Source organism: Zoogloea dura, from assembly GCF_012927165.1.
GTDB classification, from domain to species: Bacteria; Pseudomonadota; Gammaproteobacteria; order Burkholderiales; family Rhodocyclaceae; genus Zoogloea; species Zoogloea dura.
Map to the genome: position 1 here is coordinate 1 of NZ_JABBGA010000027.1, position 56,608 is coordinate 56,608.

Consider the following 56,608-nt stretch of genomic DNA (forward strand, 5'->3'; position numbering starts at 1 on the left):
GCCCGCTCGGCGTTGTGGGTGGTGGAGCCGCACTCGATGTCGACGGTGCCGTTCTGCACGAGGGGGATGCGGTTCTGGGAGGTGACGGGGGTGAGCTTGACGGCCAGGGCGGGCAGCTTGAGCTCGGCCTTGACGGCGTCGACGACCTTGAGCATGAGCTCCTGGGAGTAGCCGACGACCTGCTGCTTGTCGTCGTAGTAGGAGAAGGGGATGGAGGATTCGCGGTGGCCCAGGGCGATGGTGCCGCTGTCCTTGATCTTCTTGAGGGTGGGGGATTCCTGCGCCAGCGCCGGCTGGGCGGCCAGCAGGGCACAGACGGAGGCCAGCGCGGCGAGGCTGGCAAGGGGGGTTTTGGGCAGGGTGGTCATGGGCAATTCCTCCAGGGGTGTTGAAGGCCGAGTGCTGGCGGGGATTGGTGCGCAGGCCGCGGATCGCCGCGGCCCGATGGCAGGGGCATTGTAGCCCTGCCGCAGGTCCGCGCAGGCATTCCGCCTTGAGGCGGGCGACGGGAAAACCACCGCAGTGGTGCCGCCGACCGGCTTTTGTGGACCGCGAGGATTTATGTCACGGGCCGCGGAGGCGCTGTCCTTTATAACGAAAGTTATAAATTGCTTCCTGCCTTTGCCCACCATGTCATTCCGCTCCTGTTTGTTCCGCCTTCCGTCTTCCGGTTCATATGCAGCCGGGGTTCTGCTGTGGGCACTGCTGGGCGGCCCGGCGCAGGCTGCGTTGAGCCCCACCCAGGCGCAGGCGCAGCGCTACTTGCAGGATGCGCAGCAGCGCTTGGAGCGGAGCGATGCGGCGGGGGCCGTCATCCAGGCGCGCAATGCGCTGCAGCAGGACACCGGGATGCTGGCCGCCCGGATCTTGCTCGCACGTGCCTTGCTGCGGGACGGGCAGATCCCGGCCGCTCAGGCCGAGTTTGAACGCGCCCTGGAGGCCGGCGCGCGGCTCGAAGAGGTGGCTCAGCCCTACGGCAACTCCCTGCTGCTTTTCGGCAAGAGCGAACGGCTGCTGGAGCGTATCCGGCCGACCGGCCTCAAGCCTGCCGCGCAGGCCGAGATCTTTGCATTGCGGGCTGCCGCCCATGCAGATCTGGGCGACATGAAGGCGGCTTTCAAGGCGGTGGAGGACGGCCGGCAGCTTGATCCGGCGGCCCTGGCGCCGGTGCGTACCGAGATTGAGCTGGCACTTCGGGTGGGCGAAAGCGCAAGGGCACGGCGTGCCCTCGATGCGGCGCTCAGGCTGGCCCCGCGGGATCCTCACCTGATCCATCTCCAGGGGGCCTTCCGGCAGAGCGATGGTGATGCAAAAGGGGCTATGTCCCTGTATGCCCAGGCGCTGGCGCTGGACCCCAATCTCATCGATGCACGGATCGCCCGGGGCGCCCTCAGCATCGACATGGGGCGCCTCGAGGATGCGCTTCCCGATCTGGACAAGGCAGCCAGCCAGGATCCGCAGGAACCCCGCGTGGCTTACCTGCGCAGTCTGATCCATCTGGCCAGGGGAGATGCCAAGGCATCCCGGGCCGAACTTGAGAAGGTCGCCCGCCTGGTGGATGCCTTGCCCGAATCCTTCCTGTCCCGCCAGCCTTCCCTGTTGATGCTCGGCGCGCTGGCCAGCCAGTCCCTCGGGCGGATGGAGCGGGCGAGGGCACTGCTGGAGCAGTATGTGCTGCGCTTGCCCAATGATCCGGCCGGCCGAAAGCTCCTGGCGAGCATCTACATGATCAGCGGCGATACAAGCCGGGTTGCCGATCTGCTGGACCCCCTGCTCCGCTCGGGAGAGTCGGATGTGCAGGTGCTGACCACCCTGGCGGCCCTGCGCCTGCAGCAGCGACGCTACCGGGAGGCGACCGAAGCTCTGGAGCAGGCCGCCCGGAAGAGCGGCGATCCCGGCATCCGTGCCCAGATCGGCTTCCTGCATCTGGCGACGCAGCAGACTGATCTGGGGTTTGCCGCCCTCCGCGCAGCCTTCGATCGGCAGCCTGCCCAGCCGAACGTGGCCTCGGCGCTGGCCACCCTGTATCTGCGGCGGGGGGATGGCAAGAGCGCGTTGGCGGTGGTGGATACCCTGGTCCGGCGCATGCCCAACGAGCCCGTGGTGCACAACCTCCAGGGGGCGATCCGTGCCGCCCTGGGGCGCATGGATGAAGCCAGGCCTGCCTACCAGAGGGCCCTCGACCTGTTGCCCAGCTACACGCCGGCCCGCCTGAACATGGCACGCCTGGAGTTGAGCATGGGCCAGACGGATGAGGCCCGCAAGCGCTTGCGGGCCCTGATGCGGGATGAACCCCGGAATTTTCAGCCGGCCATGGAGCTGGCGCGCCTTGAGCGCAAGGCCGGGCGACCGCTGGAGGCTCTCCCGTTGGCCGAACAGGCCCGACGCATGGCACCCGACGATATACCGGCGGGGATGGAGCTTCTGGCGACCTACGAGGCGCTGGGGCAGTTGGGGGCGGCCATCGACGTGGCGCGCAAGCTTGAGCAGCAGCGGCCGGACGACCCGGTGGTGCTGGATGCGCTGGCCCGCTGCGCCCTCACGGTAAGGGATGGTCTGCTGGCCCGTGGCGCGCTGGCGAAGATGGCGCGCATGGCAGGTTCTGATCCGGAGCGCTTGCTCGCCATCGGGCGCATGCAGTTGCTTGCCGGGGCTGCAAACGATGCCGGGGCCAGCGCGGAGAAGGCCCTGGCCGTCAAGCCGGGCCTGCTCGAGGCCCGGGTCCTGCAGATCGATGCCGAGGTGCTCGCAGGCAATCTGCCCCGGGCGGAATCCTTGCTCAAGCAACTGCCTTCCAGGGCGGGGCAGGCGGAGGTGCTGCGGATCGGGGGGGACCTCGCGATGGCCCGCAATCGCCCTGTCGATGCGATCCGTGCCTATCAGTCTGCGCTGGCGCAGGCGCCTGCCACATCGCTGGCCTTGCGTGCCTACCAGGCTGCATTTCGTGCCGGGATGGGCGAGAAGGGGGTTGCCCAGCTGGAAGACTGGCTGGCCCGGCACGCTGACGATGTGGTCGTCCGGAGTGCGCTGGCCGAAGGCTATCTCCGTCTGGGGCAGCTGCCCAAGGCCAGGTCCGCCTACGAAGCCGTGCTGAAGCAGGAGCCCCGTAACGTGGCGGTGATGAACAACCTCGCCCAGGTTCTGATGCAGTTGAACGAACCGAAGGCGGTGGCGTTGGCAGAACAGGCTGCAGGCCTTGCGCCGGGAGATCCGAACGTACTGGATACGGTGGGTTGGTTGCAGGTCCGGCGCGGAGATCTGGACGTCGGGCTGGCGCGCCTGAAAGAGGCGCGCGAGCGTGCCCCGGGGGCCCGGGACATCCGCTACCACCTGGCCTGGGCGCTCGCCCGCAAGGGGCTCAAGGAGGAGGCCCGGGCAGAGCTGGCTTCTGCCTTCCGTGGCTCGGGAGAGTTTGAGAATGAGCCTGATGCCCGGCGCCTGCGACAGGAGCTCGGAGGTTAGAGTTTGTCGGGAGAATTTACATTTATGTTGAATCTTGTTGATTTGAATATTTTATTTGTTTCTTTTCATGAGCTTGTTGTTCTGGCCTGAATTTTGCAAATTATTGATATAAGTGCGAATCAGCACACAATTTTGAAAGCTCCATTCATGAAAAACACCTTTGCACGCGGTCTGCTTGTGCTGTTGGCCTCGGTTGGTGCCTGGGGGCAAGCCCAAGCCGCAACCACCTGGTCATTCCTGGGCACAGGTACGGAAACCGGTGCCGGTTCGGCCGGTAACACGCTGACTTACAGTGGTACTGGGGATGCCGGAAAGGTGACCCTGAGCGCGTGGTCGAACTCCAAGAACAACACCACCGCCGGAACCCAGTACGGGTACATCGAGAGCGCCTACCTGGGGAGCTACCCCGGCGGGCTCGGGGTGCGCAACCAGGACTATGCCAGCACCGGCGCAGGGGACTACAGCGAGAGGAACTCCCCCGGCCATTCCATGGACAACGCAAGCTACAACGCGACCTCCGGTGGCAACTACACCAGCGGTTCCAAGACCGCCAACGTCGGCCTGCGCTCCGATTCCATCCTGCTGGATTTTGGTGCAGGCAACATCGCCAAGCTCGATACCCTGACCATCGGCTGGTGGAAGGGCGATGCGGATATCTTTGTGCTGGCCTACACGGGAACGGGAACGCCCAACTTCACCACTCCGAGTTCCAGCGTGGGCTACGCTGATCTGCTCAACAGTGGCTGGAAGGTGGTCCGGTCTGACAATTCGGCGAACTACATGGACATGGGCAAGGGAGCCCAGGCTTCCACGAACTCCAGCACCTATGTGGCCGCGGCAGTGAACAATGCCAATATCTCGGCCCGCTACTGGTTGGTCGGAGCGCTGAGTTCGGCCTTCTATTCGGGCGCCGATGTCAATGCCGACAACGTCAAGCTGGCTGGCGTGAGTGCCCAGATCACCAAGATTCCGGAGCCCGGCAACCTGGCCTTGCTGGTGGGGGCGCTGGCGAGTGGAGTGTGGCTGCGCCGACGCAAGGGCTGACATTGCGGAGCGGCTGGAGAATCAACAAAAACGGCACCCATTGAGGTGCCGTTTTTGTTGATTCGCGGCCTGCCGGCCGCGGAGGGATTAACGGTTGTTGTTGTTCTGGCCGCCGCGGGGGCTGAACAGGGCCGCCGGCTTGATATCACCAGGCTTGCGGCCGGTGAGGGTCACCACCGGGCGGGTGGCTTCCGCCAGGGCTGCGGGAGATCCCTGGTTCGGGTTGCCGCGGCCGCCCTTGTTCTGCCCGCCCGACTTGTCGTTGCCGTAGCGGACGCGGTTGAAGGCGGCCTCAGGATCGCGGTATTCGCTGCGGGCCTTGGGCTGGTAGTCCACCCGGTTGCCGAAATCGTCGTCTGCCGGCTGGCCGTTGTTCTGGCGCCCCTGGCGTTGCCCCTGACCGCCGGTGCTGCCCTGAGGCTGGCCGCCACCGCTGCCCTGGGGCGGGCGGCGTCCCTGGCCCTGACCCTGACCCTGACCTTGACCTTGACCGCCGGAGCGACCCTGGCGCGGGCCTTGTTCGCCGGAGCGGCCTTGCCCCTGTGCCTGGGCGCTGCCCTGGGCCTTCTGCTTGCCCTGACCCTGCTTCTGGCCTTGCCCTTGACTCTGGCGCGGGGCTTGAGCCTGGCTGCCCTGGGGCTGTCCTTGTGCCTGTCCCTGGGGCTGGCTCTGACCTTGACCTTGTTTCTGGCCTTGGCCCTGCTTCTGGCCCTGGCGGTCGTTGCGCTTGCCGCGCTGGCCGTCGTGGGTGCCGCGGGGCTCGCGCGGAGGGCGCTCGTCGGATTCGGGCGGGGCTGCGGAGGGCACGAAGTCAGGGACTTCGACCTTGTCGATGAGGCGCTTCATGACGCGCTCGATGTCCTTCAGCAGCGGCAGCTCCTCGCGGTCCACCAGGGAGACAGCGGCGCCGCTGGAGCCGGCACGGCCGGTACGGCCGATGCGGTGGACGTAGTCTTCGGGGACGTTGGGCAGCTCGAAATTGACGACCTGTGGCAGCTGGTCGATGTCCAGGCCGCGGGCAGCGATGTCGGTGGCCACCAGCACCTGCAGCTTGGCTTCCTTGAAGTCGGAGAGGGCGCGGGTGCGCGCTGCCTGGCTCTTGTTGCCATGGATCGCGGCCGACGGGATGCTGTGCTTGCCCAGGTATTCGGCCAGCTTGTTGGCGCCGTGCTTGGTGCGGGTGAAGACCAGCACCTGGAACCACTGGTGCTTGTTGATCAGGAAGGCCAGGAGTTCGCGCTTCTGCTTCTGCGGGCACAGGTGCACCGACTGCTGGACCAGCTCTGAGGCGGTATTGCGCTTGGCAACCTCAACGTAGCCGGGGTTGTGCAGCAGGCCGTCGGCCAGGGTCTTGATCTCGTCGGAGAAGGTGGCCGAGAAGAGCAGGTTCTGGCGCTGCTTGGGCAGCAGGGCGAGGATCTTCTTGATGTCGCGGATGAAGCCCATGTCGAGCATGCGGTCCGCTTCGTCGAGCACCAGGATCTCGACGCCGGACAGGTCGATGGTCTTCTGGGTGCAGTGGTCGAGCAGTCGGCCAGGGGTGGCTACAAGAATGTCCACGCGCTTCTTGAGCTTGGCGATCTGCGGGTTGATGGCGACGCCGCCGAACATGACCATGGAGGTCAGGGGCAGGTGCTTGCCGTAGGTCTGTACCGATTCCTCGACCTGGGCCGCGAGTTCGCGGGTGGGGGTCAGGATCAGGCAGCGGGGGCGGCCGGCTTTCTGGTTGTGGGCGTGAGCCTCGGACAGCAGGTGCAGGATCGGCAGGGTGAAACCGGCGGTCTTGCCGGTGCCGGTCTGGGCTGCGGCCATCAGGTCGCCGCCGGCAAGCACCAGGGGAATGGCCTGCGCCTGGATTGGGGTGGGGGCCGTGTAGCCGGTATCGGCAATGGCCTGTTGGATCGGTGCGCTCAGCGCGAGATCGGCAAAGGTGATCGCAACCGCGGCGGGCGCGGCGGACGAAGCTTGGGTCATGGGTCTGTGTGCTCCTGCGACGGCCTGTCTGCCCAAAGGGGCAGCACCAATCGGGGCGGGCGCAACGAGAAGTTCGAGATCGCTGGGGATCTGTCGAAACTTGATATGGAAGAGGCCGGTACGCTGATTGGCAGGCGCACGGTTGGCGGATTGTACGGGGTTGGCGCCCTTCGTGCTGGCTTTTTTTGGCGCAGATGTAGACGGGAAGGTGAGATTTTCCCCCTTGTCCCGGGTGTTGCGGCAGGGCGGGGGCCCTGTCGGCCATTCAGCGTGGCATGGAGGGGCTCAGGGAGAAGAAGCCGCGCGCCTTGCTCTGCTCCCCGTGGCGAATGATGACCCGGTGGATCAGCCAGCGCCCGTCCCGCAGGTGCCAGGCTCTCACTGTTTCGGCGTAGGTCAGTTCCCTGCAGCTCCCCGGCCTGGCCGGGTCCGGCTCCTCCTCCAGGACATAACAGTAGGCGCAGTAGCAGGGCTGGTCGTCCTCGTCGCGTCCGAGGATGCGCGCGGCCTTCACCAGGTATTCCTTGTAATGGTCGAAGTAGAGAGGCGCGACAGCTTGCTCCCGCCATTCTGCGGGGAGTCCCTCGCTCCAGCGGATCGCCGCTTCGGGGCGGCGGGCGTGGCCGCCCTTGATGTCGAAATACTGATGTGTGTAGTGCGCGTGCTGCGGCATGGTGAGGTGCCTCCCTGGATGATGTTTGATATATATTCAGATATATAACGATATAAGCATGGGGCATGCCTGGCGCTTGGGTGGGGCGCATGGTCTTGGCTTTGCCTATATTCAGCCAGCCTGATGCTGAGGTTATGGTTGAAATGGCTGAACGAAATATGTCGTAAAGACGCCATTTTGTGGGTTTTGTCGTGACGATGTATTTTTGTGTATATAGCCAATGTGGGCGTGTGCGGCAATCTCTGGCTGGGCGGGGGTATTTCGCTTCAGGCATGGAGCTTGCTGAAAAATCTCCATCCTGGTGCATTTTCGATATGTACTTTCTTATATATGTGATTCTCGTTGCGAGGGGGATGGAATGGGCAGGGTGTTTGGGGGGTGGATGTTGGGAGGGGTGTCGGTGCTGCTGGCGGGGGGCGCTGGGGCGGCCGACGGGGTCTTTGAGCTCGGTACTGTGGAGGTGGTGGGCAGCCCTGTGCCGTCGCTGGATCCGGCCGAGTCGGTGCTCAAGGCCGAGGTCTTGCGGCGCTTCAGCCGGGACACGCTGGGAGATGCCGTGGCCCTGACGCCCGGCATCAATCTCTCACGCAACAGCCGCAACGAGGACATCGTCTATCTGCGCGGTTTCGATGTGCGCCAGGTGCCCCTGTTCATCGACGGCATTCCGGCCTACGTGCCCTACGATGGCTACGTGGACTTCGGCCGCTTCGGCACCTCCGATCTGGCCGAGGTCCGGGTTGCCAAGGGTGCGGCGTCGCTCCTGTATGGTCCGAACACCCTGGGCGGGGCCATCAACCTGGTCAGCCGCAAGCCGCGCACCGCGCTGGAGGGTGACCTGCGGGCCGGGGTGGGCAGTGGCGGCCTGCAGACATATGCGCTCAACGTGGGCAGCAACCAGGGGGTGTGGTACTTCCAGCTGGGGGCGTCCTACGCCGACCGCAAGTGGTATCCCCTGTCCAGCGACTTCAGCGCACGCAGTGTGCCGACCAGCGCGACGAACGGCGCCCGCAAGGTGCTGGAGAATGGCGGCCACCGGGAGAATTCCTATTCCTCGGACTCCCGCCTGTCCTTCAAGCTGGGGCTGACACCGAATGTCACCGACGAATACGCGATCGGCTACGTGCGCCAGGACGGCAGCAAGGGCAATCCGCCCTACGCGGGGAATGCGCCGGGGCAGTACCTCAACATCGGTGGTGGCGCCAACAGCCGTTTCTGGCGCTGGCCCTACTGGAACCTGGAGAGCGCCTACTTCATCGGCAACATCGCGCTGGGCCGCGACCACATGCTCAAGGTGCGGGCGTACCAGGACAACTACGACAACAAGATCCTGGCTTATACCGACGGCAGCTACACCAGCCTGATCGCCAACAAGACCAATTTTCCCAGCTGGTACAGCGACTCGACCACCGGGGCCTCCGTGGAGCTGGCGAGCTTTGCCTTCAGCGGCCACGAGCTGGCGCTGGCCGCCCATTACAAGGAAGACAAGCACGCCGACAACGGCTTGAGCGGCACCAAGAACTACCGCGACGTGACCACCTCCCTGGCGGCCGAGGACACGATCCAGCTCTTCGAGCTGTGGCGCCTGCGCCTGGGGCTCAGCCACGACAAGCGGGATGCCCGCGAGGTGTACTACTGGCCCACCGGCGCCACCTCCGGCACCAACTGGCTGGTGGAGGTGGCCCGCAGCCTGGACGGCGGCAACGAAGCCTATGCCAGCGCGGCGCGCAAGACCCGCTTCCCGACCATCAAGGACCGCTACTCGGCCCGTCTTGGCAGCGCCCTGCCCAATCCCGACCTGAAGCCCGAGGAGGCGCTCAACTTCGAGACCGGCCTCAAGGGGCGGCCGTGGGCCGGCGCGCGTGGCCACGCGGCCCTGTTCTACAGCCGCATCGACAACCTGATGCAGGCCATGAACATCCTGCCGGTGTCCCTCTGCAACCAGCCCGGCCTGTCTGCCGCGACCTCCTGCAGCCAGTTGCAGAACATTGCCAAGGCGCGCCACGCGGGCATCGAGTTGTCGATTGAGCAGGACCTCGGCCGCGGCTGGCAGGTGGGTGGCAACTACACCTACCTGGACCGGGAGAACAGGAGCTCCGACAAGCCCCTCACCGACACGCCGCGCAACCGCGTGTTTGCCTACGCCAGCTGGAAGCCGTCGGACCGTTGGGAGTACCTGGGCTCGGTGGAGGCCGAGAACGGGCGCATGGTGGCGTACGGCAGTGGCAATGCGGCCAGCTATGTGAAGCTGTCCGGTCATGCCCTGGCCAACCTCAAGGTGGTCTACAAGCCGCTGCCCGCCGTGGCACTGGAGGGTGGAGCCAGCAACATCCTGGATGCCAACTACGCGCTGGCCGACGGCTATCCCATGCCGGGCCGGATGTGGTTTGCCAATGCCCGTTACCGCTTCTGAGGAGCCCATCATGGCGCAGCGTCTTCAGCCGGCCCGTCGGGCCTTCATCCGCCAGGCCGGCGCATTGGCGGCCGCTGGTGCCAGCGCCCCCCTGTGGGCGGCCACACGCCGCGATGTGGTGGTGCTGACTGCCTATCCGGACGCGGTGGTGTCCCGTTTCGAGGCCGCCTTCGAGAAAGCCTGGCCCAGGTACCGCCTGCGGGTGGTCTGGCGCATGCCCCACGACGCGCTGCCCTATCTGCGTCAGCCAGGGCAGGGGGGCGTGGATGTCTACTGGAGCGCGTCGCCGCGGACCTACGTCCAGTTGAAGGCCGAGAAGGCGCTGCGAAAGCTGCCGGTCGGCCTGGCTGGCCTGCCGGGCAGGGTCGGGGGCAGCGTGATCGACGATCCGGATGGCTACTTTGCCGCCTCCGAGGTGGCCGGCTACGGCTTTGCCGTGAATCCGGCCTATCTCGCCCGCGAAGGTCTGCCGGTGCCGGCGGACTGGACCGACCTGGCCCGGCCTGCTTTTGCCGGCCACCTGCTGGTGCCCGATCCGGTGGAGGTCGGCTTTGCCCCCGTACTGGTGGACATTCCGCTGCAGGCCTACGGCTGGGACAAGGGCTGGGCCCTGTGGAGCGCCATCGTCGCCAATGCCCGTTTCGTCGGGCGGGGTGGCAACTTCGTGTCCGATGAGATCGACGGCGGGCGCAGCGGGGTGGGATTGTCCATCGACTTCTTCGTGGCGGCGGCGATCGCCAACGGGGCGCCGCTGGACTTCGTCTATCCCCGCCAGGGCGGCGTCAATCCGGCGCATGTCGCGGTGATGGCCGGCAGCCCGAACCCGGCCGGTGCAAAGGCCTTTGTCGAATTCATCCTGTCGGAGGGCGGGCAGCGCATCCTGGCGCACCCGGACATCCGCAAGCTGCCGGTGCGGCCCTCGGTGTACGCCGGTCTGCCCTCCGGCTACCACAACCCCTTTGCCGTGGCGGAGCAGGGTGGATACCGCTATGACAACGGCCGCGGCAGGGGGCGGGCGGCACCCGTGGCCGCGGCTTTCGGGCAGGTCTTCGTGCAGCCCCGGGAGCGCCTCGCCGGGCTGTGGCGGCGCTTGCGGGCTGCCGACACGGCCACCTGGAGCAAGGCCTGGCCGCTGCTGACGGCGCCGCCTTGCGCGGAGGCGGAGGTCGACGATGCGGCCGTGCAGCAGGCCTTCTTTGCGCGTCGTGACGACCCCGCCGCCGAGGCCCGTGCGCGGGCCCTGGAGCTGGATTGGGCGGCCCGGGCCCAGGCGCGTTACGCCCGGGCCGAAGCCCTGCTGGGGGGCGCGTGATGGGTGGCTTGCTGATGCGCCTGGTGCTCGCCGGGCTGGTCGGCTGCCTCAGCCCGGGGGTGGCCGGCGGCGAGGCCCGGGTTTTGTCGTGGCAGGTGGCGGATGCGGGGCGCGAGGCATTTTCACGGCCCCTGGCGGATCTCACCGAGGCGGAGCGGGAGCGCTTCTTCCGCGGCCGTTCACTGTTCAACCAGAGCTGGGTGGTGGCGCCGGCAAAGGATGATCGGCTCGATGGGCTGGGGCCCTTGTACAACCGGCTGGCCTGCGTCTCCTGCCATGCCCGCAATGGCCGCGGCCTGCCTCCCGAGGGGCAGGGCGAACGCATGCAGTCGATGCTGCTGCGGCTGTCGGTGGCGGGAGTGGGGTCGCACGGGGGGGCGCGCGCCCATCCGGTCTATGGCGAGCAGTTCAACGAAGAGGCGATTCCCGGCGTGACGCCGGAGGGGCGGGCCGAGCTGCGGTGGATCGAAGTACGACGACGCCTGCCCGACGGCTCCCTGGTCAGCCTGCGGCGGCCCCGGCTGAGCTTCCCGGAACTGGGTTACGGCGCCATGGGCCCGGTGCGCATCTCGCCGCGGGTGGGGCAGCAGGTGGTGGGGATGGGTCTGCTCGATGCGGTCTCCGATGCCACGCTGGAGGCCCTGGCGGCGGAAGCGAAACCCGACGGAGTGAAGGGGCGGGTCAACCGGATCGGCAGCGAGCCCCCGGAGCTCGGGCGTTTTGGCCACAAGGCCAACATGAGCAGCCTGCGGGCCCAGATCGCTGGCGCCTTCCTGGGGGATCTGGGGATTACCTCGACCCTGCATCCGCAGGAGAACTGCACACCGGCCCAGGCGGCGTGCCGGCGGGCGCCGAGGGGTGGTGAGCCGGAGCTGGATGACGCGCAGCTCGATGATGTGGAGTTCTACCTGGCCCACCTGGCGGTGCCGGCCCGCCGCGATATGAGGGCACCGCAGGTGCGGCAGGGGGAGTCGCTGTTTGCCGCGGCCGGCTGTGTCACCTGCCACCGGCCAGCCCTGCGCACTGGCGATTCGTCCCGCTTCCCGCGGCTGGCCGGGCTCGACATCGCGCCATACACCGACCTGCTGATCCACGACATGGGGCCGGGCTTGAGCGATGGCCGGCCGGATTTCCAGGCGTCCGGGCGGGAGTGGCGTACGCCGCCCCTGTGGGGCATCGGGCTGACCCGCAGGATCACCGAGCGGGAGCGCTATCTGCATGACGGCCGCGCCCGCAACCTGACCGAGGCCATCCTGTGGCATGGCGGCGAGGCCGCTGCTGCAAGGCGGCGCTTCGAAGCCCTGGCGCGTCCCCGGCGGGAGGCGCTGGTGGCCTTCCTGGAGAGCCTGTGAATGGGGCGATCAAGCCGGGTCATGCCTGAAGCTGGTGCATCTCGCTATATATCAGTGCATATAAAAGAAAGAGGGGCGGTGGCAGGCACCATTGCGGTGAATGGGTCAGCTGCTCACGCCGATGATCACCGAGGGCGCCTTGAACACGGCCGCCGCGGCCACGCCCACCTTCAGGCCGAGGGCGGCGGCGCCTTCGCGGGTGATGGTGGCGTAAACGTTAAGGCCGTTGGCCAGGGTGATCGCCACCTCGGTGCTGACCGGTCCTTCGATGAGGGCCGAGACGCTGCCCTCGAGACGGTTGCGGGCCGACAGCCGGACGCCTGCTCCGTCGGCCAGCACCAGCACCGACGAGGCCTTGACCAGGGCCTTGACGGCCTTTCCGGCGACCAGCCCGAGCTCGCTGACGCTGTCGTTGGTCACGGTGGCGACGATCCGCAGGCCGCCGGGCAGGAGTACGTCGACCTCGGAGTTGATGGCGCCGGGTTTGATGGCTTCGACGTTGCCGTCGAACACATTGCGGGCACTGATCTTCATGCTGGATGCTCCTGGAATGCGCGGAAATGCGCCGGGGTGAGCCCACTATACGGACGGGCGTGTGCCCCCGGCAACCATAGCGCAGTGCAGCATTTGTGGCCCGCTATTTGCTCAAGTACAGTACGTACCGTTGTGTATGAATATATATAGGCGAATTGATGACTACCCGACGTCCCGTGCAGCACAAGCTTGTCGGAAAGCTGACAGTCGACACCGAGTTCGGCACCTTTCTCGGTGACACCCGGATCCGTCTGCTCGAGGCGATCTCCCGCTACGGTTCCATCTCCCAGGCGGCCAAAGCCGTGCCCCTGTCCTACAAGGCGGCCTGGGATGCGGTGGATGCCATGAACAACCTGGCCGAGGAGCCGCTGGTGGAGCGGGCGGTGGGCGGCAAGCATGGGGGCGGCACCAATCTCACCGAGTACGGGCGGCGGGTGATCGCCATGTACCGGGCGGTGGAGCAGGAATACCAGCAGGCCATCGACCGGCTGGCGGCCCGCCTCGGCGACGGCGGCGAGACCAATGTGCGCCAGTTCCAGACCTTGCTGCGGCGCATGTCGATGCGCACCAGCGCGCGCAACCAGTTTGTCGGCACGGTGTCGGGCCTGCGTGAGGGTGAGGTCAGCTTCGAGGTGCGCATCCGCCTGGACGATGCCAACGAGGTGGTGGCCGTGATCACCCGGGCCAGTGCCGAAAACCTGGAACTGGGCATCGGCAGCGAGGTGCATGCCTTCGTCAAGGCCCCGTCCGTGCTGATCATCACCGATCCCCAGGCTCGCACCACGGCCCGCAATCACTTGTGGGGCCAGGTCACCGCCATCCACGAGGGGCCGGTCAGCTCGGAGGTGACGATCACCCTGCCCAGCGGCCGCAACATCACCTCGGTGGTGACCCACGACAGCATCGACAACCTGGAGCTCTCGGTGGGCAACCCTGCCTGCGCGGTGTTCCAGGCCACCTCGGTGATCCTCGCCGTCTTCGATTGAATTTCAACCCTTGCCGGAGTCCTGCCATGCAACCCGTTTTCCGTCGTCTTGCCCTGTTTGCCGTGCTCGCCGGTGCCGCCCTGACGGCCCGCGCCGAGGAAGTCTCGGTGGCGGTCGCCGCCAACTTCACCGCGCCGATGCAGAAGATCGCCGCCGAGTTCGAGAAGAGCACCGGCCACAAGGCCCAGCTGATCTTCGGCTCGACGGGCAAGTTCTACGCCCAGATCAAGTCCGGAGCGCCCTTCCAGCTGCTGCTGGCCGCCGACGACGAGACCCCGGCCAGGCTGGTGAAGGAGGGCGACGCCGTGGCCGGAAGCCAGTTCACCTACGCCATTGGCAAGCTGGTGTTGTGGTCGCCCAAGGCCGGCTATGTGGATGACAAGGGCGAGGTGCTCAAGTCCGGCAAGTTCGAGCACTTGGCCATCGCCAACCCCAAGCTGGCGCCTTACGGGCTGGCCGCCACCGAGACGCTCAAGGCCCTCGGCCTGGCGGACGGCCTCCAGTCGAAGATCGTGATGGGCGAGAGCATTACCCAGGCCCAGCAGTTCGTCACCTCCGGCAGCGCCGAGCTGGGCTTCATCGCCTTCTCGCAGATCCACAAGGACGGCAAGCTGATCGAGGGCTCCCACTGGCTGGTGCCGGCCCGCTACTACAGTCCCATCCGTCAGGATCTGGTCGTCCTGAGCAAGGGGAAAGGGAGTGCGGCGGCTGAAGCGCTGGCAGGTTTCCTCAGGTCGAGGGGCGCAGCCGAGATCATCAAGTCCTACGGCTACGATCTCTGACCATGGTGCTGACTCCCGACGACTGGATGGCAGTACGTCTGACGCTGGAGCTGGCCAGCCTGGTCACCGTGCTGTTGTTGCTCGTCGGTACGCCGATTGCTTGGTGGCTGGCGACGACGCGCTCCCGGTTCCGCAACGTCGTCGGCGCGATCGTGGCGCTGCCTATCGTGCTGCCGCCGACGGTGCTCGGCTTCTACCTGCTGATCCTGATGGGCCCGAACGGGCCGGTGGGGCAGATCACTCACTGGCTGGGGTTGGGGCGCTTACCCTTCACCTTTGCCGGACTGGTGATCGCCTCGGTGTTCTATTCCCTGCCGTTCGTGGTGCAGCCCATCCAGAACGCCTTCATGTCCATGGGCGCCCGCCCGCTGGAAGTCGCCGCCACCCTCAGGGCGTCGCCCTGGGACAGCTTCGTGCATGTCGCCCTTCCGCTGGCCCGGCCGGGCTTCATCACGGCTGCAGTGCTGGGTTTTGCCCATACCGTGGGGGAGTTTGGCGTAGTGCTGATGATAGGCGGCAATATTCCGGGCAAGACCCAGGTGCTTTCCGTGCAGATCTATAACCATGTGGAAGCCATCGAGTATGCCCAGGCCCATGGTCTGGCTGCCGGTCTGGTGGTGTTCTCCTTCCTCGTGCTGCTGGCCCTGTATTCGGTCGGCGGAGCGCGCAACACCCTGGGGGCGGGGCGATGAGCGGCGGCCTCGACTTGCGGTGCCGGCTGCCCCTGGCGGATTTTGCCCTGGAGGCGGATCTGTCCCTGCCCGGGCGCGGGGTGACCGCCCTGTTCGGCCCTTCCGGGTCGGGCAAGACCACCTTGTTGCGCTGCGTGGCGGGCCTGGCCCGGGCCGCGGGGCGGGTGGAGATCAACGGGGAGTGCTGGCAGGACGATGCCCGGCGGATCTTCCTGCCCACTCACCAGCGGGCCCTCGGCTATGTCTTCCAGGAGGCCAGCCTGTTCGCCCACCTGTCGGTGAAGGCCAACCTGGAGTTCGGCCTCAAGCGCATCGCTCCGGCGGAGCGCAAGGTCGGTTGGGATGCGGCGCTCGAGCTGCTCGGCATCGGCCACCTGCTGGAGCGGGGCACGGGGGCGCTCTCGGGGGGCGAGCGCCAGCGCGTGGCGATCGCCCGCGCCCTGCTCACCAGCCCCCGCCTGCTGTTGATGGACGAACCCCTGGCCGCCCTCGACGCGCGCCGCAAGCAGGAGATCCTGCCCTACCTGGAGCGCCTGCACGACGAGCTGGCCATCCCCATCCTGTACGTCAGCCATTCTCCCGATGAAGTGGCCCGGCTGGCCGATCACCTGGTGCTGCTGGAGCAGGGCCGGGTGCTGGCCAGCGGGCCGATCGCCGAACTCCAGGCCCGCCTCGACCTTCCCCTGGCCCTCGACGAGGATGCCGCCGTGGTGGTCGAGGCGCAGGTGCTGGAGCACGACGAGGCCTATGCCCTGACCCGCCTCGGGCTGGCCCGCGGCTCCATCCAGGTGACCCGCAAGCCGCTGGCGGTAGGGGCCCGCGCGCGTATCAAGATCCAGGCGCGGGATGTGAGCATTGCCTTGTCGGCCGACAACCCTTCGAGCATCGTCAACCGCCTGCCGGCACGCATCCGCGGTTTTGGCGAGGCCGTGCACCCGGCCCAGTGCCTGGTGAGCCTCGATGCCGGCGGCACACTGCTGCTGGCGCGCATCACGCGCCTGTCCCGGGATCAGCTCGATCTGCGGGAAGGCATGGAGGTGGTGGCGCAGATCAAGTCGGTGGCCTTGCTCGGCTAGCTGCGGGCAGATGGGCCCGCACTGTGGCTGCCGGCCCCGTTACGGTGGATGATCGCCGCACTTCTCCCTGGAACTCTTGGGGCTTCATGGCCAATGAGACAGCCTGGTTGTTTAAATTAGAATTTGCTTATATTCTGAAATGTATAAGCACCCAACAACCAAAGGAGACCGTATGGCCAGGATCATCGTTATTGGCGCCGGCATAGGGGGAGTGCCTGCCGCCTATGAGTTGCAGGCGAAGCTCGGGAAGTTGCATCGCATCACCGTGGTCAGTGCGAGCGAGTACTTCCAGTTCATCCCGTCGAACCCCTGGGTGGCCGTTGGCAAGCGGGAGAGGAATGAGATCACGGTGGGATTGCGGCCGCAGCTTGAAAGGAAGGGGATTGATTTCATCGTTCAGCCCGTCGAATCGATTCTTGCCAAGGACAGCCGCCTGAGGCTGGCCGATGGAACGGTGCTGGAATACGACTATCTCGTCATCACGACGGGGCCGCACCTTGCATTCGAGGAGGTGCCGGGCTCAGGGCCGGTAGATGGCTTCACCCACTCCATCTGCACCATCGATCATGCCGAGCGGGCATTTGCTGCCTACGAGGCCTTTCTGCAGAATCCCGGGCCTGTTGTCGTGGGGGCGATGCCGGGGGCCAGTTGCTTTGGTCCGGCTTACGAGTTCGCGTTCGTTCTGGACGCCGATCTGCGGAGGCGGAAACTGCGTCACAAGGTCCCGATCACCTATGTGACCAGCGAGCCATATGTCGGTCACCTGGGGTTGGGGGGTGTCGGGGATTCGAAATCGATGCTCGAAAGTGAGTTTCGGAACCATGACATCAAGTGGATAACGAACGCCAGAACAACCCGGGTCGAGGCTGGCCGGTTGTTTACAACGGAACTCGATGGTTTGGGCAAGGTGCTGCAGGAGCATGAGTTGCCCTTCCTGTTTGCGATGATGCTGCCGGCCTTCAAGGGCGTTGATGCGGTAGCCGCCGTTGATGGACTGTGTAATCCGCGCGGTTTTGTGCTGATCGATGAACATCAGCGCAGCCCGGGATTCAGGAACATCTTCTCGGCTGGCGTGTGTGTCGCCATTCCTCCCGTGGAGGTGACACCGGTGCCTACCGGCGCACCGAAGACGGGTTACATGATCGAGACGATGGTGACCGCCATCGTCGAGAATATTGCCGCCGACCTTGCAGGGAGGGAGGCAAGTGCCAAGGGAACATGGAACGCCATTTGCCTCGCAGACATGGGTGATACGGGGGCCGCATTTGTCGCCTTGCCGCAGCTGCCTCCACGTAACGTCAATTGGTTCAGGAAGGGCAAGTGGGTGCATCTGGCAAAGATTGCCTTCGAGAAATACTTTCTGCACAAAGTGCGCTCAGGGTCATCCGAACCCGTCTTTGAGAAGTATGTGCTCAAGGCGCTGGGTATTTTCCGTCTCGAGGAAAAGTGACATCAATGCGGGGGCGCAATTCAATGAGCTGGCGCCGGGGGCTGGCAACTGCCGGGCTTCCGGTAGGGCCGTCGTGATCCCCATGCGCTTGCAGCGCAAGTCCTTGGGAAACGCGAGTGATGGGGGGCGGGCCGTGCTGCAGGCCCAGCCGCTCAGGGCAAGGACTTGAGCCGCCGGTAAAGCGTCCGCTCGCTCATCCCGAGTCGTGCGGCCAGGGTTTTGCGGGAGCCTTGATGGGCACGCAGGGCGGCGGCCAGTTCTGCATCGTTCAAGCTGCCGGCCGGCACTGCCATGGCGGTGCTGCGGCAGGGCGGCTGCTCCGCTTGCCGTGGTGTGCCCGGATCATGCAGCTCCTCGGGCAGGTGGCGGCTTTGCAGAGTGTCTCCGTCGCACAGCAGGCTGGCCCGCTGCAGGATGTTGCGCAATTCACGCACATTGCCGGGGTAGTCGTAGTTTTCGAGGCAGGCCAGGGTGTCAGCCGCGATGCTCAGATGCCGTTCGGGCGCCACGCGCTCCAGCAGCGCGGCGGCCAGCAGTGCGATGTCTTCCCGGCGCTGGCGCAGCGGCGGCAGGCTGATCGGGAAGGTATTGACCCGATAGAAGAGGTCCTGGCGGAACTGCCCCTGTTCGACCAGAGACTTCAGCGGCCGGTGGGTGGCGGAGATCAGGCGGATGTCGGAGCGCAGCAGTTCGGTACTGCCCACGCGCCGATAGGTGCCGGTTTCCAGCAGGCGCAGGAGCTTGACCTGCATGGCCAGCGGGATGTCGCCCATCTCGTCGAGGAACAGGGTTCCGCCGCCGGCTGCTTCGACCAGCCCGATCCTGCGCGCGGTGGCGCCGGTGAAGGCCCCACGTTCATGGCCGAAGAGCTCACTCTCGAACAGGGTTTCGGTGAGGCCGGAACAATCCACTGCCACGAACGGCCCCCTGGCGCGGCGGCTGGCATCGTGGATGGCCTGGGCGACCAGCTCCTTGCCGGTGCCCGACTCTCCCTGCAACAGGACCGTGGCCTCTGAGGGGGCGACGCGGGCCACCAGCTCGAGCATGGCCCTGAAAGCGGGGGCCCGTCCGGTGAGTTGCGGTGCGTCGGCAAGCCCGCGTGCCACCGGCAGGGGCTCGAGCTTCTCGATGAAGTAGGCGATCTGGCCGTCACTGCCACGCACGGGTGACAGCTCGATGTTCTCGTAGCTCTCACCTGCCGGGGTGTGGTGGAGATGCACCACCCTTTCCCGCTGTCCGGATTTGAGGCTGCGTGCCAGCGGGCAGGATTCGCCGGCCTGGTCGCAGGGGACCGGGTAGCGATGGGAGACCTCGAAGCAGGTGCGCCCGATGAGGTCGGCAGGGCGGCCGGAGCCGGCCCGGTAAGCCGCGTTGGCGGCCAGGATCCGGTAGTTGCGGTCGCACAGGATATGCGGTTCGGGCAGGGTCTCGAGGAAGGACACGAGCTCGGGCAGAGGGGGCGGAGTGGCGGTCATCGAGAGCTCGTTCTCTGCCAGGCAGGCAGTCAGGTTGGCAGCAAAATGCTGTCATGGCAGTGTGCCAGCGTCAAGCCCGTGCGGCTGATCGTCACGTGCGACAAAGTGCAAGGCTTTGTCATGACAAGAGTTTTTGATTATTGGGGAGAATGGCACGGGTCTTGATTAGCAAGTTCTTATGTTCAAGAAAGGCTGCCAGACCGTGACTTCTTCCGACGCGCTCCTGCGGCGCCATCTGGGCTGGGTTGTGGCCCTCAAGTTGATTGCGCTCATCGCTCTGTGGTGGTTCTGCGTGCGTGATGCCGGGCTGCACGTCGATCCTTCCACGGTATTGAGGCAGTTCGCCCCCAACCCCATCGCGCAAGGAGTCCCCCGTGGTCAGTGAACAACTGGTCGATCTATCCCGGCTGCAGTTTGCAGCCACTGCCCTGTACCACTTCCTGTTCGTGCCCCTCACCATCGGCATGGTGTGGCTGCTGGTGATCATGGAGTCGGTCTACGTGATGACCGGCAAGCCGCTCTACAAGGACATGACCCGGTTCTGGGGCAAGCTCTTCGGCATCAACTTTGCGCTGGGGGTCACCACCGGCATCACCCTGGAGTTCCAGTTCGGCACCAACTGGGCCTACTACTCCCATTACGTGGGCGACATCTTCGGGGCGCCGCTGGCCATCGAGGGGCTGATGGCCTTCTTTCTCGAGTCGACCATGATCGGCCTGTTCTTCTTCGGCTGGGACCGCCTGTCGCGGCGCCAGCACCTCATGGTGACCCTGCTGATGGCGCTGGGCACCAACCTGTCGGCCCTGTGGATCCTGATCGCCAACGGCTGGATGCAGAACCCGGTGGGCGCCGAGTTCAGCTACGTGACCATGCGCATGGAGCTGACCGATTTCCAGGCGGTGCTCTTCAATCCGGACGCTCAGGCCAAGTTCGTGCACACCGTGTCGGCGGGTTACGTCACCGGGGCGATGTTCGTGCTGTCGATCTCGTCCTGGTACCTCCTGCGTCGTCGCGACGTGGAGTTTGCCAAGCGCAGCTTCGGCATCGCGGCGGCCTTCGGGTTTGCCTCGGTGTGCTCGGTGATCGTGCTGGGTGACGAGTCGGGCTACACGGTGGGCGAGGCCCAGCAGACCAAGCTGGCCGCCATGGAGGCGATGTGGGAGACCGAGCCGGCACCTGCTGCCTTCAATCTCGTCGCCATCCCCAACGAGGCTGGGATGAAGAACGACTTCGCCATCGAGATCCCCTGGCTGATGGGGCTCATCGGCACCCGCTCGCTGGACCGGCAGATCCCCGGCATCAAGGAGATCAAGGCGAAGAACAGGGTGCGCATTGTCTCGGGGATCGAGGCGGTGACCGCGCTCGACGCACTGCGCCGCAACCGGGACGATGCCGCCGCGCGCCGCAGCTTCGAGGCGCACAAGGCCGACCTGGGCTTCGGGCTGCTGCTCAAGAAGTACGTCAGCCGTTTTGATCAAGTGACGCCGGCGATCATCGACAAGGCGGTGAACGACACCGTGCCCCGCGTTGCCCCGATGTTCTGGAGCTTCCGCCTGATGGTGGCCCTGGGCCTGGCCATGCTGCTGCTCTTCGGCCTGGCCCTGTGGCATTCGGTGAAGGGGGACTTCACCGACAAGCCCCGGCTGCTGCGCGCGGCCCTGTATGCCTTGCCGATGCCGTGGATCGCCTGCGAGGTCGGCTGGTTCGTGGCCGAGTATGGCCGCCAGCCGTGGACCATCTATGGCGTATTGCCGACCCACCTGTCGGTGTCGACCCTCAGCGTCGACAGCCTGTATGGCTCCCTGGCCGGCTTCGTCGGCTTCTACACCGTACTGCTGGTCGTCGAGATGTACCTGATGATCAGGTTTGCCAGGCAGGGCCCGGGGAGCCTGGGTACCGGTCGTTATGCCAACGAGGCTCACGCCTGAACCGAGGACACCCCGAATGCTCGACTACGAATCCCTCAAACTGATCTGGTGGCTGCTGGTTGGCGTACTGCTGGTGGGCTTTGCCGTGATGGACGGCCACGACATGGGGGTCGGCACACTGCTGCCCTTCGTCGCCAGGGACGATATCGAAAGGCGGGTCGTCATCAATACCGTCGGCCCCCACTGGGATGGCAACCAGGTGTGGTTCATCACCGGTGGTGGTGCCCTCTTCGCCGCCTGGCCGCTGGTCTATGCCACCGCCTTCTCCGGCTTCTACTGGGCCATGCTGGCGGTGCTGTGGGCCTTGTTCTTCAGACCGGTGGGTTTTGACTACCGCAGCAAAATCAGCCACCCCACCTGGCGCAAGACCTGGGACTGGGGTCTCTTCATCGGCGGAGCCGTGCCACCACTGATCTTCGGTGTGGCCTTCGGCAACCTGTTCCAGGGCGTGCCCTTCAGCTTCGACGACCACCTGGTGTCCACCTACTCGGGCAGCTTCCGGGATTTGCTGAATCCCTTTGCGCTGCTCGCCGGCGTGGTGTCGACGGCGCTGATCACTTTCCACGGCGCCATCTATCTGGCCCATCGTACCCAGGGCGAGATCCAGTGGCGGGCCTTGCGGGCGGCAGGCTTCTTCGGTGGGCTGCTGGTGCTGAGCTTTGCCGCTGCCGGCGTCTGGCTGTGGATGGGCATTCCCGGTTATGTCATCCAGTCGACGGTGGAGGCTGCGGCCTTGCCCGACCCGCTGGCCAAGACGGTGGTGCGCGAGGCGGGCGCCTGGTTTGCCAACTACCGGCGCTATCCGCTGACGCTGGGGCTGCCGGTGCTCGGCTTCGCCGGGGTGGTCGCCGCCCAGGTGCTGGCCCGTTCGGGGCGCACGCTGGCCGCCTTCTGGGCGTCGGCGCTGGCCATTGCCGGCGTCATCGGCACGGCGGGGGCGGCGCTGTTCCCCTTTGTCATGCCGTCATCCGTCGACCCGCGGGCCAGCCTCACCGTGTGGGACAGCGTCTCCAGCCAGCTGACCCTCAACATCATGTTGTGGGCCACGCTGATCTTCATGCCGCTCATCGTGCTGTACACGAGCTGGGCCTACCGCGTGATGGGGGGCAAGGTCAGCGCCGCCTACATCCGTGAAAACAGTCATTCCGCCTACTGAGGAGTTAACGACATGTGGTACTTCACCTGGTTGCTGGGCATCGGCTTTGCCGTGCTGCTGGCCATTCTCAATGCACTGTGGGCCGAGCATGAGGCCGGCCGCCAATCAACACTCGGGAGTCACGAATGATGATGTCGACCAGCGCCCCTTCCCTGCCACCGGACGGCTGTACCGACGGGGCATCCTGCAATCCTTCCCGGCGCGCCTTGTTGATGGTCACGGCCGGTGCCGGCGGTGCCCTGCTTGCGGCGGCGGCCGTTCCGTTCGTCAGCAGCCTGACCCCTTCCGAGCGGGCCATGGCGGCGGGGGCACCGATCGAGGTGGATATCGACAAGCTCGCGCCGGGCGACATGATGGTGCTTGAGTGGCGCGGCAAGCCGGTCTGGATCCTGCGCCGCACACCTGAGATGCTGGCGGCGCTCGCCAAGGCCGAACCCGGACTGGCCGACCCCGGGTCGGGCGTCGAGGCGCAGCAGCCCGACTATGCGCGCAACAGCCATCGTTCCCTGCGTCCCGAGGTGTTTGTGGCGGTGGGCATCTGCACCCATCTCGGATGTTCGCCGTCCAGCGCCTTTCAGGCCGGCAATCCGGCGCTCGGGGCGGACTGGCCCGGCGGTTTCCTGTGCCCCTGCCACGGCTCGACCTTCGACTTTGCAGGCAGGGTCTTCAAGAACAAGCCGGCGCCGACCAATCTGGAAGTGCCGCCGCACACCTACCTGAGCGATACGCGCCTGCTCATTGGCGCCGACGACACCGCCTGAGCGGACACGAGGAGAACGCCACCATGCGCAAGCGTGACGCGGATGACGCGATCCCTGAGGCACCCGATTCGGGCTTCCGCATCCTGTCCTTGCTGACGGGCATCGTCCTGGTTGTCATCCTCAGCGTCTTTCCCCATGTCGCCATGGACCGCTGGGGCGTGGCGGATCATGTGGCGGCCCTGCTGCTGCTCTGGTCGATGAGTGCCGGGCTGGTGAGCGGCGTCGGCTTTGTGCCCGTGCGCGGCATGCCGCGCCTGTTGTTGTCGAGCCAGGCCTGTCTGCTGGCGCTGGTGCTGGCGCTGCTCCGCATCGTCGGGCACTGAAAGGGGCCTGAGCCGGGCGCTGCGTCACCCCTGCGCCAGGATGGCCTTTGCGCTTGCGATGACTGCCTGCATTTCCTGCAGCGTGTCGCGCAGCAGCGCGTCGAGTTCATCCCCCGCCTGCCGGGCGTGGGTCAGGTGCTGCAGGCGCCCGGCCATCCGGTGCAGGGGCATGGCGCCGATCTGGGCCGCCGTGCCCTTCAGGTTGTGGGCGATCTGTTCCGCCGTGTGCCAGTCGGCAGCCCGCAGGGCGGCGCCGATGCGTTCGGCGGCGTCGCGCTGGCCGGCCACGAACTGTTCGAGGATCTGGTGATACAGCGTCTCGATGCCGGCGACCTGGGCCAGGCCCTGCTGCGGGTCGATCGCCCCGGGTGTGCCGGCGGGGGCTGAAGCCGCCGCGGGTGTTGCCGGGGCCGGCGCTGCAACTGCGGGCGGAGCGGGGCGCTTGAGCCATGTGTGCAGCGTCGCGATCAACGTCTGGGGATCGATCGGCTTGCCGATATGGTCGTTCATGCCGGCTGCCAGGCAGCGCTGGCGGTCCCTGCTCATGACATTCGCCGTCATGGCGACGATGGGCAAGTCCGCCGGCGTGGCGTGGCGGCGAATCTCGCGGGTGGCGGTCAGCCCGTCCATGACGGGCATCTGCATGTCCATGAAGACCAGTCCATACGGGTGCTGCCGCACCATGTCCACGGCGACGGCACCGTTCTCGGCGATATCCGCCTCGACACCCAGGAGGTTCAGCAGGCCCTTGGCGACTTCCTGGCTGAGTTCGTTGTCTTCGGCGACGAGAACCTTGAGGCCCTTGAATTCCGGGTGCGGCGCGAGAGCCTCCGGGCGTGCCTGGGTCGACGGCGATACGTTGTGCGCCACCCCGCACGGCACCCGCAGGTCTGGCAGAGCCGGCTCGGCTGGCCGGGCCGTGTCGCCGATGGCGAGCCGGGCGGTAAAGGCAAAGGTGGAGCCGCTGCCCGGCTTGCTCTGGATGGTGATGTCGCCCTGCATCAGCCGGGCCAGGCGGAGGGAGATCGCCAGGCCCAGGCCGCTGCCGCCAAACTTGCGGGTGGTGGACGCATCGGCCTGGTGGAAGCTCTGGAAGAGGTTCCGGCATTGCTCTTCCGAAAGCCCGATGCCGCTGTCGCTGACGGCAAAGCAGATGAGCGCTTGCGCCTCCGCGCTCTCCGTTGCCGAGACCACAACGGAGACGTGGCCCTGGTCGGTGAACTTGATCGCGTTGCTGACCAGGTTGATCAGCACCTGCCTGATCCGGAACACATCGCCGACCAGTTGGCGAGGCACCTCGGGCTCGACGCGGATGACGAACTCCAGGCCCTTGCGCGCGATGCGTTCGCCGAATACCGCGGTGAGCTCGTCGAAGAGCTGTTCGAGTTTGAAGGCATCGTGCTCCAGCACGGTCTTGCCGGCCTCGAGCTTGCTGTAGTCCAGGATGTCGTTGATGACCGAGAGAAGGTGCTGGCTCGCGCCATGGATCTTGTGCAGGTAGTCGCGCACCGTGGGTGGCGGGTCTGCCTTCAAGGCCAGGTGAGTCATGCCGATCACCGCATTCATCGGGGTCCGGATCTCGTGGGACATATTGGCCAGGAAGGCCGCCTTGGTGTTGGCGGCGTCTTCCGCCATCTCGCGGGCGCGGTCCATCTCCTCGATGGCGAGCCGTTCCTGGGTGATGTCGGCCACCGTGGCCAGGGCGACGCTGCCGGCCATGCCGGGCTCGAGCAGGCGAATGGAGACGCGGGCCCACAGGCGCGTGCCGTCCTTGCGGATCATCTCCTGCTCGCGATGGACGGTCTCGCCGCCCTCGATGTGAGGATAGAGCCGCTCGCCGAAGAGCTCGAACTCGGTGTCGTTCCGGTACCAGGCCCGGGTCGAGTGGCCGATCAGTTCCTCCCTGTCGTAGCCCAGCAAGGTCTCGAGCATGCGGTTGCACTTGAGCACCACCCGGTTGCGCAGCAGCACGATGCCGATCGGGGCCGCATCGAAGATGGCCCCCAGTTCAACAGTGCGCTGCTGCACGATGTCTTCGAGGTGGTCGCTGTAGGTCTCCAGGTCGGCCTGGGCCTGCTTCAGTTCCGTGATGTCGCGGGCCACGCCGTAGAGGCCCACGATGTCCCCGCTGTCGTCGCGGATCGGGTACTTGCGATTGTCCACCCATCCGCGCTGGCCGTCGCGGGTGAGTGTCTGCTGCACGTCCTGGGCGACTTCGCTGCCGGCAAACACCGCCTTTTCGAGGCGGTAGTAGATGTCGGCGTAGGCCTCGGGGAACACGTCGTAGTCGGTCTTGCCGATGAAGTCGGTCCAGTGGGCCACGGGTTCGCACAGGGACACCAGGGTCTGGCTGGCGCCGGTGAAGACGTGGTTGCGGTCCTTGAAGTAGATGAAGTCGTCGGTGTTCTCGAGCATCGCCCTGAGGGTGGGCATGCCGGCGGCGTCCACCATGGTCCGCGGCAGGCTGCGGGCATCCTGCAACAGCAGCAGGAGTTCGATGCCCCCTTGGGGTGTGCCGCGCCGGGAGAACTCGGCACGGATGCAGCGGATGCGCCCGTCCGCGTGGCGCATGCGCAGGTTGGCGACTTCGACTGTGGCCGTCGGCTCGGTGCAGAACAGCTGCAGGGCGATGTCCGCGTCGTCGGGATGGATCAGGTGCCCGAGCCGCACCAGGCCGTTTGTCAGGTCTTCACTGCTGTAGCCCAGGACTTCGTTGATCCCGGCCTCTGCAGACAGCACGCGGAGCTCGGCCCTCAGCTCGACACGCAGGCGAGCCTCTATCATTGTTCTTCCTCCCGACAACCGGTTGGCCGTGTGATGTACTGCGACGGCTTCTGCGAGGATATTAAACCGAGTCGGTAAGATGCGCCGGCCGTGAACATTGATGTAGCAATGGTCCATATGCTTCCCGCAGTGGTGCACATTGAATGTGCACGCGTCCGCATAATGAAAAGCGTCGTGCTTCAAGCTCGGACTTACTCCTAAAGAGTTAGCGCCGAGTGTCCGTAAGCTCCTGTGACGCGCCACACACTTCCGGTGTGCGGGGATGACATCGATAAGGGGAGAAGAATGGGTGCTGCAGAGAAGCCCGCAAGGGCCACCAGGGTGATCCGGCCGGCGGTGAACGCCGACACGCAGTTCAGCGTGGCGGAGCAGGACCTGGCTGGCTATGTTGCGGCGATCAGCCGCAGTCAGGCCGTCATCGAATTCAGCCTGGATGGCACCATCCTGGCGGCCAACCAGAATTTCCTGGACGTGATGGAGTATCGGCTGGAAGAACTGCTGGGGCAGCATCACAGCCTCTTCGTGGGGCCGGAGGAGGTTGCCTCGTCGGCCTACCAACTATTCTGGGATCGGCTGCGCCGCGGGGAGTTCTGTTCCGGTGAGTTCCGGCGCATCGGGCACAACGACAAGGAGGTCTGGATCCAGGCCACCTATAACCCGATCTTCGACCCCGATGGCAATCCGGTGAAGGTGGTGAAGTTTGCCAGCGATGTGACCCACAGCAAGCTGCGCAATGCCGAGTTCGCGGCCAAGGTGGCGGCCATCGACGAAGGGCAGGCGGTCATCGAGTTCGACCTGGATGGCAATGTGCTCACCGCCAACCGCAACTTCCTGGTCGCGATGGGCTACACCTTGCGGGAGATCCAGGGGCATCACCACAGCCAGTTCTGCAGCGTCGAGTACACCCAGGGCGAGGAATACCGGAGCTTCTGGTTGCGTCTCAATGCCGGCGAGCACATCAGCGGCCGCTTCCACCGGGTCGGCAAGTTCAACCGCGATGTGTGGATCCAGGCCACCTACCACCCCATCCTGGACCTCAACGGGCAGGTCATGAAGATCGTCAAGTACGCCCATGACGTAACCCAGGAGGTGTTGCTGGCGAGGCGCATCAATGACAAGGCCAGCGACATGACCGGCAGCGTACGCAGCCTGGTGGACAGCATCACGGCGATCGCCGACAACTCGGGGGTCGCCTCGAGCATGGCGATGGAGACCTCCGCCGCCGCCAAGACCGGCTTCGACGCGGTGCAGAAGTCGATCGCCGCGATCGACCGAATCCAGAGCAGCTCCAGCCGGGTGGCCGAGATTGTCCGGGTGATCAGCGAGATCGCCAACCAGACCAACCTGCTGGCCTTCAATGCCGCCATCGAGGCGGCCCGCGCCGGCCAGCAGGGGGTGGGCTTCTCGGTGGTGGCGGCGGAGGTGCGCAAGCTGGCGGAGCGCAGCTCCACGGCGGCCCAGGAGATCGCACGCCTGATCGACGAGTCCTCCCACAACGTGCAGCAGGGGGCGGAGGTGAGCCGCTCGGCCGCGCGCAGCTTCGAGGGCATCCTCAGCTCGGTGGAGCGCACTGTCGACAGCGCCAACGAGATCGCCGGCGCCACCGATCAGCAGCGCGAGCTGGCCGGCCAGGTGTCGCGGCTCATCGAGGAACTCGCCCGGGCCGTCGAGCGATGAGTCTTGCGGACGGTGCTGGCGAGCGCCGCTTCGGGGTCTTCTTCCTGGCCTCGATGCAACTGGGGCTGCCCCTCGAGGCTCTCCGCGAGGTGGTGCCGCGAGGTGCGCTTGCCGCGCTGCCCTGTGCCGCGCCCTGCGTGGTGGGGGGCGTGGATTTGCGCGGGACCCTGGTGCCGGTGGTGGATCTGCGCCGCGTGATCGGCATGGACCCGGCGGCCGGCGAGGCTGACAGCATCGTCATCATGGCCCATGAGGGGCGCCTGCTGGGCCTGTTGGCCAGCGGCGTGGTGGGGGTGTTCACGTGCGAGGCGGGAGGCTGGAGCCGGCTGGAGGCGCGCAACGCGGCCTTGCCCCTTTTCGACGGCGGCTTCCGGCGCCCCGACGATGGCGTGCTGGTCAGCGTGTTGTCGCCGGAAGGGCTGGCCGGCTTGCAGGACGTGCCCATGGTGGACTGCCCCGGCAGCGCCCGTGGCCTCAGCCTGAATCCGGCGGCTACCGGGACGGGGGGCGCGGCCGAGGCCTACCTGATGCTGGTGCGTACCGGCCCGGTGCCGATGGCGCTGGCATCCGACGCTGTCTACACCACCATCCTGCACCCGCAGATCCTCAATTCGCCCCTGGCTGGCGGCTGGTGCCTGGGCATCATCGAATACGCCGGCGTCAGGATCCCGGCGGTGGACCTCCTGGCTTTCTGCGGCCTCGGCGAGATCGCCAATCCCTGGCTGACCCAGGCCTTCCTGGTTCAGTACCCGCGGGGCTGGGTGGCCTTCATGGTGGACGAGATCATCGACGTGCTGCGGACCGGCAGCTGCGTGCCCGTTCCCATTCCCGCCGGTACCCTGCCCAGGGACGGCCTGTTTGCCGGTGCCCTGCCGATGGCTGTGCTGACCTGTGGGGCCGTCTCGGACGCCGGCCGGCAGACGGCCTACTCCCTGCTGCTGGATGCGCAGCAGATCCGCGCGAACCCCGAGCTGCAGGGCCTGGGGCGGGTCAACACGCCGGTCGATGGCGCCGCTGCCGGGACGGCAGGCGGCCCGGACGATGAAGCACAGCTGGCCGGGACGCGGTGCCAGGTGCTGACCTATGACCTGGGCTTCGAGGTGGCGACGCCCATCGAGCAGATCACCGAGATCCTGCCCTGGTCGGACGACTGCACGCTCTTCGGTGCCGGGTCGCGCACCACCGGCCTGGTGGTGAGCGGCGGGCGGGCGATTCCCACGTTCTGCCTGAGCACCCTGATGGGCCTGCCCGGCGCCGAGCGCTCACCGACTGCCAGCGTGCTGGTGGTGGACACCGGGGGCGGCTTCGTCGGCTTCAACGTGCCGCGCCTGCTGAGCATCGACGACGCGCCACGCAGCCGGCCCGAGGCGTCCGGTGTGGCGCGGGCCAACCTGCAGGCCCTGCCTGAGGCGGCCGGCGTCCGCTGGTCGCCGCTGCGGGTGGGGAGCGGCAGCGCCGAGCGCATGCTCGGCGTGCTGGATCTCAAGCACCTGGCCGCCAGCTTGTGCGGCCAGGCCGAGCCCGCTTAGTACACATACAGCAGGCGGGCCTGCAGGCCGCTGATCTTGGGGCCTTCCTCGACCTTCAGGTCATGTACGTACTGCAGTTGCACCTGCCATTGCTTATCCACGAAGGAGGCCCAGGTGAGCATGGCCGTGCCGTTGTTCTTGGCGCCGGCGATCTCGGCGCCGTGGAGGGTTTCCTTGGCGCCCCAGGCGTGGCGGTAGGTGGCGGCCAGGTAGGTGGCGTCGCTGAGGTGGTAGCGCAGGTGGCCGTGGGCCTGCAGCAGCGGGTCCTTCTGCGACTTGGTGTCGCGCTGGTCCTGGTAGAACTCGGTCTCGCCGATCAGATCCACCGTCCACTTGTTGCTCAGCTTGCGGATGTAGCCCACCTGCAGGTCGGTGGCCCAGCGGTTGTTGCTGAGGGCGAAGCCCTGGTTCTTGTCGCTGCCGGTGGGGGCGGTGAAGAACACCGACCAGCCGAGGTGCTCGCCACGGGCCAGGTCGGCGATGGTCCACAGGGTGCCGCCGAAGATCACGTCGCCGATGCCGCTGGCCTTGCTGTCCGACAGGCCGATCTTCTGGCTGCCGAAGGGCATGATGATCTGCGGGTCGATGATGTAGTCGCCGAGCTTCATGAAATGCACGTAACGCAGGATGCCGGCATTGACCGACAGGTCGAGGTTGTCCACCACCTTGTTGCCATTGGCGTACACCTTGTCGGCGCGGGGGAACTGGGCATACACGAGGGCGAGGTTGGTGCCCGCCGGCAGGCCGGTGTAGTCGCCCGGATCGGGGCGCACGTCGGCCTGGGCGCTGCCGCCGAAGAGGCCGGCGGCGGCCAGGGCCGCGCTGCACAGGCGGACGCGGAAGGGCTTGGAGGGCTGGTTGGAAGTGCGCATGGTCTTGTCTCCGTGTTGTTGTAGGGCGTTGTCTTGCGGGTGGTGCTGAATAAAAAGGCCGCGGCCGTCCGGAAGGGAGGGGGAGAGGAAGGCACTGGCCGCGGCAAGAGGGAGGGATTACTTCTTCGGCCGCACGGCGTCGGCGGTGCCTTGGATGAAGGCCTTGATCTTGTCCACGTCATCCAGGCTGAGCTTGCCGGTGAAGTCGGGCATGCCCTTCTTCAGGAAGGGGCCGTTGAAGACGAAGTCGGACAGGTTCTCGATGTCGCGTGACGGCACATAGCCCAGGTTGGGGATGTTGCCGCCCTTGTCCACGCCGGGCACGCCGTGGCAGAAGACGCAGTGGCTGACATACAGGCGGGTGCCTTCGGGGATGTGGGCCGGGTCGTACTTGACGCCGGAGATCAGCTCGCCGAGGGCGTAGGCGGGGGGCTGGGGCAGGGGCGTGGTGCCGCCCAGCGCAAAGGTGTAGACGCGACCGTTGTCCTGCTTGTCGGTGGCGCGCTGCATCAGGCCGAAGACGCCGCCCCAGCCGACGGCGATCGACACGTATTGCCGTCCATCCACCTGGTAGGTGACCGGCGGGGCGATGATGCCGGTGCCGATCGGGGCCTCCCACAGCTTCTCGCCGGTGTCGGCACGGTAGGCGGCGAAGCGGCCGTCGGCGCTGCCGGCGAACACCAGGTTGCCGGCGGTGCTGAGGGTGCCGCCGTTCCACGGCGAGGTGTATTCCTGGCGCCAGGCCTCCTTCTGCTTCACCGGATCCCAGGCGATCAGGCGGCCGAAGGCCTTGCTCTTGGGCGGCTGAGTGTTGATCAGCATGCCGGTGTTCCAGCCGGTGCCCGACTGGGGCTGCCCGGGCTGGTTGCCGTTGTGGGTCCAGGCCTTGTCCTCGGCCAGGTTGATCGGCACGTTCTGCACCGGGAAGTAGGCCAGGCCGGTCTTCGGGTTGAAGGACATGGCATGCCAGTTGTGGCCGCCGAAGGGGCCGGGCACGCTGTCGAAGGCCTCCCGCGAGCGGGCTTCCGGCGTTTCGATCGGGCGGCCCTTCTTGTCATAGCCGGTGGCCCAGTTCACCTCGGTGAAGGGCTTGGCGGAAATGAACTTGCCGTTGGTCCGGTCGATGACGAAGAAGAAGCCGTTCTTGGGGGCGTGCAGCAGCACCTTGCGCTTCTTCCCGTCCAGGGTCAGGTCGGTGAGGATGATGTCCTGCACCGAGGTGTAGTCCCAGTTGTCGCCGGGGGTTTCCTGGTAGTGCCAGACGTATTTGCCGGTGTCCGGGTCGAGGGCCACCACCGAGGCCAGGTAGAGGTTGTCGCCGCCGCCCGGGCTGCGCTTGCGGTGGTTCCACGGCGAGCCGTTGCCGGTGCCTACATACATCAGGTTGAGCTCGGGGTCGTAGGCCATGGAGTTCCACACGGTGCCGCCGCCGCCGTTGACCCACCACTTGCCGGCCGGGTCCCAGGTCTTGGCGGCTTTGGCCATGGAGGCGTCCTCGAAGGGCTTGGCGGGGTCGCCAGGCACGGTGTACCAGCGCCACTTCTGCTCGCCGCTCTCGGCGTCATAGGCTGTGATGTAGCCGCGCACGCCGTACTCGGCGCCGCCGTTGCCGATGATCACCTTGCCCTTGATGACCCGCGGGGCGCCGGTGACGGTGTAGGAGTGGCTGCGGTCCTCGATGGTGTCCTTCTCCCATACCGGCTTGCCGGTGGCTGCATCCAGCGCCACCAGGCGGCCGTCGAAGGTGCCGACGAAGACCTTGCCCTTGTACAGGGCGACGCCCCGGTTCACCACGTCGCAGCAGCCCTTGAAGCCGATCTCGCGGGGCACCTTGGGGTCGTAGGACCACAGGCGCTTGCCGCTGCGTACATCCACCGCGTGTACGACGCTCCACGAGGCGGTGACGTACATGATGCCGTCCACCACCAGGGGCGTGGCTTCCACGCCGCGGGTCGATTCGAGGTTGTAGGACCAGACCAGGCCGAGCGTGTTGACGTTGCCGGCATTGATCGCCGTGAGCGGGCTGTGGCGGGTCTCCGCATAGTCGAGGCCATAGGCCGGCCAATCATTGCCGCGGGCCGCGTTGGCCCGGATGGCGGGGGCGTCCACCCGGGCGGTGACCGCGGCGATGTGTTCGCGGGAGCCCTTGGCGGGTTCTGCCCGGGCCGGGCCGGCGAGCAGCGCACAGGCCAGCAGGGTGCTGCCGGCGAATTGCATTGCGCGCTGCCCGGAGCGCCGCATTTCACGGTGTCCTGTCATCTTGTCTCCTCATTGACTTGAGTTGTCGAACTTATTTAATGTGGTGCGCCCCGTTCCGGGATAGGGATATTCCGCTCGGGGTCATAAGCCCATAGCAGCCGGCGTGCCTGCCGGGGAGTGCTTGGGTTTCACATAAAAACAAATAAAAATCATTGGCTTGCATTTGTTCCGGGCTGCACGCAGTGGATGGCCCGGAATGGGGTGTATTGAAACGAGTCAACGCCGGGGAAAGGTTGACTTGTTATTCGCCAAATAGAGGAGACAAAAGCATGGGCGAATCCGCGGTGTCCTTCGGGCAACGGGTTGAACTGGCACGCAGGCATTTTTTCCGGGAGGGAAAAAGGCCGGACGGGTTGATACCCGAAATGGTGATCCGCTCGTGGGAGCGTTCCCGAGAGCTGGGGCTGGGGACGGGCGACCGGCGCGTCTTCAATCCGGTCGCGCGCCACGAGAAATCACTGATCGAGGAGCGCTGCCGCCCCTTGATCGCCAGCGCCTTGCCAGAGATGGAGAAGCTCCACCTGTCGCTCGGGCACGCCGGTTGGGCGCTGGCCTGCATCGACATGGAGGGCATCGTGGTCAGCTCGGTGTGCGGCAGCGGCATCGAGGCCCGCGAGCTGGCTAGCATCTTCCAGGTGGGGCGCAACGTCAGCGAGGCGGCGGTGGGCACCAACGGGCCGGGATGTTCCCTGACCGAGGGGCGGCCGATGGTGGTGCGTGCCGCCGAGCACTTCCTCGACGAGGTGCGCCCCTTCAGCTGCGCCGCGGTGCCCCTCTTCGGCCCGTCCGGCGCGCTGGTCGGGGTGCTCGACGCAACGCGCATGGGCCACGGCGAGCCGGTCACCATCCTCGAGCCCCTCGGCATTGCCGCCCGCGCCATCGAGAACCGCATGCTGGCTGAGCTGCAGGGCGCCCTGACGATGGGCTTCCACTACCGCCCCGATCTGCTCGACACGCCGCTCGAAGGGGTGGTGGTGTTCGCCGAGGACGGCACGCTGCTGGGGGCCAACCAGAGCGCCCGACAGCTCCTGGGCCTGGGCGCCGCTGAAGCAGGCCGCGAGCGCTTCGAGACGCTCTTCGACTGCCCGCCGGAAACCTTCCGGCGCGCCCTCGCCGGCCGGCTCGACAAGGGCGTGCTGCGCAGCGACGGCGGGCTGCGCTTCGACGCGCGCTTCCAGGCGATGCGCCCGGGGGCGATGCTGGCCGGCCTGCGCGAGGGCGCGCAGCGCATCCATGCCCTGGCCGCGCGTCCGGTGCTGCCGGCGCAGGCCGGGCAGGCGGCGGGCAGTGGCGACGCCATCGGTTTCGATCCGGTGGCCGGGCAGGCCTTGCACGTGGCCCGGCGTGCCTTCGAGCGTGACATACCGGTGCTCATCAACGGCGAGACCGGCACCGGCAAGGAGGTGCTGGCGCGTCGTCTGCACGATGACAGCAGCCGCTCCGCCGGGCCCTTCGTGGCGATCAACTGTTCGTCGCTGCCGGCCGGGCTGATCGAGTCGGAGTTCTTCGGCTACGAGGACGGGGCCTTCACCGGCGGCCGGCGCGGCGGTGCGTTGGGCAAGTTCGAACTGGCGCGCGGCGGCACTCTCTTCCTCGACGAGATCGGCGACATGCCGATGGAGCTGCAGGGCCGCCTGTTGCGGGTGCTGCAGGAGCGCAGCTTCAGCCGCCTGGGGGGCGCCCGCCAGATCGTCTTCGATGCCCGCGTGGTGGCGGCCACCCACCGCCGCCTGGAAACCCTGGTGGCGGAAGGGCGCTTCCGGGAAGACCTGTACTACCGGATCAAGGGGGTGCGGGTGAGCCTGCCGGCCCTGCGCGAACGTGGCGACCGGGCGGTGCTGATCGACGCCCTGCTGGCCCGCGAGGCGGGGGAGGGCGATGTGCCGATGCTGTCGCCGGAGGCGCGCCATGTCCTGATGCACTATCGCTGGCCGGGCAACATCCGGCAGCTCGGCCACGTGTTGCGGCTGGCCCTGACCCTGGCGGAGGGCGAGGAGGAGATCGGCCTGCAGCATTTCCCCGAGGAGCTGCTGACCGATTTCGACGATGCACTGGCGCTGCGGGCGGCGCCGTTGCGCGGCAGCGAGGTGTGCCTGCGCGACATCGAGCTCGAGGCGGTGCGCGCGGCGATGGCGCGCAATGCCGGCAATGTGTCTGCCACCGCGCGCAGCCTGGGGGTGGCGCGGGCCACGCTGTACCGCAAGCTCAAGCTGCTCGGGTTGGCCTGAGCCGCGGCTGACGCGCTGCTGAGCATGACTCCGGAGGGATGTCCCTCCGGGAGCATGGCGGGCGGCTTACAGCCGGAAGCGCGACACGCTGGCCTTCAGGCTGCTCGACACCGACTGCAGGGTGTGGGCGGTGCTGGCCACTTCGCTCACCGCGGCGGAGTTCTCTTCCGACATCTGGGCGATGGATTCGACATTGCGGGCCAGGTCGGTGGAAGCGCCGCGCTGTTCCTTCAGGGCATCGTTGATGCCGCCGATGGCCTGCTGCATGGTCGCCGCGGAGTCGCGGATCTCGCCCATCGACTCGCTGGCCCGGTTGGCGTCCTCGACGACGTTGCTGACCAGGCTGCGGCTCGATTGCATGCTGGTCACCGCATCGCTGGCGCCCTGCTGGATGGTGCCGATGACGGCGCTGATCTCCTGCACCGAGCTGGTGGTGCGTTCGGCCAGCTTGCGTACCTCATCGGCCACCACCGCAAAGCCGCGGCCTTGCTCGCCGGCCCGGGCGGCCTCGATGGCGGCATTGAGCGCCAGCAGGTTGGTCTGGTCGGCCACTTCGCGGATCACCACGGTGATGCGGTCGATCTGCTGCACGTGGTTGGACAGGCTCTGGATCTGCTGGGCGGTGTTCTCCACCTGCTGGGCGACCTGGCCGATGCGCTGGGCGGCGCTGTCCACGCCACGGCCGCTGTGGCTGGCCAGGCCTTCGGCCTCCTGGGCACGGCGGCTGGCATCCTCGGCGCTGTTGCCGACGTGGTCGATGCTGACGGTGAGTTGTTCCACCGCGGCGGCGGCGGCCGAGGTGGCGCTCGACTGCTGTTCGCTGCTGATCGACACCTGCTGCGCCGCGCTGGACAGCTGGCTGGCGGACTGGGCGACCTGTTCGGACTCGGCGACGATCTCGCCGATGGTCCGCGCCAGATCGGCGCGCATCGCCTCGAGCGAGCCCAGCAGTTTGCCGATCTCGTCCTGGTTGCCCGCTCCCGCCGCATGCTCGGCGGCGAGGTTGCCGGACGCGATGCGCGCGGCGGAGCGGTTGGCCGCGTCGAGCCGGCTGGTGATGCTGCGGATGGTGGTGACGCTCAGGGCGACCAGCGCCAGCGCCGCAACGACCAGCACGCCGATGCTGATCTGCAGCGCGCTGCCGAGGGTGCCGGCGGCTTTGGTGGCGGCATCCTTGCCGATCCGCTCGTTGTACTTCATGTGGGCCGTCAGCTGATCCACGAAGCGGGTGGCGTAGGGGGCCACCGAGTTCAACAGGGCGCGTGCCTCCTCGTGCCGGTTCTGGCGTGACAGCGCCAGGACTTCGTCAACCCGCTTGTTGTATTCATGGAAGGCCGTGCGTTCCGCCTCGAGCAACTGCCGGTCTTCCGCATCGAAGATCAGCTGCTCATAGGCCTTGAACTGCTGCGTGATGGCGTCGCGGGCGCTCTGGATGGTCTTCTCGATCTCGGCTATTTCCTTCACGTCGCTCGCCAGCACATGGCGATAGATGCGGACCCGCAAACGTCCGGTGTCGATGGCCGTTTCCGACAGGACCAGCATGCTGGGAACCACATTGACGGTGCTGAAGTTTGCGTCTTCGTAAACCCGGCTGATCTGTTGGTAGGACATGCCGGCGAGGGCGATCAGCCCGAGCAGCGCCGTTCCGACGATGAGCATGAGGCGGCGGGAGATGGTCATGGCAGATATCCAATGAGCAATTGGTATGCGGGGCAACATCCCCTGAGGAGGAGCTTGATTGCGGGGCTTACGGCAGGACATGCAGTATCTTTAAAAAGTGTGCCTTGAACCCGGGGGGTACAATGAGGCCCTGTCGTATCCATCCTGTCCTGCCGTGCCTGCGTCGAACCGCCCCGCCATACTGGTCCTGCCCAGCCCTTTCTTTTCCGATTCGGACACCATCCATCTCCTTGAAGAGGTGGATTGCGACCATCAGGCCGTGCTGCGCCAGGTGGTCTCAGGGGCTTATGACAAGCCTTTTGTGATTGATGACGGGCAGACCCGCAGCCTGCATTTCTCGCTCTCGCTGATCCAGAGCACCATGAGCCTCAAGGATCCGTTTGCGCTGGAGCTGGATTACACCCAGGCCATGATGAGCTTCCTGCTGTTCCTGGCGCGGCCACGTCAGATCCTGATGCTGGGGCTGGGTGGCGGCTCGCTGGCCAAGTTCTGCCATCGCCAGGTGGGGTCGGCGCGCATCACCGTGGTGGAGATCGACCCGCGTGTGATCGCCTTCCGTGACGTCTTCGAGCTGCCCCCCGACGATGCCCGGCTACGCGTCTGCGAGGGGGATGGCGCCGATTGGGTCGGGCAGAGCGCGGGCTGGGAGGAGCGCCCGGACGTGATCATGATGGACGCCTTCGACCGCCACGGGCTGTCGGATTCGGTCAGTTCCACGGCCTTCTATCAGTCGGTGCACGATGCGCTGACCGGCAAGGGCCTGATGGTGGCCAATCTGGCAGGCGAGCGGGATGACCGGGAGGACCACATGGCGATGATCGCCGAGGTCTTTGATGACCGCGTGCTGCGCTATTCACTGCAGGACGGCAACGACATCGTGCTGGCTTTCCGGGCCTCCGGCTTTGCCCCCCGCTGGCGCGAGATCGCCAGCCAGGCAAAGGCCTTGCGCAGCCGCACCGGCCTGGATTTTCCCCGCTATGCCGAGCGCCTGGAGCGCAGCCGGCGCCTGCGTTACGTCTGATCGACAGGGCTGAAGCGCTCGGGGCCGGCGTAGATCACCATGCGCCGGTCGCGGGCGAAGCCGGCCAGGCCGAGGCCGGACTCGCGGGCCAGGTCCACCGCCAGCCCGGTGGGGGCGGACACCGCCACCAGGCTGCCGATACCCAGCGCCAGGGTTTTCTGGACCATCTCGTAGCTGGCCCGGCTGGACACCAGCACAAAGCCGTCGGTCGGGTCGAAGCGTGTGGCGGCCAGGTGGCCGAGCAGCTTGTCGAGGGCGTTGTGGCGCCCTACATCTTCGCGCAGGGCGCGGATCGCGCCGTCGCGTCCGATCCAGGCCGCGGCATGCACCGCGCCGGTGGTCTGGCGCAGGGGCTGGTGGCCGGGCAGGGCGGCGAGGCCGGCAAAGGCCGCGGCGATGGGCACCGGTGCATGCGAGGGCAGGTGAGGATGGGGGCGGGCCAGCGCATCCAGGCTCTCTACCCCGCACAGTCCGCAGCCGGTGCGGCCGGCCAGGTTGCGCCGGCGGGCCTTGAGGCCGGCAAAGCGCTCCGAGGAGATTTCGAGATGCAGTTCGATCCCCCGGCTGCCGGGCACCTGTTCGGCGTCATAGAGTTCGGCGCGGCTGGCCAGGATGCCTTCGCTGAGGCTGAAGCCCAGGGCCAGGTCTTCCAGGTCGGCGGGGGTGGCGAGCAGTACGGCGTGGGAAATTCCGTTGTAGACCAGGGCGACGGGAATCTCCTCGATCAGCTGGTCGGTGTCGGCGATGACGTGGTTGCCGTCCACCCGCCAGACCTGTGCCGGGCGGGTGGCGGTGGGGGTGTCGGGCGGCGGGGGGGAGAGCTTGGGGGCAGGGCAATGCATGCCCCATTGTAGCGGGAGCCGGGGGGCCGGTTCAGCCTTCGATGCGTTGCCCGCCGCGCCGCTTGGCGCGCTGCATGCGCATGTCGGCCATGTCCAGCAGGCCGGAGGCGGTGTCAGCGTCCTCGGGGAACAGGGCGATGCCCATGCTGGCGCCGAGGGGGGCGCGCGGAAAGGGGCGCTGGATCGGCTCGTGGAGCGCCGAGAGCACCTTTGCGGCGACCTGCTCGGCGTGCTGCATCTGCTCCAGTCCGGGCAGCAGGATCACGAAGGCGTCACCCTCGAGGCGGGCCACGGAGTCGCAGGAACGGACCGCGTGGCGCAGGCGGTCGGCGATCTCCATGAGGACCTGGTCGCCGGTGGAATGGCCGGCCAGGTCATTGATCCGTTTGAAGTCGTCCACGTCGAGGAGGATGACCCCGACCCGCCCGCGGTTGCGGCGGGCATGCGCCATGGCTTGGTTGAGGCGGTCGCTCAGCAGGCGCCGGTTGGGCAGGCCGGTGAGGTGATCGTGGTAGGCCAGGTGGTGGATGCGCTCGGTGTTGCGGATCTGTTCGGTGACGTCGATGGCGGTACCGTGGTAGCCGGCGAAGGCGCCATGGTCGTCCAGCCGCGGGGTGCCGGACAGGTGCAGATGCAGCGGCGGGCGCATGCCGTCAGGAACCGTTACGCGGAGATCCCGGAAGCCCTCCCGGCCCTCGAAGATCTCCCGCAATTGTGCGCTGCTCAGGCCGGGGCTGTGATCGCTGCGGGGAAACTGCCACCAGGTACGCCCCACGTTGCGGCACAGGCGCTCGTCGCCTCCCGTCCGGTGATGGACGATGTGCATCAGGCGGTGCTCGCAGTCGGTCTGCCAGTACCAGTCGGAGCCTTGCTCGATGAGCTTGCGCAGCTGATTGTGCGCCAGTGCATCGCGGGCGTCTTCGCGGATGCGGTTGGAGATGTCGGCGGCGACCCAGATCGCCTGCACCGGGGAGGTGCCGGCGGCAACCCGGCGGCCCGAGATCTCGGCCCAGAAGTCGCTGCCGTCATGGCGCCGCAGGCGGGTGACGCCCTGGTACACGGTGCCGCGGCCGAAGGCTTCCAGAGCGGCCCGCGCATGGCGCTGCCACTCTTCCGGGTCGGCGAAGCAGTGGCGCAGGCTGCTGTGCCTGGCCTCGTGGCGGGGCAGGCGCATGACTTCGCTGAAGCGGCGGTTCCAGCGCTGGATGCGATGCCCATGGGTCAGCACGATGGCTTCACGGGCGTTGTCCAGCATCAGCTGCTGGGTCAGGAGCTGCGCGGCACCGCTGGTGCGTCGGCGCACGACGCGGCGGTGGGTGGAGTGCAGCAGGCTGTTGAGTGCCAGGGCGAACAGCACGAACAGGCCGAGCAGCAGGCTGGCATGGGGCAGTGCCGGCGGCGGGTCGGCCAGGGTCTGGATGAACAGGGGGAGCAGGGTTGCCGTGATGAACACGGCGAAGGCCGTTCGGCTGCCGGAAAGGGTGCTGGCGCCGGCAAGCGTGACTCCGCCCAGTACGGCGTACTGGGTGGCCAGGGCCAGGGCCGGGGCGTCGGCAGGGAGCACCAGGGGCAGGGTGCCCCAGGCCCCACCGCCGATCAGTGCGCTGGCCGCCGAGAAGTAGTGGCGCAGCAGCGGGTCGTGCTGGGTGGTCGAGCCCTGCCACCAGGCGGGCGGCTGGGCCATCGTGAGGAGCACCGCCTGGCTGGTGGTGAGGGCCACCCACCAGATGGCCAGGGCCGTCCCGGCCTCCACCTGGCTGGAGATCACCAGAACGCAGAGCAGGCCGGTCAACTGGCCCGTGCCGTGCAGGCGCAAGGCGTGCGACAGCGCGGACGGGGAGGCCCGGCGCCTGGCGGAGTGTGCTGACCTCGTGTCCTGGCGGAAGAGGGATAGGCTGCCAAATTTCATGCGAAATGCGTCGGGACGACGGCTGGATGCGTGAGACGTCGGTGGTGGTGTGCCCGTTTCGCGGCAGCGGCTTCGCTGCGACAATCGAACCCTCGATCAATTCGAGTGCGGGATTATCCCGGCGGGACGATGGGGGCGGAATATGCCGAAAGTTATAATTGTAAATTCTTTTTGCATAAGCCTATGATTTTTAAAATATTGTGTCGTTTGTAAAAAGATGAAAGAAGTGCAGGATTCTCATCCCGAAGTCATGCTCGGGCAGGTTGTCGGGCGTTTTGCCCCGTCGCCCAGCGGCCCCTTGCACTTCGGGTCCCTGGTGGCAGCGCTCGGCAGTTGCCTGTCGGCGCGCAGTCAGGGTGGGCGGTGGCTGCTGCGGATCGAGGATGTGGATGTACCGCGTTCCGTGCCGGGCGCGGCGGACGGGATCCTGCAAACCCTGGAGCGTTTCGGGTTTGAATGGGATGGGCCGGTGGTGTGGCAGAGCCGGCGCACGGCGGATTACCGCGAAGCCTTTGAGCGCCTCCAGGCGGCCGGCCATCTTTTTCCCTGCGCCTGTACGCGCAAGGAGATGGCTGATTCGGCGTTGGCGCGGGACGGGACGCGGCGTTACCCCGGCACCTGCCGCAACGGCCTGGCGCCCGGGCGATCGGCGCGGGCGTGGCGCCTGCGGGTGCCACCTGGCGAGGTGACCTTCGACGACGCGCTGCAAGGCCGGGTGGTGGAGGATGTTCTGGCGGACGTGGGCGACTTCGTCCTGCTCAGGGCCGATGGCTTGTTCGCCTACCAGCTGGCGGTGGTGGTGGATGACGCCGAGGCTGGTGTCTCCGAGGTGGTGCGGGGGGCCGACCTGCTGGACTCGACGCCCCGCCAGATCCTGCTGCAGCGCCTGCTCGGCCTGCCGCAGCCCGCCTATGCGCACTTGCCGGTGGCTGCCAATGCGGCCGGAGAGAAGCTCTCCAAGCAGACCCTCGCCCGGGCCGTGGACGGGATGACCCCGGCTGTGCTCCTGGTGGAGGTGCTGGACTTCCTGGGGCAGATGCCGCCTGCCGGGCTGGCCGACTCCGGATTGCTGGCGGTGTGGGCATGGAGCCTGGCCAACTGGGCCCCGGCCCGCGTGCCCCGGCTGCGCCTGGCGCTGGCGCCGGCTGATGTCTGAGCCCGGTGGCTCAGGTCCGGTTCAGGCCTGAGCTTCGGCCGGGTGGCCCTCCCGCCAGGTCCGCAGGGCCTCGGGCAGTTCGTCGATCGAATCGAACAGGCGGACGTCCGTCAGCTTGCGGGCGATGCCCTGGAGGCCCGTACCGCCCGCCCACAGAGCGGTTTCCGGCGGGAGCCCCTCGCGCAGGCTGCGCAGGCCGTCGAGGGCCTGGCGGGCAGGGAAGGCTGAGCTGAACGAAAGCGCCACAATGTCGAAGCGGCCGGCCTGTGCCGCATTCCGGATATCGTCCAGGGGCGTCTGGGTGCCGAGGGAAATACAACAGGCACCCTCTGGCACCATCATGGCCTCGGCCATCAGCAACCCCAGTGCGTGCTGCTCGTCGGGGAAGGTGGTCAGCAGCACCCGCGGGCACCCCTCGCTGGCTGCCGCCTGACTGCTGATTGCAGCACGGAGCAGGTTCTGCACCTGCTCCGTATACAAGTGCTCTTCGGGCACCTCCAGCTCACCGCGCAGCCAGGCGTCCCCCACCAGCAGGTTGAGGGGCGCCAGCACCTCCCCGACAAAGCGCTGCAGGCCGAGCTTCATGAGCAGCTGCTGCAGGCTGCGGCGCAGGTCTTCATGCAGATGCAGGCGCACGAATTTCAGGATCGCCTCGAATTGGGCGCTGCGTGCCGGGTCGCCCGAGGGAGGTGTCGCCGCCAGCCCGCCAAGGAGCTCGGACAGGGCTGCCGGGTCCAGGCCGATGAGTTTGGCCGGGCGCAGCCCCTGGTCGATCAGGCGCCGGATCAGCCGCAGCTTGTCGACCTGATCGGCGGGATAGACCCGCTCACCATTGTTGTCGCGGGCCGGAGAGGGGAAGCCGTAGCGCCGCTCCCAGACACGCAGGGTGTCCTTGGCCAGGCCGGTGTCGCGCTCCACTGCGGCGATCGGGAGGCCGGGCGGCGGGGAAGAAGTGTTCATATTTTGTCCTGGACAAAATGTTGACATGCGTGAGATTTGATCCTAGTGTAGAGGCATGATCAATCATTGTCCAGGACAAACGGCCATGAATACAGGTGATGTCAATCCTCTTCGCGGATGGCTGACTGCAGGCTTTCTCCTGCTCTCCGCTGCCGGCGGGCTGCTGGCCCTGTCCAGCTTTCCGGCGCCGGCCGAGGGGCTTGATGCGGTTGAACGCTCGACGTTGTTTGTCCTGGACGAGGATCTGGATGTGAAGATCTTTGTCCACCAGAACCGTCCTGTCTGATTCTGGAGATTCACCATGCGATTCCTCTGCCACTGGGCTGCGGCCCTGATCCTTTTTCCCGTCGCCGGTATTGCCACGGCTGCGGACGAGGCCTGCCCGGCGCTGCTCGATCATCGCTTCCCGCGCCTGCAGGACGACCAGCCCCAGAACCTCTGCCAGTACCGGGGCAAGGTTGTGCTGGTGGTCAATACCGCCAGCTACTGCGGCTTCACCGGGCAGTACGACGGCCTGGAGAAGATGTATGCCCGCTACAAGGACCAGGGCTTGGTGGTGGTGGGCTTTCCCTCCAATGACTTCGGCAGCCAGGAGCCGGGCAGCAACAAGGAGATCGCCGAGTTCTGCCGCCTGACCTATGGCGTCAAGTTCCCGATGCTGGCCAAGACCGACGTGGTCGGGTCCGGGACCAATCCCTTGTACAAGCAGCTGGCCTCGCTCACCGGTGAGCGGCCGAAGTGGAATTTCCACAAATACCTGATCGACCGTAGTGGTCAGAAGGTCTTGAGCTTCCCCAGTACCACGGCACCCGACAGCCGCAGCCTAGTGACTGCGGTCGAGAAGGCCCTGGCCGCCCGTCCCTGAGCCCATCCCCCTTACCGAGGAGCGCCTGCCCGTGAATGCACCCGAGAAATTCCACCTGCCCGACATCCAGTCCTCGGCCGACCTCCGCCAGCTTGCCATCCAGCGGGTTGGCGTACGCGGCCTGCGCTATCCCTTGCGCATCCTTGATCGGCAGGGGGAGGTCCGGCACACCGTGGCGACCCTGGAGATGACGGTCTTCCTGCCGCCGGACGTGAAGGGCACCCACATGTCGCGCTTCGTGGAAGTCCTCGAAAGCGAACGCGAGGCCCTGGATCTGGCCGGGGTGCGCAGCATGTTCCGCGATACCTTGCGGCGTCTCGACGCCCCTGCCGGGCGCATCGAAATGCGCTTTCCGTATTTCGTGCGCAAGCAGGCTCCGGTGTCGGGTGTCGAAAGCCTGCTCGACCTGGATGCCGCCGTCTGCGTGGAGCAGGCGGAAGGTCAGGCGCCGACGCTGACCCTCAAGGTGGTGGTGCCGGTGACCAGCCTGTGCCCCTGCTCGAAGAAGATCTCCGATTACGGCGCCCACAACCAGCGCTCCCACCTGACCCTCACCGCCACCCTGCGCGACGACATGAGCCTGGAGGAACTGGTCCGCATCGCCGAGGAGGAGGCCTCCTGCGAGGTCTTCGGCCTGCTCAAGCGGCCGGACGAGAAGTGGGTGACCGAGCGCGCCTACGACAACCCGAAGTTCGTCGAGGACCTCGTCCGTGACGTGGCCCTGCGCCTGCGGGCCGAGCCACGGATTGCCGGCTGGACCGTGGAGTCCGAGAACTTCGAGTCCATCCACAACCACTCCGCCTATGCCCTGATCGAGGGGCGTAATGCCTGATCACGCCCGGAAGGAAGCCATCATGGACATCGATAGTCTGATCCTGCGCAAGCGCCTTTCCCCCTCTTTCCGGAAGTGGGTGGCCGTCCGTGCCCGTCGCCTGGCGCTGCGGCGCCGGGTGGCTTGAGGAGAGCGCCATGGACCGGGCTCCCCTGGGCAATTTCGTTCCGCGCCGTCCTGGCGCCCGGCGTATCGCCGTGATCGGCTCCGGCATCGCCGGCCTGGCCAGCGCCTGGCTGCTTAGCCGGGAGCACGACGTGGTGCTGTTCGAGGCCGGCGACTACCTGGGTGGCCACACGCACACCGTGGATGTGCAAGTCGAAGGCCGCCGCTTTCCGGTGGACACCGGCTTCCTGGTCTTCAACCGGCGCACCTATCCGAACCTGTGCGCCCTCTTCAGCCTGCTCGGGGTGGAGTCCGTCGAGAGCGAGATGTCTTTCGGCGTGAGTCTGGCCACCCCCGACCTGGAATGGGCGGGCAGCGACCTGGGCAGTCTCTTTGCCCAGCGCAGCAATCTCGTGAAGGGAGCCTTCTGGGGCATGCTGGCCGACATCCGGCGCTTCAACCGCGACACCACCCGGATGGCCCTCGGCGGCGAGACGCCCGACATCGCCCTGGGTGACTACCTGGCCCAGCAACGTTACGGCGAGGCCTTCCGCGACTGGTACCTGATCCCGATGGCGGCGGCGATCTGGAGCTGCCCGACGCACAGCATGATGGCCTACCCGCTGGCCACCTTCGTGCGCTTCTGCCACAACCACGGCCTGCTGCAGATCTTCGACCGGCCGCGCTGGTACACCGTGAAGCACGGTGCGCGCAGCTATGTGGACATCTTGAGCGCCGCCATCGGCGAGATCCGCCTGAACACGCCGGTGTTGCAGGTGCAGCGGGAGGAGGGCGTCGGGGTGCTGCTGCGGACTCCGGCCGGCCAGGAGCGCTTCGACGAGGTGATCTTCGCCTGCCACTCCGACCAGACCCTGGCGCTGCTGGGCGATGGCGCCACGCAGGAAGAGCGGGCGGTGCTCGGCGCGGTGCGTTACCAGCGCAACGATGCCTGGCTGCATACCGATCCATGCCTGCTGCCGCGCCGTCGCGGCGTGTGGTCGGCCTGGAACTACTTCTCGGGGCACGGCCTGCCCGGTGAGCGCCCGGTGTCGGTGTCCTACCTCATCAACCGCCTGCAGCCGCTGCCGGTCGAGACGCCCGTGGTGGTCAGCCTCAACCCCTTCGACGAGCCGTCGCCGCAGCATGTGATCGGGCGCTACGACTACGCCCATCCGGTCTTCGACCAGCGGGCGATCGCTGCCCAGGCCCGCCTGCCCGCACTGCAGGGGCGCAAGCACAGCTGGTTCGCCGGGGCGTGGACGGGCTATGGCTTTCATGAGGACGGCCTCAAATCCGGGCTGGCCGTGGCCGCCGCCCTGGGCGTCCAGGCACCCTGGCAGGGCCGGGCGTGCGCGCTGGCGGAGCCGGTCTGATGAGCCAGGCGCGCTTTGAGCCGGTGGTCTGCATAGGCGCCGTGATGCACGAGCGGACATGGCCGACGCACAACCGCTTCATCTATCCCCTGGCCACCCTGCGCATCCCCCTGAGCCGCCTCGAGCAGCTTAATGTGCCCCTGCTCGGGGTGGACCGGCCCAACCTGTTCTCCCTGCGCAGCCGCGATCACGGCGCGCGGGACGGCTCGCCGCTGCTGCCATGGATCCGCGGGCTGCTGCACGAGCACGGGCTGGCCGAGGCGGATGGCGAGGTCGTGCTGCAGACCATGCCGCGCATGTTCGCTTACCTCTTCAACCCGGTCAGCCTGTGGTTCTGCCACGACCGCGACGGCCGCCTGAGGGCGGTGCTGGCCGAGGTCAACAACACCTTCGGCGAGCGCCACAACTATCTTGTCGCCCACCCCGACCACCGCCCCATCCTGCCGGGTGACGAGTTGCGGGCCAGTAAGGTCTTCCATGTGTCGCCCTTCTTCCCGGTGCGTGGCGAGTACCGCTTCCGCTTCGCCCGCCAGGGCGGGGTGGTGAGCACCGCCATCGACTATTGGGAAGGCGGGCGCTGCCAGCTCGCCACCCGCCTGTCGGGCCACGAACAGCCGCTCACCGGACGTGCCCTGGCCGCCTGGCTGGTGCGCCTGCCTCTGATGACCTTCGGCGTCGTTGCCCGCATCCACTGGCAAGCCCTGCGCCTGGCCCTGCGCCGCGTGCCCTTCCATCGCAAACCCCTGCCCCCCACCGAGGAGATTTCTTCATGAACCAGCTTGATCAGCCCTTTGTCGGCTCGGCCGCCGGCCAGGCTGCCCGGCTGCGCCGCGGAACCCGCCTTGTGCTGGGCCTGCTGGACAGCATTGAGGGCGGCGCCATCGACGTGCATCTGCCCGGCGGCCTGATCCGGCGGGTCGGGCATGGCCCCGGTGGCCTGCATCTGCAGGTGGGTGACGAGGCCTTGTTCGACGAGGTGCTGGCCAAGGGCGACATCGGCTTCGCCGAGTCGTGGATGGCCGGCGACTGGCACACCAATGATCTGGCGGCACTTCTGACCCTCCTGGCCCGCAACCGGGATCGCGTGCAGTCGGCCATCCACGGGCGCGCCTGGCGCCTGATCGGGCATCGCCTGACCCACCTGTTGCGCGCCAACACCCGCGCAGGATCGCGGCGCAACATCAGCGCCCACTACGATCTGGGCAATCCCTTCTATCGCCTGTGGCTGGACCCGACGATGACTTACTCCAGCGCGCTTGGCGTCACCGCGGGCGAGCCGCTGGAGGCGGCCCAGCAGCGCAAGTACCGGCGCATCCTCGAGCAGCTTGGAGCGCGGCCGGGGCAGCTGATCCTGGAGATCGGCTGCGGCTGGGGCGGCTTCGCCGAGATGGCGACGACCGAGTTCGGCTGCCGGGTGCTGGGGCTCACCTTGTCCACCGAACAGCTGGCCTGGGCTCGCGCCCGCGCCGAGCGGGGCGGTTGGGCCGACCGGGCGGATTTCGAACTGTGTGATTACCGGGATGTGCGGGGCAGCTACGATCACATCGTCTCCATCGAAATGCTGGAGGCGGTGGGAGAGCGTTTCTGGCCCACCTATTTTGCCCAGCTGCATGACCGGCTCAAGCCGGGCGGGCATGCGCTGATCCAGACCATCACCATCGCCGACAGCCTGTTTGCCTCCTACCGCAAGGGGACGGACTTCATCCAGCGCTACATCTTTCCCGGCGGCATGCTGCCCAGCCCCCTCGTCCTGCGTTACCACGCGGTGCAGGCCGGCCTGGCCGTCACCTCCGATCTGGCCTTCGGCGAGGACTACGCCAACACCCTGGTGCGCTGGCACCAGGCCTTCGAGGCCGAGCTCCCCCAGGTGCGGGCTCTCGGTTACGACGAGCGCTTTGTGCGCCTGTGGCGTTTCTACCTGGCCTACTGCGAGGCCGGCTTCCGTGCCGGCAGCGTGGATGTGCACCAGTTCCGCCTGAGCCATGCCTGAGCTGCGGCGGGCCGTCCTGGTGCTGCTGTGGTTGTTTGCGTCAGCCGCATCGGCGGCGTTGCCCGAGCCGGTGCGGGCCTTGGCGCCGGGCTGGCGCCTGCTGGGCAGCGGCGAGGCCCGCTTCATCGGCCTGCGCCTGTACGACGCCAGCCTGTGGGTGAGCGGGCCGGAGTGGAGCGACAGCCGGCCCTATGCGCTGGTCCTGACCTACGCCAGGGGCTTCAGCCGGTCTATGCTGGTGACCACCAGCCTCGACGAGATGCGTCGCCTGGGCAGCGGGGACGAGGCCGCGCTGCTGCGCTGGAAGGCCGACCTGGAGCGGGTCTTCCCTGATGTCGCCGAAGGGGAGACCATCGTCGGGGTGAGCCTGCCCGGGCGCGGTGCGGCCTTCTACCACCAGGGGCGGCTGGTCGGGGAGGTCGCCGATCCGGTCTTTGCCCATACCTTCTTCGCCATCTGGCTCGATCGCCGCACCCGCGTGCCGGCCCTGCGCGCCCGCCTGTTCGGGCAGCCTTCATGAGCGCCGGTGCCCTGCAGGCCGGGCTGGGCTGGCGCTATGGCCTGCTCGGTCTGCCACTGGCCTTCGCGGCCCTGCCGATCTACGTGCATGTGCCTCACCTCTATGCGGCGGAGATGGGGCTGAGCCTGTCTCTGGTGGGGACCATCCTGCTGGCCACCCGGGTCGCCGATGCCCTTGCTGATCCGCTGATCGGCTGGTTTTCGGACCGGAGGGCGTCACGTCGCGGGCTGATCGCCCTGGCCCTGCTGCCACTGGCCCTGGGGCTGGCGGGGCTGTTGGTGCCACCTGCCGGCGCCGGTGCGTTGTGGCTGGCCGGCGGCCTGGTGCTGGTGAGCGTCGGCTATTCCCTGGCGACAATCAACCACGCCGCCTGGGGGGCGGAGCTGGGGCGCGATGACGACGGACGCACCCGCCTGGTGGCGAGCCGGGAGGGCTTCGGGCTGCTCGGCGTGATGCTCGCCTCAGCACTGCCGGCCCTGCTGGCGAGCAGTCTTCCGGAGGGGCTCGCGCGCATGGCGGTGGTGTTCATTGCCCTGCTGGGGCTGGTCGCCCTCGTCAGCCTGCCGGGGCTACCAGCCGGACTGCGTCCGCCACCCGTGGCCGAAAGGCCCTGGGCCGGCCTGCGCCTGGCCCTGTCCGAGCGGCCCTTTGCGGCCCTGCTCGGCGTGTTTGCAGTGAATGGGGTGGCGGCCGCGATCCCGGCCTCCACCGTGCTGTTCTTCGTGGCCGACGTGGTGCAGCGGGAAGATCTGTCCGGGCTGTTTCTGGCGCTCTACTTCGTGGCGGGGGCGGCCGGCCTGCCCCTGTGGGTGCGCCTGGCCAGTCGCATCGGCAAACCGCTGGCCTGGCTTGCCGGCATGGGGCTGGCCATGGCCGTGTTCGCCTGGGCAGGCAGCCTGGGAGCTGGCGATGCATGGGCCTTCGGCCTGATCTGCGTGCTGTCCGGACTGGCGCTGGGAGCCGACCTGGCCCTGCCCTCGGCGATCCTGGCCGACCAGCTGGCGCGCATCCGCTCGCCGCGGGCCGGCGCCTGCTTCGGCTGCTGGGCCTTTGTTGCCAAGGCCAGCCTGGCGCTGGCCGCGGGTCTGGCTTTGCCGGTGCTCGATGCCCTGGGCTATTCACCGGGGCTGCGCGAGCCTCAGGCTGTGGCCGCCCTTGCTGCTGTCTATGGGGGGCTGCCCCTTGTTCTCAAGATACTGGCTGCCGGCCTGTTGTGGCGCTGGCGGAAAATCCTCGATGGGAGGGATGCATGACAAAGATGATGATGGCGCTGGCCGGCCTGCTTGGCCTGGCCGGCTGTGCCTCGGTGGACCCGCTGGAATATGCCGCCGAGACGCCGCAACTGGAGCTGCCCCGCTACTTCAACGGCACCCTGGACGCCCACGGCATGTTCCAGGACCGCTCGGGCAAGGTGGTCAAGCGTTTCCACGTGGAGATCGCGGCCAGCTGGAAAGGCGAGACAGGCACCCTGGATGAGCGCTTCACCTATTCGGATGGCTCGACCCAGCGCCGGGTGTGGACCCTGACCCGGGTCGATGCCCACCACTACACCGGCCGCGCCGACGATGTGGTCGGCGAGGCCCGCGGCGAAGCGCGGGGCAATGCGCTACGCTGGACATACGTGCTGGCACTTCCGGTGGACGGCAAGGTCTACAACGTGGATTTCGACGACTGGATGTTCCTGATGGATGACCGGACCATGCTCAACCGTTCTGTGATGAGCAAGTTCGGTGTCCGCCTCGGCGAAGTCACCCTCAGCTTCCGCAAGCGCGACTAGGGAATCGCCCCATGGCTGGCCTGCTGCCCCTGTTCCGCCCCCTCAACACGCCGATCACCGACTGGCGGGATCGGCGTGTCTGGATCGTCGGTGCGTCCAGCGGCATCGGCGCAGCCCTGGCCGCCGACCTGGATGCCCGGGGGGCCCGCCTGGTGCTGTCGGCCCGCAGCGCGGACCGCCTGCGCCAGCAGGCTGAGGGCTTCCGGGATGCGCTGGCCTTGCCTCTCGACGTGACCGATGCAGGGGCCTTCATCCCCGCGATGATGCAGATTCTCGACACCTGGGGCGGGGTGGACCTGGTGATTCTCAACGCAGGGACTTATTCACCCCTGCGCGCCTGGGAGCTGACCATCGACAATGCGCGCCAGACGGTGCATACCAACCTGCTCGGGGTCATGGACGGCGTGGCAGCGGTGGTGCCGCAGCTGTTGCGCCAGGGCCACGGGGCGGTGGCCGTGGTGGCCAGCGTGGCCGGCTACCGGGGTCTGCCCCGGGCGATGGCCTACGGGCCGAGCAAGGCGGCCCTGATCAACTTCGCCGAAACCCTCTACCTGGATCTGGCGCCCCGCGGAGTGTCCGTCTTCCTGATCAATCCGGGCTTCGTGGCCACCCCGCTGACCGCCCGCAATGACTTCGAGATGCCGGCGCTGATCTCTGCCGAGGAGGCGGCCCGCCGGATCATCGGCGGCTTCGCCTCCGGTTGCTTCGAGATCCACTTCCCGCGGCGCTTCACCGGCTTCCTGAAAATTCTCCGCCTGCTGCCGGATCGCCTGTATTTCCACCTGATCTCCCGGAGGACCGGGCTGTGAGGAGCACCCTGGAGGCGGTGGCAGACCTGATCCGGTTCTACGAAGGCCTCTCGCCCGCCAGCCTGGCCGAGATCAGCCGGATCTACGCGGCAGAGGCTGCCTTCAAGGACCCCTTCAACGAGGTGCGCGGTGTGGCGGCGATCGAGCGGGTCTTCCGGCACATGTACACGCAGGTGCATGAGCCGCGCTTCCGCGTGGTGTCGCATCTGGCGGAGCAGGGCGAGGCCTGGCTGGCCTGGGAGTTCCGCTTCCGCTTCCGGGGTTGGCGGAGCGGTGAGATACAGCTCGTGAGGGGCGCCACCCATCTGCGCTTTGCGCCGGACGGGCAGGTGCTGGCGCATCGGGACTACTGGGACAGCGGTGAGGAGCTCTTCGCCAAGCTGCCCGTGTTGGGTAGTCTGATCGGCTGGCTCAGGCGCCGCCTGGCGGCAGGATGAGTCCGGAATGTCATTGTGCTGCGGCGCAATAATGTTTAACGCCGCGATTTTGCCAAATCTCTAGAATTCGTTCCGCGAACCGGGCGGCATGTCGTGCCCCCGAATCGCCAAACGACAGGAGATTCAAGCAATGCAGGCCCATGGTGATTTCGTTTTCAAGCCCTACGCGGTGCCGCGCCCCGGCATCGAACCCAAGTGGGACGGCTGTTACGATCTGTTCGCCCGCGATGGCAATCCGCTGCGCCGGTCGATCCGGGTTCCGTCCCCCGAAGGCTTCGATGACCCCGAACTGGCCTGTGTCGCAGCGGAGATTCTCGCGGAATGGGACATCCGTGACGGCTACGGGGTGGCCCGCGCCGGCAACTGAGCCGTGCATGGCGGGGCTGTTGTCAGCTCCGCCCTAATCATGGGCATCGGGCTGAGCCAGACGTAGCCGCAGGGCCCGGGCGGTGGCGGCCAGCAGCCGGTTCTCCAGCCGGCGCAGTCCGCGCAGGCGGGCCAGCACCGCGTCCAGGGGAGTGTCCCCCGAGCCCGGTGGCGCAATCAGGCGTACCAGGCCGTCTGCCTGGCAATCATCTTGGTGACCCTCCGCCCGTGACAGGCGGATCCAGCCCGCCCTCTCCACCCAGTGTCCGCAGCCTTCACGCACGCAGCTGCGGGGGGCCAGCAAGTGTTCCCCGATCCAGTGAGGCGGGCCTTCCACCAGGATCTCGGCGCCCTCGGCCAGCAGCAGGGTGCCCGCCTCGACCCGGGTCAGGTGCAGGGCGCCGGGGGCCAGGCGCAGGATTTCGTCGGTGGCTTGCATGTCGATTCTCCGGAGTTGCGATGTGCTCAGGCTACGGATTCGCAGGCGGTGGCGGCAGGCACAGCCACAGGCTTTCTGTATCGGTGCAGCGGCCTTTTTTGAACGCTGTTATGGTGTGCTTTTGCCCTGTCTGTACCTGTGGCCGCTTGTCGGCTTCGGGGATGATTCCGCGATGGACACCGAGCGCACCGCAACCCTTCTCTATGCCCGCCTGGCGGGCCATTACCGTCAGGCCATCCAGTCCGGCGTGTTGACGCCGGGCACGCGCATGCCCTCGGTGCGTACCCTGGTGCGGCAGCACGGAGTCAGCCTGTCCACCGCCCTGCAGGCCTGCCGCACGCTGGAGGACGAGGGCCTGCTGGAGGCACGACCGCGCTCCGGTTATTTCGTGCAGCGGCCGCGCCGGGCCGCCTTCCGGCCGGTGAGCGAGCCGGATCCACGCAGCTTTGCGCAGGTGTCCGTGCAGGCACCTGATCCGGCAGCCTTCACAGGCATTCACGACCGGGTCTCGGACTTCGTCACCAAGTGCGAGCGCTTTCCGGTGAAGACCAACCTGGCCCTGGCCTTCGGCGCGCCGGAGGCCTATCCCCGCGATGCGCTGCGGGCCGCGGCGCAGCGGGCCCTGCGGCGGCATCCCGAGGTGCTGGTCAGCCCGGTGCCGCCCCAGGGGGATCCCGGCTTCCGGGCCGTGCTGGCGCGGCGGGCCCTGGCGTCGGGCATGAGCCTGACGCCCGAGGAGATCCTGGTGACCCACGGCTGCACCGAGGCGATCAACCTGGCCCTGCGCGCCGTGACCCGGCCGGGCGATCTGGTTGCTGTCGAGTCGCCCACCTACTTCGGCCTGCTCCAGGTCATCGAGAGCCTGGGCCTGCGGACCCTGGAGATTCCCACCAGCCCGAGCCGGGGCATTTCGGTCGAGGCCCTCGAACTGGCCTTTCGCAGCCACGAGCGGGTTGCCGCGGTGGTGGTCATCCCCAACTTCCAGAACCCCCTGGGCTGCGTCATGCCCGATGAGGAAAAGCAGCGCCTGGTGACCCTCTGCGAGGCCCATGGCGTGCCCCTGGTGGAGGACGACATCTACGGCGCCCTGAGCGACGATGCCCAGCCGCTGAAGTGCTGCAAGGCCTGGGATCGCAGCGGCAACGTGATCCACTGCGGATCCTTCCACAAGACCCTCGCGCCGGGCATGCGGGTCGGCTGGATGACCGGCGGGCGCTGGCAGGACCGTATCCGCATGCTCAAGCATGCCCAGAGCCGGCCCAACGATGCGCTGGCCCAGCTGACCCTGGGCGAGTTCATGGGCAGCCATGCCTTCGACCGCCACCTGGCCCGCCTGCGGGCGCAACTGCGGGTGCAGCGGGAGCGTACGGCCGAGACCATCGCCGCCCACTTTCCGGCTGGCACCTGCCTCAACATGCCGGGCGGTGGCATGTTGCTGTGGGTCGAACTGCCCGAGGGGTGTTCGTCCCGGCGCATCTTCGAGGCTGCCCTGCGAGAAGGCATCCGGGTGGCCCCGGGGGCGCTGTTCTCCAACTCGGACCGCTTCGACCGTTTTCTGCGGGTCAGCTGCGGCTATCCCCACTCGGAGCAGATCGACGCAGCCCTGGTGCGATTGTCCGCGATCGTGGCCGCCGACCCGGGCTGAGTGCGCCGCAGGCCGGCCCAGTACCCATCCCGGGATGTTCCGTTAGCACAAAGCTCTCGCGAAGACACTGTACTATCCCCTTGATGTGACAAAATGTTGCCCGATTCAGGCCCGTCGGGCCGCAAGGGGAGGGTGTCATGGGCTTGCGACTAAAATTCAACCTGGTCTTACTGGCCGTTTTTCTGGCCGGCTTCGGTGTGGCCGGCTACATCTCCCACGATCTGCTCGATCGCCATGCCCGCGAACAGGTGCTCGGCGAGGCGCGGCTCGTGATGGAGGCGGCGATGGCCGTGCGGGGCTACACCGTGGCCCAGGTGCGGCCGCATCTGAACCCGCTGATGGACAAGCAATTCCTGCCCCAGACCGTGCCGGCCTACGCCGCCACCGAAACCCTGGCAGTGCTCAACAAGAAATACCCCAACTACGCCTACAAGGAAGCCACCCTCAACCCCACCAACCCCCGTGACCGGGCGGCCGACTGGGAGGCCGACCTGGTCAACGTCTTCCGCAACAACACCGACAGCAAGGAGATCTACGGGCAGCGGGACACCCCCACCGGCCCCGCGCTGTACATCGCCCACCCCATCCGCATCGAGACGGCTGCCTGCCTGCCTTGCCACAGCACTCCGGATGTTGCCCCGGCCAGCATGCTCAAGGTCTACGGCAACGCCAACGGCTTCGGCTGGAAGCTCAACGAAGTGGTGGGGGCACAGGTGGTGTCGGTGCCGATGTCGGTGCCCCTGGAGAACGCCAGTCAGGCTTTCCGGACCTTCATGGTGTCGCTGGCGGCGGTGTTCGCTGCGGTGTTCGTGGTGCTCAACCTGATGTTGTCGTGGCTGATCATCCATCCCGTCTCGCGCATGTCGGCGGCTGCCGACAAGATCAGCACAGGCGACTTCGACCAGCCCGAGTTCCCCGAGGGTGGGCGTGACGAGGTGGCGGTGCTGGCCAGTTCCTTCAATCGCATGCGCCGCAGTCTTGAAAAAGCCATGCAGATGATCGATGGCTGAGACACGCATGCTGGACGGCCAGGAGGGCTGTGCGGCAGCCCCGCGGCAGGGCACGCTCACAGCCCTGCCGAACGGGCATGTGCTCAATGAATACCGCATCGAGCGCATCCTGGGGGGCGGTGGTTTCGGCCTGACCTACCTGGCCCGTGACACCCACCTGGACTGCCTGGTGGCGATCAAGGAATACCTGCCCAAGGATGTGGCCCGGCGCGATGAGGACGGGCTGGTGCGCCCCAGCTCCGCCGAGGCCGCGGCGGCCTTCGACTGGGGGCTGCAGCGCTTCCTGCTGGAGTCCCGCGCCCTGGCGAGCTTCCATCACCCGGGCATCGTGCGGGTGCTGCGCTATTTCCGGGCCAACGAGACGGCCTACATGGTCATGGAATACGAGACCGGCGAGCCGCTGCAGCGCTGGCTGGTCGGCCGCCTGCCCCTCGACCGGGCGACCCTGCTGCGCATCGTGCGGCCGCTGCTCGACGGTCTGGAGGCGGTGCACGCCGCGGGCTTCCTGCACCGCGACATCAAGCCCGGCAACATCTACATCCGCGCCGATGGCTCGCCCGTGCTGCTCGACTTCGGCTCGGCCCGGCGCCTCGAGACGGACGGCCCGGAGCAGGCCCTGACGGCGATCGTGACGCCGGGCTTCGCGCCGGCCGAGCAGTATCACCGACACGGCAAGCAGGGCCCGTGGACCGACCTGTACGCCCTGGCCGGGGTGATGTACTGGATGGTGACCGGCAAGCTGCCCGTCGAGGCCTTCGCCCGCTTGCGCGAGGATGTCATGCCCTCCGCCAGCAGCATCGGCAACGTGGATGCCTTCGGCAGCGGCCTGCTGAGGGCCATCGACTGGGCTCTCAACCCGGACGAGAACCGGCGCCCCCGCCAGGTGGCGGATTTCCGGCGGGCCTGCCTGGCCCCGCCGACCGGCGGCGAGGGGCCGGTCGATCCCCCCGTCGAGGCGCCCCTGCCTCTCGGCCTGTCGGCGGCGGAGGCCCGGACCTTCATCGGTGCCGTCCTGTTTGCCGACGTGGCCGGGCCGGCCGAAGACATGGCGGCGCGCAACGAAGGGCGCACGCGCCTGGTCCGCATGCTCAGCCAGGCCATCGCGCCCCTGTCGCCCACCACCCGCCTGGCGGTGAACACCAAGGAAGGCTGCGCGGTCTGTTACGTCGGCGATCCCGAGGATGCTTTGCGCACAGCCGTGCAATTGCATGGGGCGGCGGTGGAGGACGGGCTGGGTGTGCATGTCGGCATCAACCTCGGTCCGGTCCGGGTGGCACCCGATCCCAACGGCCGTTCGCGCATTCTCGGTGACGGCATCACCACCGCCTGCCGGGTCATGCGCTTTGCCGAACCCGGCCAGGTGCTGGTGGCGCGGGCCTATTACGAAGTGGTGCAGCACCTGCGCCGCAATGCCAGCGACTGCTTTCGCCATCTCGGCCTGCGCCGCGACCCCCAGGCCCGGGATCACGACGTGTACGCCTGGAGCGGCGAAGGCGTGGCCTTGCTGCCCGGGCAGCCGGCGGAGGTGTCGATCAGCCGCCCCGTCGCCGGAGCCGACATCAGCCCGGCCTGCATCGATGCGGCCGAGCGCACCCTGGCCCAGCACATCGGTCCGATGGCCAGGATCCTGGTGCGCAAGACCGTGTCGCGGGCCGCCAGTCTTGTCGACCTGCATCAGCAGCTGGCCACCCTGATCCCCGATCCGGCGCCCAGGGCGGCCTTCCTGGCAGGGGTGGCGGCCGCCTCGGGGCTGTCCGGTGCCTCCCGCGCCACGGCCGCGACGCATTCCCGGCCCTTGTCCTCGGGCAGCAAGGCGTCCGTGTCAGGCGCCGCCTCGGGCAGCGCGTCGCCGGCCGTGGCTGTCGGGCTGCTTGCTGACGAGGATCTGGCCCGTATCGAAAAACTGTTCGCGCGGCACATGGGGCCGATGGCCCGGGTGCTGGTCCGCCGCGAGGTGCGCGGTGCCCACAACCTCGAGACCCTGTGCCGGGCCCTGGCGAGCCATCTCGAGCAGGACGCCGAACGTCGGCGCTTCCTGGCCGAGGCGGGTTTCGGCGGAGCGGGATGATGGAGACGACGATGACGCCGGAACACAGCGGCATGGAGGTGCGGGCCCTGCGCCTGACTCCCGGG

General features: G+C 67.2%; 50 protein-coding genes (1 of these 50 cut by a window edge). 37 read left to right on the forward strand and 13 right to left on the reverse strand.

The window, feature by feature from the left end; all coding sequences use genetic code 11:
- A partial coding sequence (locus tag HHL15_RS21910) for a transporter substrate-binding domain-containing protein (RefSeq protein ID WP_169147950.1) occupies nt 1–368 on the reverse strand: 368 nt, incomplete at its 3' end.
- Nucleotides 369–729: 361 nt separating this feature from the next.
- On the opposite strand from HHL15_RS21910, the gene prsT reads away from it, so the two are divergent.
- Together prsT and xdp1 are read left to right on the forward strand one after the other, a co-directional pair.
- Nucleotides 730–3,462 carry an XrtA/PEP-CTERM system TPR-repeat protein PrsT gene (gene prsT / locus HHL15_RS21915; protein WP_169147951.1) on the forward strand — a complete coding sequence of 911 codons (2,733 nt, stop codon included), beginning with the start codon at nt 730–732 and terminating at the stop codon, nt 3,460–3,462.
- A 147-nt stretch (nt 3,463–3,609) separates the two neighbouring features.
- A complete protein-coding gene (gene xdp1 / locus HHL15_RS21920) occupies nt 3,610–4,506 on the forward strand; it encodes an exosortase-dependent surface protein XDP1 (RefSeq protein ID WP_328825074.1) in 897 nt (298 codons plus the stop codon).
- An 87-nt stretch (nt 4,507–4,593) separates the two neighbouring features.
- Here the strand turns inward: xdp1 and HHL15_RS21925 are convergent, their stop codons facing one another.
- Nucleotides 4,594–6,480, reverse strand: a complete 1,887-nt coding sequence (locus tag HHL15_RS21925) for a DEAD/DEAH box helicase (RefSeq protein ID WP_169147953.1) — start codon at nt 6,478–6,480, stop codon at nt 4,594–4,596.
- 265 nt (nt 6,481–6,745) lie between these two features.
- On the reverse strand, nt 6,746–7,153 hold the full coding sequence (locus tag HHL15_RS21930) for a hypothetical protein (protein WP_169147954.1): 408 nt from the start codon (nt 7,151–7,153) through the stop codon (nt 6,746–6,748).
- A 358-nt stretch (nt 7,154–7,511) separates the two neighbouring features.
- On the opposite strand from HHL15_RS21930, the gene HHL15_RS21935 reads away from it, so the two are divergent.
- From HHL15_RS21935 to HHL15_RS21945, 3 genes are read left to right on the forward strand one after another with little or no spacing between them, the layout of a single operon-like run.
- The gene (locus HHL15_RS21935) at nt 7,512–9,563 is read left to right on the forward strand and encodes a TonB-dependent receptor plug domain-containing protein (RefSeq protein ID WP_169147955.1); all 2,052 of its coding nucleotides are present in this window, start codon (nt 7,512–7,514) and stop codon (nt 9,561–9,563) included.
- Nucleotides 9,564–9,573: 10 nt separating this feature from the next.
- Nucleotides 9,574–10,875 (forward strand): ABC transporter substrate-binding protein, encoded by a 1,302-nt coding sequence (locus HHL15_RS21940; protein WP_169147956.1) that lies wholly within the window; start codon nt 9,574–9,576, stop codon nt 10,873–10,875.
- On the forward strand, nt 10,875–12,227 hold the full coding sequence (locus tag HHL15_RS21945) for a di-heme oxidoreductase family protein (protein WP_235943591.1): 1,353 nt from the start codon (nt 10,875–10,877) through the stop codon (nt 12,225–12,227). The genes HHL15_RS21940 and HHL15_RS21945 overlap by 1 nt, the downstream gene beginning before the upstream one ends.
- 105 nt (nt 12,228–12,332) lie before the next feature.
- Here the strand turns inward: HHL15_RS21945 and HHL15_RS21950 are convergent, their stop codons facing one another.
- Nucleotides 12,333–12,761: a TOBE domain-containing protein gene (locus tag HHL15_RS21950; protein ID WP_169147957.1), complete on the reverse strand. Its 429-nt coding sequence runs from the start codon at nt 12,759–12,761 to the stop codon at nt 12,333–12,335.
- Nucleotides 12,762–12,919: 158 nt separating this feature from the next.
- On the opposite strand from HHL15_RS21950, the gene HHL15_RS21955 reads away from it, so the two are divergent.
- The 5 genes from HHL15_RS21955 to HHL15_RS21975 all read left to right on the forward strand — a co-directional run bounded on the left by HHL15_RS21955 (nt 12,920) and on the right by HHL15_RS21975 (nt 17,747).
- Complete coding sequence (locus HHL15_RS21955; protein WP_169147958.1) at nt 12,920–13,747, forward strand: TOBE domain-containing protein; 828 nt, start codon at nt 12,920–12,922, stop codon at nt 13,745–13,747.
- Between the two features lie 26 nt (nt 13,748–13,773).
- A complete protein-coding gene (gene modA / locus HHL15_RS21960; RefSeq protein ID WP_169147959.1) occupies nt 13,774–14,529 on the forward strand; it encodes a molybdate ABC transporter substrate-binding protein in 756 nt (251 codons plus the stop codon).
- A gap of 2 nt (nt 14,530–14,531) precedes the next feature.
- Nucleotides 14,532–15,221 carry a molybdate ABC transporter permease subunit gene (gene modB, locus HHL15_RS21965; protein ID WP_169147960.1) on the forward strand — a complete coding sequence of 230 codons (690 nt, stop codon included), beginning with the start codon at nt 14,532–14,534 and terminating at the stop codon, nt 15,219–15,221.
- Nucleotides 15,218–16,297, forward strand: a complete 1,080-nt coding sequence (gene modC / locus HHL15_RS21970) for a molybdenum ABC transporter ATP-binding protein (RefSeq protein WP_169147961.1) — start codon at nt 15,218–15,220, stop codon at nt 16,295–16,297. Before modB ends, modC begins: the two co-directional genes overlap by 4 nt.
- Nucleotides 16,298–16,469: 172 nt before the next feature.
- On the forward strand, nt 16,470–17,747 hold the full coding sequence (locus HHL15_RS21975) for an NAD(P)/FAD-dependent oxidoreductase (protein ID WP_169147962.1): 1,278 nt from the start codon (nt 16,470–16,472) through the stop codon (nt 17,745–17,747).
- 152 nt (nt 17,748–17,899) lie between these two features.
- On the opposite strand, the gene HHL15_RS21980 is transcribed toward HHL15_RS21975, so the two are convergent.
- Nucleotides 17,900–19,222, reverse strand: coding sequence for a sigma-54 interaction domain-containing protein (locus tag HHL15_RS21980; protein ID WP_169147963.1), 1,323 nt, complete (start codon nt 19,220–19,222; stop codon nt 17,900–17,902).
- A gap of 202 nt (nt 19,223–19,424) precedes the next feature.
- Between HHL15_RS21980 and cydP the strand changes: the two genes are divergently transcribed.
- The 6 genes from cydP to HHL15_RS22010 are packed head-to-tail and all read left to right on the forward strand — an operon-like array spanning nt 19,425 to nt 23,390.
- A complete protein-coding gene (gene cydP / locus HHL15_RS21985) occupies nt 19,425–19,607 on the forward strand; it encodes a cytochrome oxidase putative small subunit CydP (protein ID WP_169147964.1) in 183 nt (60 codons plus the stop codon).
- Nucleotides 19,597–21,150 (forward strand): cytochrome ubiquinol oxidase subunit I, encoded by a 1,554-nt coding sequence (locus HHL15_RS21990; protein ID WP_169147965.1) that lies wholly within the window; start codon nt 19,597–19,599, stop codon nt 21,148–21,150. Before cydP ends, HHL15_RS21990 begins: the two co-directional genes overlap by 11 nt.
- A 16-nt stretch (nt 21,151–21,166) precedes the next feature.
- Nucleotides 21,167–22,306: a cytochrome d ubiquinol oxidase subunit II gene (gene cydB, locus HHL15_RS21995; RefSeq protein WP_169147966.1), complete on the forward strand. Its 1,140-nt coding sequence runs from the start codon at nt 21,167–21,169 to the stop codon at nt 22,304–22,306.
- Nucleotides 22,307–22,318: 12 nt separating this feature from the next.
- The gene (gene cydX / locus HHL15_RS22000) at nt 22,319–22,435 is read left to right on the forward strand and encodes a cytochrome bd-I oxidase subunit CydX (protein WP_169147967.1); all 117 of its coding nucleotides are present in this window, start codon (nt 22,319–22,321) and stop codon (nt 22,433–22,435) included.
- A complete protein-coding gene (petA, locus tag HHL15_RS22005; RefSeq protein ID WP_268967127.1) occupies nt 22,432–23,067 on the forward strand; it encodes a ubiquinol-cytochrome c reductase iron-sulfur subunit in 636 nt (211 codons plus the stop codon). The genes cydX and petA overlap by 4 nt, the downstream gene beginning before the upstream one ends.
- Before the next feature lie 23 nt (nt 23,068–23,090).
- Nucleotides 23,091–23,390, forward strand: a complete 300-nt coding sequence (locus HHL15_RS22010; protein ID WP_169147968.1) for a cyd operon YbgE family protein — start codon at nt 23,091–23,093, stop codon at nt 23,388–23,390.
- A 24-nt stretch (nt 23,391–23,414) separates the two neighbouring features.
- Here the strand turns inward: HHL15_RS22010 and HHL15_RS22015 are convergent, their stop codons facing one another.
- Nucleotides 23,415–26,174 carry a PAS domain S-box protein gene (locus HHL15_RS22015; RefSeq protein ID WP_169147969.1) on the reverse strand — a complete coding sequence of 920 codons (2,760 nt, stop codon included), beginning with the start codon at nt 26,172–26,174 and terminating at the stop codon, nt 23,415–23,417.
- 285 nt (nt 26,175–26,459) lie between these two features.
- Between HHL15_RS22015 and HHL15_RS22020 the strand changes: the two genes are divergently transcribed.
- A complete protein-coding gene (locus HHL15_RS22020) occupies nt 26,460–27,851 on the forward strand; it encodes a methyl-accepting chemotaxis protein (RefSeq protein WP_169147970.1) in 1,392 nt (463 codons plus the stop codon).
- Nucleotides 27,848–29,380, forward strand: coding sequence for a chemotaxis protein CheW (locus tag HHL15_RS22025; RefSeq protein ID WP_169147971.1), 1,533 nt, complete (start codon nt 27,848–27,850; stop codon nt 29,378–29,380). The genes HHL15_RS22020 and HHL15_RS22025 overlap by 4 nt, the downstream gene beginning before the upstream one ends.
- Here the strand turns inward: HHL15_RS22025 and HHL15_RS22030 are convergent.
- On the reverse strand, nt 29,377–30,252 hold the full coding sequence (locus HHL15_RS22030; RefSeq protein ID WP_169147972.1) for a transporter: 876 nt from the start codon (nt 30,250–30,252) through the stop codon (nt 29,377–29,379). The two genes, HHL15_RS22025 and HHL15_RS22030, sit on opposite strands and share 4 nt — an antisense overlap.
- Nucleotides 30,253–30,369: 117 nt before the next feature.
- Nucleotides 30,370–32,511, reverse strand: a complete 2,142-nt coding sequence (locus tag HHL15_RS22035; protein ID WP_169147973.1) for a PQQ-dependent dehydrogenase, methanol/ethanol family — start codon at nt 32,509–32,511, stop codon at nt 30,370–30,372.
- A gap of 269 nt (nt 32,512–32,780) precedes the next feature.
- Between HHL15_RS22035 and HHL15_RS22040 the strand changes: the two genes are divergently transcribed.
- Nucleotides 32,781–34,739: a sigma-54-dependent Fis family transcriptional regulator gene (locus HHL15_RS22040; RefSeq protein WP_169147974.1), complete on the forward strand. Its 1,959-nt coding sequence runs from the start codon at nt 32,781–32,783 to the stop codon at nt 34,737–34,739.
- Between the two features lie 66 nt (nt 34,740–34,805).
- Here the strand turns inward: HHL15_RS22040 and HHL15_RS22045 are convergent, their stop codons facing one another.
- On the reverse strand, nt 34,806–36,419 hold the full coding sequence (locus HHL15_RS22045; protein WP_169147975.1) for a methyl-accepting chemotaxis protein: 1,614 nt from the start codon (nt 36,417–36,419) through the stop codon (nt 34,806–34,808).
- Nucleotides 36,420–36,573: 154 nt separating this feature from the next.
- Between HHL15_RS22045 and HHL15_RS22050 the strand changes: the two genes are divergently transcribed.
- Nucleotides 36,574–37,440: a fused MFS/spermidine synthase gene (locus HHL15_RS22050; protein WP_169147976.1), complete on the forward strand. Its 867-nt coding sequence runs from the start codon at nt 36,574–36,576 to the stop codon at nt 37,438–37,440.
- Here HHL15_RS22050 and fdhD read toward each other — a convergent pair.
- Both fdhD and HHL15_RS22060 read right to left on the reverse strand, forming a co-directional pair.
- On the reverse strand, nt 37,431–38,282 hold the full coding sequence (gene fdhD / locus HHL15_RS22055; protein ID WP_169147977.1) for a formate dehydrogenase accessory sulfurtransferase FdhD: 852 nt from the start codon (nt 38,280–38,282) through the stop codon (nt 37,431–37,433). The two genes, HHL15_RS22050 and fdhD, sit on opposite strands and share 10 nt — an antisense overlap.
- Nucleotides 38,283–38,313: 31 nt before the next feature.
- Nucleotides 38,314–40,191, reverse strand: coding sequence for a sensor domain-containing diguanylate cyclase (locus HHL15_RS22060; protein WP_169147978.1), 1,878 nt, complete (start codon nt 40,189–40,191; stop codon nt 38,314–38,316).
- A gap of 217 nt (nt 40,192–40,408) precedes the next feature.
- On the opposite strand from HHL15_RS22060, the gene gluQRS reads away from it, so the two are divergent.
- Nucleotides 40,409–41,347 carry a tRNA glutamyl-Q(34) synthetase GluQRS gene (gene gluQRS / locus HHL15_RS22065; RefSeq protein ID WP_235943594.1) on the forward strand — a complete coding sequence of 313 codons (939 nt, stop codon included), beginning with the start codon at nt 40,409–40,411 and terminating at the stop codon, nt 41,345–41,347.
- Between the two features lie 21 nt (nt 41,348–41,368).
- Here the strand turns inward: gluQRS and HHL15_RS22070 are convergent, their stop codons facing one another.
- The gene (locus tag HHL15_RS22070) at nt 41,369–42,307 is read right to left on the reverse strand and encodes a MerR family transcriptional regulator (protein ID WP_169147979.1); all 939 of its coding nucleotides are present in this window, start codon (nt 42,305–42,307) and stop codon (nt 41,369–41,371) included.
- Nucleotides 42,308–42,392: 85 nt separating this feature from the next.
- Between HHL15_RS22070 and HHL15_RS22075 the strand changes: the two genes are divergently transcribed.
- The 12 genes from HHL15_RS22075 (at nt 42,393) to HHL15_RS22130 (ending at nt 51,382) form a co-directional block, all read left to right on the forward strand.
- Complete coding sequence (locus tag HHL15_RS22075) at nt 42,393–42,593, forward strand: hypothetical protein (RefSeq protein WP_169147980.1); 201 nt, start codon at nt 42,393–42,395, stop codon at nt 42,591–42,593.
- Between the two features lie 15 nt (nt 42,594–42,608).
- Complete coding sequence (locus HHL15_RS22080) at nt 42,609–43,172, forward strand: glutathione peroxidase (protein ID WP_169147981.1); 564 nt, start codon at nt 42,609–42,611, stop codon at nt 43,170–43,172.
- 31 nt (nt 43,173–43,203) lie between these two features.
- Nucleotides 43,204–44,004: a GTP cyclohydrolase FolE2 gene (gene folE2 / locus HHL15_RS22085; protein WP_169147982.1), complete on the forward strand. Its 801-nt coding sequence runs from the start codon at nt 43,204–43,206 to the stop codon at nt 44,002–44,004.
- A 137-nt stretch (nt 44,005–44,141) separates the two neighbouring features.
- Nucleotides 44,142–45,482, forward strand: a complete 1,341-nt coding sequence (locus HHL15_RS22090) for an NAD(P)/FAD-dependent oxidoreductase (protein WP_169147983.1) — start codon at nt 44,142–44,144, stop codon at nt 45,480–45,482.
- Nucleotides 45,482–46,255, forward strand: a complete 774-nt coding sequence (locus HHL15_RS22095) for a DUF1365 domain-containing protein (protein WP_206198917.1) — start codon at nt 45,482–45,484, stop codon at nt 46,253–46,255. Before HHL15_RS22090 ends, HHL15_RS22095 begins: the two co-directional genes overlap by 1 nt.
- Nucleotides 46,252–47,472, forward strand: a complete 1,221-nt coding sequence (locus HHL15_RS22100; protein ID WP_169147984.1) for an SAM-dependent methyltransferase — start codon at nt 46,252–46,254, stop codon at nt 47,470–47,472. Before HHL15_RS22095 ends, HHL15_RS22100 begins: the two co-directional genes overlap by 4 nt.
- Nucleotides 47,465–47,992 (forward strand): chalcone isomerase family protein, encoded by a 528-nt coding sequence (locus HHL15_RS22105; protein ID WP_169147985.1) that lies wholly within the window; start codon nt 47,465–47,467, stop codon nt 47,990–47,992. The genes HHL15_RS22100 and HHL15_RS22105 overlap by 8 nt, the downstream gene beginning before the upstream one ends.
- Nucleotides 47,989–49,245, forward strand: coding sequence for an MFS transporter (locus HHL15_RS22110; RefSeq protein ID WP_169147986.1), 1,257 nt, complete (start codon nt 47,989–47,991; stop codon nt 49,243–49,245). Before HHL15_RS22105 ends, HHL15_RS22110 begins: the two co-directional genes overlap by 4 nt.
- Nucleotides 49,242–49,769, forward strand: a complete 528-nt coding sequence (locus HHL15_RS22115) for a DUF3833 domain-containing protein (protein WP_169147987.1) — start codon at nt 49,242–49,244, stop codon at nt 49,767–49,769. The genes HHL15_RS22110 and HHL15_RS22115 overlap by 4 nt, the downstream gene beginning before the upstream one ends.
- Before the next feature lie 11 nt (nt 49,770–49,780).
- Nucleotides 49,781–50,578: an SDR family NAD(P)-dependent oxidoreductase gene (locus tag HHL15_RS22120; RefSeq protein WP_206198918.1), complete on the forward strand. Its 798-nt coding sequence runs from the start codon at nt 49,781–49,783 to the stop codon at nt 50,576–50,578.
- Nucleotides 50,575–51,015 (forward strand): nuclear transport factor 2 family protein, encoded by a 441-nt coding sequence (locus HHL15_RS22125; RefSeq protein WP_169147988.1) that lies wholly within the window; start codon nt 50,575–50,577, stop codon nt 51,013–51,015. Before HHL15_RS22120 ends, HHL15_RS22125 begins: the two co-directional genes overlap by 4 nt.
- Before the next feature lie 130 nt (nt 51,016–51,145).
- Entirely contained in the window at nt 51,146–51,382 is a 237-nt protein-coding gene (locus HHL15_RS22130) for a hypothetical protein (protein ID WP_169147989.1), read from the forward strand.
- A gap of 33 nt (nt 51,383–51,415) precedes the next feature.
- On the opposite strand, the gene HHL15_RS22135 is transcribed toward HHL15_RS22130, so the two are convergent.
- Nucleotides 51,416–51,820, reverse strand: a complete 405-nt coding sequence (locus HHL15_RS22135; protein ID WP_169147990.1) for a hypothetical protein — start codon at nt 51,818–51,820, stop codon at nt 51,416–51,418.
- Nucleotides 51,821–51,992: 172 nt separating this feature from the next.
- Here HHL15_RS22135 and HHL15_RS22140 point away from each other — a divergent pair, with 172 nt between their 5' ends.
- The 4 genes from HHL15_RS22140 to HHL15_RS22155 all read left to right on the forward strand — a co-directional run.
- Nucleotides 51,993–53,465, forward strand: a complete 1,473-nt coding sequence (locus HHL15_RS22140; RefSeq protein ID WP_206198919.1) for an aminotransferase-like domain-containing protein — start codon at nt 51,993–51,995, stop codon at nt 53,463–53,465.
- Between the two features lie 137 nt (nt 53,466–53,602).
- On the forward strand, nt 53,603–54,475 hold the full coding sequence (locus HHL15_RS22145) for a c-type heme family protein (RefSeq protein WP_169147992.1): 873 nt from the start codon (nt 53,603–53,605) through the stop codon (nt 54,473–54,475).
- Complete coding sequence (locus HHL15_RS22150; protein ID WP_169147993.1) at nt 54,468–56,543, forward strand: protein kinase domain-containing protein; 2,076 nt, start codon at nt 54,468–54,470, stop codon at nt 56,541–56,543. Before HHL15_RS22145 ends, HHL15_RS22150 begins: the two co-directional genes overlap by 8 nt.
- 11 nt (nt 56,544–56,554) lie before the next feature.
- On the forward strand, nt 56,555–56,608 hold the 5' portion of the coding sequence (locus HHL15_RS22155) for a PPC domain-containing DNA-binding protein (RefSeq protein WP_206198920.1). 384 nt of this gene lie beyond the right edge of the window; only the first 54 of its 438 coding nucleotides appear in the window; its start codon is at nt 56,555–56,557; its stop codon lies off the right edge, out of view.

Coding starts and splice junctions, on each gene's coding strand:
- xdp1 (WP_328825074.1), top strand. CDS start 3,610: ATGAAAAACACCTTTGCACGCGGTCTGCTTGTGCTGTTGGCCTCGGTT.
- HHL15_RS21925 (WP_169147953.1), bottom strand. CDS start 6,480: ATGACCCAAGCTTCGTCCGCCGCGCCCGCCGCGGTTGCGATCACCTTT.
- HHL15_RS21930 (WP_169147954.1), bottom strand. CDS start 7,153: ATGCCGCAGCACGCGCACTACACACATCAGTATTTCGACATCAAGGGC.
- HHL15_RS21935 (WP_169147955.1), top strand. CDS start 7,512: ATGGGCAGGGTGTTTGGGGGGTGGATGTTGGGAGGGGTGTCGGTGCTG.
- HHL15_RS21940 (WP_169147956.1), top strand. CDS start 9,574: ATGGCGCAGCGTCTTCAGCCGGCCCGTCGGGCCTTCATCCGCCAGGCC.
- HHL15_RS21945 (WP_235943591.1), top strand. CDS start 10,875: ATGGGTGGCTTGCTGATGCGCCTGGTGCTCGCCGGGCTGGTCGGCTGC.
- HHL15_RS21950 (WP_169147957.1), bottom strand. CDS start 12,761: ATGAAGATCAGTGCCCGCAATGTGTTCGACGGCAACGTCGAAGCCATC.
- HHL15_RS21955 (WP_169147958.1), top strand. CDS start 12,920: ATGACTACCCGACGTCCCGTGCAGCACAAGCTTGTCGGAAAGCTGACA.
- modA (WP_169147959.1), top strand. CDS start 13,774: ATGCAACCCGTTTTCCGTCGTCTTGCCCTGTTTGCCGTGCTCGCCGGT.
- modB (WP_169147960.1), top strand. CDS start 14,532: ATGGTGCTGACTCCCGACGACTGGATGGCAGTACGTCTGACGCTGGAG.
- modC (WP_169147961.1), top strand. CDS start 15,218: ATGAGCGGCGGCCTCGACTTGCGGTGCCGGCTGCCCCTGGCGGATTTT.
- HHL15_RS21975 (WP_169147962.1), top strand. CDS start 16,470: ATGGCCAGGATCATCGTTATTGGCGCCGGCATAGGGGGAGTGCCTGCC.
- HHL15_RS21980 (WP_169147963.1), bottom strand. CDS start 19,222: ATGACCGCCACTCCGCCCCCTCTGCCCGAGCTCGTGTCCTTCCTCGAG.
- cydB (WP_169147966.1), top strand. CDS start 21,167: ATGCTCGACTACGAATCCCTCAAACTGATCTGGTGGCTGCTGGTTGGC.
- cydX (WP_169147967.1), top strand. CDS start 22,319: ATGTGGTACTTCACCTGGTTGCTGGGCATCGGCTTTGCCGTGCTGCTG.
- petA (WP_268967127.1), top strand. CDS start 22,432: ATGATGATGTCGACCAGCGCCCCTTCCCTGCCACCGGACGGCTGTACC.
- HHL15_RS22010 (WP_169147968.1), top strand. CDS start 23,091: ATGCGCAAGCGTGACGCGGATGACGCGATCCCTGAGGCACCCGATTCG.
- HHL15_RS22015 (WP_169147969.1), bottom strand. CDS start 26,174: ATGATAGAGGCTCGCCTGCGTGTCGAGCTGAGGGCCGAGCTCCGCGTG.
- HHL15_RS22020 (WP_169147970.1), top strand. CDS start 26,460: ATGGGTGCTGCAGAGAAGCCCGCAAGGGCCACCAGGGTGATCCGGCCG.
- HHL15_RS22025 (WP_169147971.1), top strand. CDS start 27,848: ATGAGTCTTGCGGACGGTGCTGGCGAGCGCCGCTTCGGGGTCTTCTTC.
- HHL15_RS22030 (WP_169147972.1), bottom strand. CDS start 30,252: ATGCGCACTTCCAACCAGCCCTCCAAGCCCTTCCGCGTCCGCCTGTGC.
- HHL15_RS22035 (WP_169147973.1), bottom strand. CDS start 32,511: ATGACAGGACACCGTGAAATGCGGCGCTCCGGGCAGCGCGCAATGCAA.
- HHL15_RS22040 (WP_169147974.1), top strand. CDS start 32,781: ATGGGCGAATCCGCGGTGTCCTTCGGGCAACGGGTTGAACTGGCACGC.
- HHL15_RS22045 (WP_169147975.1), bottom strand. CDS start 36,419: ATGACCATCTCCCGCCGCCTCATGCTCATCGTCGGAACGGCGCTGCTC.
- fdhD (WP_169147977.1), bottom strand. CDS start 38,282: ATGCATTGCCCTGCCCCCAAGCTCTCCCCCCCGCCGCCCGACACCCCC.
- HHL15_RS22060 (WP_169147978.1), bottom strand. CDS start 40,191: ATGAAATTTGGCAGCCTATCCCTCTTCCGCCAGGACACGAGGTCAGCA.
- gluQRS (WP_235943594.1), top strand. CDS start 40,409: ATGAAAGAAGTGCAGGATTCTCATCCCGAAGTCATGCTCGGGCAGGTT.
- HHL15_RS22070 (WP_169147979.1), bottom strand. CDS start 42,307: ATGAACACTTCTTCCCCGCCGCCCGGCCTCCCGATCGCCGCAGTGGAG.
- HHL15_RS22075 (WP_169147980.1), top strand. CDS start 42,393: ATGAATACAGGTGATGTCAATCCTCTTCGCGGATGGCTGACTGCAGGC.
- HHL15_RS22080 (WP_169147981.1), top strand. CDS start 42,609: ATGCGATTCCTCTGCCACTGGGCTGCGGCCCTGATCCTTTTTCCCGTC.
- HHL15_RS22090 (WP_169147983.1), top strand. CDS start 44,142: ATGGACCGGGCTCCCCTGGGCAATTTCGTTCCGCGCCGTCCTGGCGCC.
- HHL15_RS22095 (WP_206198917.1), top strand. CDS start 45,482: ATGAGCCAGGCGCGCTTTGAGCCGGTGGTCTGCATAGGCGCCGTGATG.
- HHL15_RS22100 (WP_169147984.1), top strand. CDS start 46,252: ATGAACCAGCTTGATCAGCCCTTTGTCGGCTCGGCCGCCGGCCAGGCT.
- HHL15_RS22105 (WP_169147985.1), top strand. CDS start 47,465: ATGCCTGAGCTGCGGCGGGCCGTCCTGGTGCTGCTGTGGTTGTTTGCG.
- HHL15_RS22110 (WP_169147986.1), top strand. CDS start 47,989: ATGAGCGCCGGTGCCCTGCAGGCCGGGCTGGGCTGGCGCTATGGCCTG.
- HHL15_RS22115 (WP_169147987.1), top strand. CDS start 49,242: ATGACAAAGATGATGATGGCGCTGGCCGGCCTGCTTGGCCTGGCCGGC.
- HHL15_RS22120 (WP_206198918.1), top strand. CDS start 49,781: ATGGCTGGCCTGCTGCCCCTGTTCCGCCCCCTCAACACGCCGATCACC.
- HHL15_RS22130 (WP_169147989.1), top strand. CDS start 51,146: ATGCAGGCCCATGGTGATTTCGTTTTCAAGCCCTACGCGGTGCCGCGC.
- HHL15_RS22135 (WP_169147990.1), bottom strand. CDS start 51,820: ATGCAAGCCACCGACGAAATCCTGCGCCTGGCCCCCGGCGCCCTGCAC.
- HHL15_RS22140 (WP_206198919.1), top strand. CDS start 51,993: ATGGACACCGAGCGCACCGCAACCCTTCTCTATGCCCGCCTGGCGGGC.
- HHL15_RS22145 (WP_169147992.1), top strand. CDS start 53,603: ATGGGCTTGCGACTAAAATTCAACCTGGTCTTACTGGCCGTTTTTCTG.
- HHL15_RS22150 (WP_169147993.1), top strand. CDS start 54,468: ATGGCTGAGACACGCATGCTGGACGGCCAGGAGGGCTGTGCGGCAGCC.